The following is a 54,216-nucleotide window of genomic DNA, read 5'->3' on the forward strand; positions in this document are numbered from 1 at the left end:
TTCGACATTACCCGCGACAATGTCGCCATTCCCAACCCGGCCAATCCATCCGGCTTCTATTCCGTCGTCACCGGCCAGCAGCACAGCCATGGGATCGAGGTCAATCTCGGCGGCGAAATCTTGCCGAACCTGAAAATCAACGCCGTCGCCACCTTCCTGCACGCGCTCGTCTCGAAGGACGACAACATCCCCTCGCAGCAGGGCAGCGATCTTTTGGGCGCGCCGCGCCGAGTCTACAACCTCTCCGCCAATTACACATTCGACTCGGCCAACCTCAAGGGCCTCGAACTCGGCGCCAGCTACTACTACGCCAGTCGCCTCGAGGCGACGTTGCCCAACACCTATGGCTTCACCCTTGCGCCCCAGCAGATGCTCGGCGCCTCGCTCGCCTATAGCTTCAACGATAATCTCAAGCTCGAAATCAACGCGACCAACCTCACCAATCGCCCGAACTGGACCTCGAACGGCGCTCTCTTCCATGGCGAGCCGCGCGGTTTCAGCGTGAGCCTGAACGGCGGATTTTGAGGCCAAGCCGTTCATTCTCTCACGCCGTCCTTTGACCCTCGCAGCGGCAGGCGCCGCGCCCCTGTTGCGGCCGCTGGGTTGGCGGAATCTTGCGGAAGCGGCCTTTGAGAGGGAATTGGCGGCCGAATTCGCGAAGAACAATATCAAAATGAGCGCTACGCTCGGGGGAGCTCGCATGTCGATTGATAGCAACGACTGTTGAATTACTGCAACAGTCGAGAAATTTCTTCGCGACCCTGATCTGGGAGCTTGAATGTCGAATCGACTGTGAAAGAATTCAAAAATGGAATCAGGACAGACAGCACGGAGGCGTTCCGCCCGCGCGATCGTCGCGGGCGTCGTCGCAGAGCTATGACTGAAAATGGGTGATTGGGCCTGAAAAGGCGGCGTATCGTGGGGGGTGCTGAATCCTGCCAGCTCCTCCAAAGGAGCGATACGCCATGGAAGAAGATAGCACGATCATCCATCTCCGGCAGCGGGGTCTGATCTCCGATCCCCTGACGGAGATTGCCCGAGAAGGCGCACAACGCATGCTTGCGGCCGCGCTGAAGGCTGAAGCGGACAGTTTCGTCGAGATGTTTTCCCACGAGCGGCTGCCTGATGGCCGCCAACGTGTTGTGCGGCATGGCGTCGGGCCAGAACGGGTCATCCAGACCGGGATCGGGCCGATAACCGTTCAGCGGCAAAAGGTCCGGGATCGCGCCGCCGATGCGCCGGCGTCGGCGAAAGTTCGCTTCAGTTCGAACATTCTGCCCAGATGGGCGCGCCGGTCGCGCAGCCTCGACGCCTTGTTGCCGGTTCTTTATCTGCGGGGCGTCTCGATGGGCGACCTTCAGGAGGCGCTGACGGCCCTTCTCGGCCCAGAGGCCCCGAACCTATCGCCGGGCGTGATCGCTCGTCTGATCGAGGCTTGGCGGGAGGAGCATGGTCGCTGGCAACGTCGGGATCTCTCGGCTCGCCGCTATGTCACATCTGGGCGGACGGCGTCTATCTACAGGCGCGGATGGAGCCGGAAGCGGAATGCATTCTTGTCATCATCGGCGCCACGCCCGAAGGCAAAAAGGAGCTTCTCGGCTTTCATGTGGGCGCCCGGGAAAGCGCGCAAAGCTGGCGTGAGTTGCTTGTCGATCTCAAGGCGCGGGGCCTGACAATCTCCCCGAACTTGCGGTTGCCGATGGCGCTTTGGGGTTCTGGAAAGCAATGGACGAGATTTATCCAGCCGCGCGGCGTCAGCGATGCTGGTTCCACAAGATCTCCAATATTCTCGGCAAGTTCCCGAAGTCCATGGCGGCGGCGGTCAAGGCCGACCTGCAGGAGATCCGCCACGCAGAAACCAAGGCGGCGGCGCGCGCGGCGATAAACCTCTTCAACGAAAAATACGGGACCAAATACGCGCCGGCCGTCGCCTGCCTGACCAAGGATGAAGAGGCATTGCTGGCGTTCTACGACTTCCCCGCCGAACACTGGGATCACCTGCGAACGTCCAATCCAATCGAGAGCGTCTTCGCCACCGTCCGGCATCGGACGGTGCGCACCAAGGGCGCTCTGTCCCAGAAGACGGTGAAGATCATGGTCTTCACCCTCATTCGAGCGGCGTCAAAAACCTGGCGCAGATTGAAAGGCGCAAATCAGTTGCCTCGGCTCATCGAAGGCGTCAGATTCGTCGACGGCGTCGCAAGCAGCGACGCCAGAGAAAGCCACGCCGCTTGATCAGCGCCCGTCACCCACATTCGGCCATAGCTCGTCGTCGCATGTCTGCTTGCTCTTCAGGGCTACGCGCTGGCGGCCTCCGCAGCGGGGCCTTCCAAGGCCGATCACCATGTTGGCTGCAGCGCCGCGACCCTCGACGTAGACGCAGCCGGCGTCGGGATTGCAGGCGACGAAGCCCCCAGCCAAGGTCGCGGCGAATGCTCCGAGTGCGGCGCCTTTTGCGCGGCCGGCGGCCGCGACGCGCTGCTTTTGCCGCTTACGCTGGCGCTTGTCGCCATTGCCGTCTTGGCGCCCGTTGCAAAGGTCTTTGTCCTCCGCCCGCCCCGAGACAATTCGGCCGCCAAGCCCATTGGCTGGGTAAACTCCTGGTCGTCGCGGGCGCCGCCTTTCTTCTCCTGACCGATTGAGCGCGGACTTACAGGCCGCATCCACTCGTCTCAAACGCGCGGGCCCTGCCGCCGCCCAGGAGAATTCAGATGTTTCGCATCTCACTTTCACGCGGCGTTTCCGCCAGCGCAATTGCCGCCGCCGTTCTTGCGGTTGATGCGGTCGAACTCAACCCGGCAAATGCGCAGCAATCGCTGCCGACGATCGAAATCGGCGCCGCGCGACCTTCGACAGTCGCCAGCCCCGCGCTTCCGCGCGCCCTGCAACTCGGCGGGCGTCTGACCGGTTACAGCGTCCCCGGCCCGGTCAATTCGACGAAGACAAACATACCTATCCTTCAAACGCCTTACTCGGTGCAGAGCGTCACCCGCGAGACCATGGACGACCGCCAGGCGATCGACATCAAGGACGCGGTGATGACGAGCGTCAGCGGCGTCGCGCTCGGCTATCAATTTTACGACAATTTTCTCATTCGCGGCTTCGATACGGATAACGCTTTCTTCCGCAACGGTTTGCGGCAAACAAATTCAACCAATATTGAGACGGTCAATCTTCAGTCGATCGAGATTCTAAAAGGGCCCGCCGCGATGCTCTTCGGCCGCGTGGAGCCGGGCGGCATCGTCAATCTCGTGCCAAAACGTCCGTCGCCCGTTCCCTATTACTCCTTCCAGCAGCAGGGCGGCAGTTTCGGCACTGCGCGCTCGACGCTCGACGCCACCGGCCCGCTCACCGAAGACAAGACCCTGCTTTACCGCGCCAATTTCTCTTATTTCAGAACGAATACGTTCCGGGATTTCGGCAACAGGGAAACCTATATGATCGCGCCGACGATCACCTGGAAGCCGACCGACCGCTTCACCCTGAATGTCGACGGAGAATATAACGCCAGCTATTGGGTGGACGATCTCGGCGATCTCGCCATTCCGGCGATTGGACGGGCGCCGGCACCCATTCCGATCACCCGCTACCTGGGCGAACCCAATATCACCACCAAATTCCGCAACGCAAACGAGCGCGCGCTATTCGCCTATGACTGGACCTTCCAGTTCCTGGACGACTGGAGCATCACGAACCGCTTCAGCTATCAGAACACGGACTACCGCCAGCGAATTCCCTACGGCTTCGGCTTCGACGAGACGACCGGCGATCTCTTCCGCGCGCTGTGGATCATGCCCGGAATTCATGGAAACAATCCATTTTACCGCCGCACGCACTCCACCAATGTGGACGTGAAGGGCAAGGTCGTCACCGGTCCATTCACCCACAAGCTGCTCGCCGGATTCGATTACTTCAATCATAACTCGCCGGCCATCGGCTCCGATTTTTTCGAAATTTCGCCGATCAACATATTTGCGCCAATCTATAATCCGGCAAATCTCGCGACTTTTCTGACCGCCACGAACAACTTCACTGGTCTGAGAAAAGACCAGTGGAAGGGCCTTTATGCGCAGGACCAGATTTCGTTCTGGGACGACAGGGTTCATGTCCTGCTCAGCGGCCGGCATGACTGGGCCGAGGATGGCGCCCGGTTCGCCTATGACGAACCTTTCGCGCTGACCGAATTTCAGCGCGTGGTTACGCCGCTCAGCGTCAACAGCCCGATGGCCGGCGTTTTGATCCAGCCATTGCCGTGGCTATCGATTTACGGCAACTACACGCGCTCTTATGGCCAAAGCAATGTGCAGACCCAGGGCAACAGCCCGCTCCCGCCGCAGATCGGCGTGCAATATGAGGGCGGCGTCAAGGCGGAATTGTTCGACAAGCGGGTTGTCGCAACCTTCGCCTATTTCGATATTTTCAAGAAGAATATCGCCAGGGTCGTGCCGGGAACGCAATTTACGCAGCTTGTCGGAGAGGCCGAAAGCAGGGGCGTCGAGTTCGACCTCAACGGCCGCATCGACGACAATTGGAGCATCATCGCCAATTACAGTCATATCGACGTCCGGTTCACAAAGGACGATCCTGAAAAACTTCAGAATGTCTTCAATATCGGAAACGATTTCTACACGAATTATCTCGTCGGCAAGCGTCTTGCGGCGGTACCCCGTAATCAGGGCAATCTCTGGGTAAAATATGACGCCGACGGAGCCTTCCGGGGTTTGAGCGTCGCCGGCGGCGTCTCCTATGTCGATCGGCGGCCCTGCGACGACATCAATACCTGTTTCATGCCCGCCTATGCGCGTGTCGACGGCATGGCGTCCTATAATTTCAAGCCGACTTGGCTGATGGCCAACGCGCCGAACATGACGTTCCAGTTGAATATACGGAACCTGTTCGGCACGACCTATTACGAAAGCTCAACGAACCGGTTCAACATCGTCCCGGGCGCGCCGCGCTCGTTCCTCGCCTCGCTGCGCGCGGAGTTCTGATCTCCTGCGCGTGAGGTCCACTTGGCGGCGCGCTGGCAGGCGCGACTGAATGCACTGTCGTCGCGGCCCTCATTCCCGAACGGGCGCGGGCCGCGATGGCAAGCGCGGAGGCAAAAATGACCCGCACTTTCTGGGTCTGGCTCCACCGCTGGGCGGGCCTCGCCATGGCGGGCTTCCTGATCGTCGTCGGATTGACGGGAAGCCTGCTCGCGTTTTGGCTCGCACTCAATCACTGGCTGACGCCCGAAATGTATTCGGGCGAGCGGCCCGGCGTTGCGCTCGACGCGGCGACGCTCGCGCGCCGGGCCGAGGCGCTTGTTCCGGAGGCGCGCGCGACGACCGTCTATCTCGGCTATCCCGGCTCCGCGATGATCGGCATGGAGGCGAAGGACGGCGCGCCCGCGCTCGATTTCGAGTTCATCCACCTCGATCCAATCGATGGACATGAGCGCGGTCGCGCGACCTGGCATGGACTGCCGAGACGCAAGACCGACATCATGCCCTTCGTCTATGCGCTGCACATGTATCTCGCGATGAGCGGGATCGGCGACTGGATACTCGGCGTTGTCGCGCTCGTCTGGACGATCGACTGTTTTGTCGGCTTCTATCTGACGCTTCCCACCCCGACCGCGCGCTCGCGCAAGGGCTTTTTCGCGCGCTGGAAGTCTTCCTGGCTCGTCAAGCTGAAAAGCTCGTTTTATCGCGTCAATTTCGATCTGCATCGGGCTGGCGGCCTCTGGCTGTGGCTCATTCTGCTCCTCTACGCCTGGTCGAGCGTCTACTTCACCTTGCCTTCCTTTTACACGCGCGCGATGAATCTGGTCTCCGATGTCGAACAGCCGATCTGGGCGCGCGCTGCGGTCCAGCAGGACGAGACGCGACCGCCGATGGGGTGGGAGGAGGCGCTGGCGACTGGCGCCCGCCGCATGGGCGAGCAGGCGCATCAGCATGGCTTCGTCGTAGAGCGGCCGCTCGCGCTCTATCATCACCGTCAGCAGGGTCTCTATGAATACCGTGTGCGCTCGTCGCGTGATATCGGCGACAAGGCGGGGTCGACCGCCGTCTATTTCGACTCACGGTCCGGCGAGACGAAGGATGTGAGTCTGCCGACCGGCCATCGCAGCGGAACGACGATCACGACATGGCTCGTCGAGTTGCATACGGCGAACATTTTCGGCTTGCCCTACCGGATTTTTGTCTGCCTCCTCGGCCTGCTGATCGCAATGCTCTCCGTGACCGGCGTCTACATCTGGTGGAAAAAACGGACCGCGCGCCGCGCCCATCTCGAGCGTGCGTCAGCGAGACATGTTCTCGCGGAATAATGCCGAGACATTGGTCGTTGTGTCGCTTGCCAGAGGGAATGAGTTCCTGAACAATACTTTAAAGGGGCATCGGGCGCTTGGTGCGGGCCGAGCCCCTGTCTCGTCAATCATCGTTTCGCATCCCGCCTGTCTGCTCCAGATCGCATGTCGTAAGCCAGCCACTATCGCGCGAGAAGGCGTGGTTGGCCTCTTTAATACGATACTCGCCGTCGATCCCACCCCGCACCCCTGAAACCATACACCTAGCCTGCGCTACAGCTGCCGGCTCGCCATCAACCGTGATTTGCCCGCCGCCATTGCGGCGTTCGACTTCTTTCGCGTTGCTGTTTGCTCGATCCTTGGCGCGGTCCAGATCGGCGAATTTTCGCGTCTCCACCAGCGGGACACGCGCCGTCTGATCGCTAACCTGGACCGTTTCCTGCTTCCATTTCGCTTCCTTGTTGTCGTACCAGCGCACGACGGAGCGATTGTAGCGCGGGCGATTTTGCGTCGGACGGATCTGCCAGTCGATGATGTTTTGGCCATAGGTCGCTTGCACGGTTGGCAGTTGCCGCCCGCTCACCGAGTGATCGGCGTTGCGCGCGACAAAGATCGCTTCATTGCCGCGGATTTTGAACGTCGCGCCGAGTTCCGAGGCGATGCGCGTGCCCCAAGCCATGAAGGATTCGTTCTGCATCGCGCAGTAGTCGCGTGTCTTTTGGGCGAGGGCGCCAGACACCTTGACGCTCAGTCCCGCGAGCTTGCCGAACTCCTTCGCCGTCTCCTCGAAGGTCGCATCGTCCTTGTGCTTTGTCTTTTTCTCTTTCGGCTTGCCCTTCATGTCCGTGGCGCGGGCGGTGATATTCATGACCATGCCGCCGCCGCGCGAGCCCTGGCTCTCGGGTTCATCAGTCTTGCCCTTGAAGGTCACAGCGCTGCCGCCGTCGCTCCATTGCAGTCGAACCTCAATGTCGGCATCGTCGCGGGGCATTTTCAGCTGGCCGGCGCTGTCATCCAGAGTGATTTCACACGTGTCGCTTTCGCCTCCGTCGGTCAACCTGATCTGCAGGCGGATGAGGTATGGTTCAAAATTGCTGGTGAAGTCCTGGCCGTCGACAGAGATGAAATAGATGGCGCGGCGCATCTGGATCAGTCGTAAAGAGAGACGACCTGGACCGCCGTGCGGCCGCGGGGCTCGGGCGCCGGCGTCTGCACATCGATCGTCATGCCGACCGGCAGAAACAGGCCAATTTTCGCGAGTCCTGGATTACGCCGCAGGGTGTCCTCCACGAGGCCCGGGACTTCGCGCCGAAACCGCCGCCAGAGCAGCAGGTCGAGGGTCGTCTGTTCGGCCACGGCGGTGAGCGTCTCGATCATGGTCTTATCCAAACAGGCTGGCGATGGTCGCGATCATGCCGCCGGCCGACGCGCGCAGAGGCGTTTTGACAAGCTCCGTTTCAAGCTCGATCATCCGACCCACGCCGGCGACATCAAGAAAGGTATGCTTGTCGGTGACCTGTTCGATCAGATACCAGCCGAGCACCTCGCCATCGCCGCGGATCAGCAATTGTGGCTCGCCGGTTCGGGCCAGCGCCTGTAGCGCGCCGACGCTGGCGACGCCGCCGAGCCTCTGCGGAAACAGGCGCCCGGAGAGTTTCACGCGATCATCCGCCTCGCCCGTAAACTCCCGCGGTCGCATCGCGCCGACAATGTCCTTGGCGGCATAGTCGGCCCCATCTGCCGCTCGACTTCATGCACGTTGACCGGGAACACGTCGAAGGTGAATGCGCCAAGCTGATAAAGGATCGCCATCAGGTTCGGCCCGGAATGGAGGGAACGACATAGTTGCTGCGCGCGGCGCTGGCCGCCGAGCCGATGGCCGCTGCCGCTCTCGACGCCTGCGCCGCGGCGCTGGCCGCGGCGTTCCCCGCGGCCGCCGCCTGCGCCCCGATGCCGGAGAGTAGCGACCGCAGCTCAGTCGCCTTGGCGATGGCGGCGTCGATCGAAGCGGTGTTGACGGTGGGCGACGCCGTCATGTTGAGACTCTCGATCGCCATGTGCGCGCCCTCGGCGCTCCCTTTCACGGCCTCAACCGAGGACGCGTCGACACGCGGCGTGACCGTCGTGTTCAGGGACTGCAGCGCCGTGCCGGCGATGTCGATCGCCGCCTTCGCCGCATTGAGCGAGCTTAGGTCCAACGACGGCGCGCCCTGCATGCGCTGGAAGGCCGGCAAATAGTTGGCGCTGACGCCGCCCGTGACGCCCAGGGGGCCTGCCTGCTGACTTGCCGCCCATGACGGGCCGCCCTTCGCCTTGCTGGCGGTGGCGACGCGGAGCGCGCCCGACAGGCCGAGGAAAGACGCCGGCGCCGGCTCTTTCGGCTTTTCCTGCAAGCCAAGGCGGGCTTCGTAATTCGCTAAGGAGCCAGGCGCCGTCGACGGACCCTTGGGATGCATCCACTCCTCGACCGTCCGGATGGTCGAGTCGATCGCCTTGTTTATCCCCGGCATGGCCCAGCGCCCGAGGGCGTCGCCCACCTCGGAGGCCAGCGCCTTGATGCGTTCGAGGTGGTTCGCGGTCGTTTCCAGCTGAAGGTTCAGCGCCTGATCGGACGAGCCTTTCCATTTGGCCGTGTCCATGAGGTTGCGCAGGTTCTTGACGATCTCCGGTAACGCCTGACCGGAGCGCGCCGCCTCGTCCCACCATTCCCGCCCGAACAGGCTCTGACCGATGCGCGCCTTTTCCGCGCTTTTGTCGAGCGCCTCCAGCAGCTTGAGAATCGTCGGAGTCGCGGTCACGTCGGACTTCATGCCGTTCTGAACCTCTTTCAGGGAGAGTCCGAGCTCCTTGAGGTTCTTCGCCGCCTCCTTCCCATCGAAGGTGCGCAGCTTGGAGGAGAAGGCGTTCCAGAAGCGCGACGCCACTTCTGGCTGCATGCCGATGGTGTTCAGCGCCGTCGTCACCGCGAGCGTGGTGTCGAGCGGGACATTCGCCGCCTTCGCCGCCGCGGCGGAGCGGCCGAACATCTCGACGATGTCGCGCTCGGCCGAGGCGCCCGTGTCGCCGAGCATGTTGACCTTGTCGACGAAGTCCCCGAGCTCGACGTTCGTCCAGCCGGTCGCGGCCCTGATCTCGGCGAGCTTCTGCGCCATCTCGCGCGCCGGAACGTCGAAGGCGACAGCGCCCTTGGTCGTCAGATCCATGAAGCCGGCGAGGTCTCTGAATTCGACGCCGGCCTGTCCGGCCTGCGCCACGAGCCCAGCCACCTCTTCGCGCGCAATGCCGATCCGCCGCGCGCTGGCGTTGATCATGGTCTCGACGTCGGCGAAGCTCGCCCCCGCGTCGAGATTGACCTTCTTGCGGACCTCGGCCATCGCCTTGTCGAAGTCGATCGCCTTTTTCACGCTGTAGGCCGTAGCGCCTCCGACGGCCATGCCGCCGACTGCGCCGGCGCCCAGACCCATGGCCATGCCGGCAGCGCCCGGCAGCGCGAAGGAGGCGAAGTCAGACGCCGCGCCGCCCAGGGCTCCGAGACGGCCGCCGCGCGCCGCAGCCGCCATGCCGATGGATTTGCCGAAGGCCATCTGCTCGCGTTTGGCGGCGCGGATGGAGGCGATCGTCTGCCGCTCCCAGGCGCGCATCTGCGCCGCGCCCCTCAAAGCCCACTCCGCGCCCATGGCCTGTCTCGAGGCGCGGGCGTAGAGCAGCCACTCTCTACGGACGTCGCGAAGTTCGCTAGCCGTCAGCTTCAGGCTCGCGAGCTGGCGCCGGAACGGATCAGAGCCGGCGGTCCTGCCCATGCCCTTGGCGACGGCCTCGGCAGCCTTCTCTGCATCTTTCAGCGCCTGCGCCACCGAGCGCGCGGGCTTGCTGACCTCATCGATCAGCTTGATGGTGAGGGAGCTCGTCAGATTGGCCATGTCACCCGCTCAGCCTTCGCGCGACTTGAAGCTCTTCCAGCAGTTCGTCCCAGAACATGGCGTCGAGCTCCGCGCGCGTCCCGCCCAGAGATTTCAGGATGAAGCCGCGGTAGTCGCGCCAATGTCCGGGCCAGAATCTCGCTCCGCCAGCCCCCGGAACCGGCGGGGCAAAAAATTTGCGGCGGCTTCGTCCAGGGCGAGACGGTCATCGTCGTCGAGGGCGTCCATCACCTCGTCGGGGATGGGCGCGCCGCGCTCGTCGCGGAACAGCGGCAGGCGGACCTTCGCGTCCGGATCGCTCCTGAGCAGCTGCTCGATCTCGCTTTGAAACCGCGCCACCTCGGCGGCGGTCAGCCGCGAGACGGTGATTGCGCGATAGTCATTTCCGCCGAACGCGACGGGCCATTCGAGGTCGATCGTCTTGAAACGCGGGCGTTCGGAAACAATGCGCGCAAGGTTGCTGTCATCGGTCATGTCGACGCTCCGCCTCACGAGATTCGCAGCATGGCATTGATGTCCGCCAGCTGGTTCATGCCGTTGACCCGCCACACCGAGCCGAACCAGTCGTAGTAATAGACCTCGGCCTTATTCTCCCAGAGCTCATAGTGGGTGATCTCCGCGATCTTGTGGTCCTGCTCGATGAGCTCGCCGCGCTTGAATTCGCTCTCGCCGACTTCGACGAGACGACCGAACACCACGACCTTGCGCTCGATGAGCCGGCCGCCGTTCTTGTCGCGCAGCGCGCCATAGATGGTGTAGGGCCGCACGCCATTCGCGCCAAGGCCGAACAGAGCTTTGGTCTGGGCGTCGGCGCCGACGAGCTTGAAGGTCACCTCCGGCGGCTCGAAGCCGAGTCCGCCGATGGTGATGGCGCCGATGGCGCCGCCCGGATGATGCTCCTGCGTCTTTTCCTTCGGCTGCCAGAGCTGGATGTTCTGCAGCGTGAGGTGCTTCGAGTTCGTGGGAGAGTCGTCGCCGGCGAACAGGTTCGCGGCCTCCCAGATGATGACGGACGCGGCCATGTGGCGTTTCCTTTACTGGAGATATTGCGCGGGAAGCGTCGCGGCCTGCGCCACGAGCGCGCCGAGCTCGGCGACGAGGGCGTCGTAATTGGGCCGCGAGTCGATCGTGACCTGCGTGATCGGCGCGGGCTCTTCGGTCGCGAAGAAGACGCGGAACTTGCCCTGCCGTAGATCATTCGGGCTGTTCTTGCTCGCTTCGAACCCGACCTTGAAGCCGACCGAGCACTGGTTCTGGATCAGGTTCTGGCCGATAGCGACCATGTCGTTGAGGACGGCCTGCACGCCATGCGGCGTGATGTTTTCGACGCCGAGCCGCAGGCGGATGGATTTGAGCAAAGCGAGATGCGCCCAGTCGCGGCCACGGGTCTTGTTATACATCCACCAGAGCGGGTCGGTATCGGCGTTCCACACGCCGGCGAACACGAAGCCGTTGGCAGCGATCGCGGTCTCGACTCCGACCTCCCCGCGCTCGATGACGCCGATATGGGTGGCGAGCAATTCCTGACCCGTCGTTGCGCCGTCGACGAGCGAGAAGGGATAATAGTTCTTCAGGCCGATCGTCCCCTGCACCTGCTGGCCGGAAACCGACCAGAAGGGATAGCCGCCGTGCCGGAAATCGACGCGCACGAACAGGCCGAGCACGGCGGCGACGCCATCTTCGAGCCGGGTGGACTGGCCATCCGCCACGCGCCGCCAGGCGTCGATGGCGATCAGCCGCCCGGAGCCGAGCGTCTCGAACCAGTCCGTCGCGGCGGCGAGCCCGGCGCCCGGCCCGCCGACGACGGCGTGGGCGAGAAGCGACGCGCAGATCGACGGCAGCGCCGCGCAGATCGGGTTGGCCTGAATCTGGCCGTCCACGATGGTCGTCTGCCACGTATAGCCCGGCGCGCCGAGGACGCGCGGAATGACGCCGCATTGGTTCCCGGCGCGCAGCAGCGCATAAAGGCCCGTCCCGACATTGTTAGCGGCCGTCGTCGCCGTTCGCGAGCCAATGATGTTGGCGATGGTCTCGTCGTCATCGGCGCCTTTCTCGACGCGCACGGCGACGATGCGGGCGCTCGTTTGCAGGTCGGCGAGCTGATCGTCGATCGCGACAACCGCCCTGGCGAGGTCGCCGGTCCCGAGCTTCGGCAGCCCGGCTGGGTCGCCGGAATCGAAGACGACCGGCTCGTTCAATGGAAAGGCGGTTGCGTCGGCGTCCTCGCTCGGCAGCACGAGGCCGATGACGGAGAGGTCGGAGGCCTGCGCCGGGCGCGGATCCGTATTGTCGCGGTTGAAGACGAGCCCGTAAGCCGGGGTGGTCATTGAGGTCTCTCCAAAAACGAACGGCCGCGCGGAGGCGGCCAAGGGGGTAGCGAGGTCTGGGCGCGGCGCGTCAGTCGTCGGCGTGTTCGGAACGCAGCGTCCTCAAGATCAGGCAGACGCTCTGGATCAGCATCCACGTAATCGCGACGAAGGGCGTGACCTCTCCGGCGACGGCGCTCCATTCCTGCAGCCGCGCGCGCCACAGCGGAAAGGTGATCGCTCCGGTCGCCACCACGACGTCGGCGGTCTTCGCCACAGGAGAATCCTGCAGCGCATCGACAATTTTCGTCAGCATCTATTGGCCCCGACAGATTCGAACTTCCCGATGCATCCTGAGCAGTCGGCCGGCGATCCACGCCGCGCCCTTGCTCTGGTTCGCCTCCACGAATTCAGCCGCCCATCCCAGCTCGTCGTCAGAAAGCGGCGTCGGGCAGACCAAGGCGAGCTGCGCGCGGATCGCCGCCTTTCGTGCGGCCGGCGTCGATTCAGAAAGGACGGCGCCGACGCGCGGCAGGAACACGGCCCGGGCGGGCGTCTCGTCGTTCATCGCGCAACTCGCGAGCCAGAGCGTCGGGATCAACGGGAGAATCCGGCACGCCCGCGCGCGCCTCGGCAATGTCATGGATTGCCTCGTTCGTTTCGAGGGCCGCGTCGTCGATCGCCTGCCCGCGCAGGGCGGCGTCATATTCCCGGTCCAGCCGGCGAACGCGGAGCGCTGAAAACAGCGCCCCGAGAACCGACTGGACGATGGCCGCGATGGCGGCCCACATCACTTGACGCCGGTGACGTTGGCGTCCTTGGCGGCGACGAGGCCGAGCGACGCCATGATCGCCGGCATATCGCTCCAGTCGATGACGCCCGACTGGACCCATTTGGCGAGGATGGCGATGACGCCGGCAAGGCCCAGAAACGTCGTGCGCCAGGACGCAAGGGAATTGATTGCGAGGTTCATTCTAGGTTTCTCCTTGTTAGCGGCAGAGACCGTCCCTGCACGCATGGATGAGTGTGCGAGTCGCCGGGCAGCCCGTGAGGGGCGCCCAGATGACGGCGAGCAGGACGGCACCGCCGATGAGCCGAAGGATCGCCGAGACGCGCGCCTCGTTCGGCCAGGCGTTTGGATTGCCGCCAAGGATGACGAAAAGCGCGACGACGAAAGACGCGAGCAGCCGGGCGAGCATCACGCCGGAATCCTCGGCTCCTTGCCGGCGCGCGCCTGCGCCAGCGTCAGGCCGCCGCGGAACTGCAGATGCGCCATCTCGAAGTCGAGTCCCTCGAGACCGAGGCTTTCGCCGATCTGCCGGCAGCGCCTGAAGGTGCGGGCGTCGTTCCACATCGCCTTGCCACCCTTGATCGGCACGAAATCGAAGGCGAGCCGGAAGTTGTGCCAGGACTGACCGGGCTTGGCGTGGGTGACGATGCGCCCGGGCTTCGTCCGGCCTTGCGCGTAGATCTCCGCCTGGCTCTCCATGTCGCGGTAGGTCGAAGTGATCAGCACCTCGATCCCCTCCTTCTTGCAGGCGGCGATGAAGGCGCGACATTTCTTTGCGACGACCGGGTTGAGGTCGTCGATTGCACGACTGTTGATCATGCTTGTCCCTATGAGAAAAGCTTGCGTCAGAGCGTGCGCAGACGGCGCGGCGCTCGGTTGAGCGTCACGACTGTCGGAGACGAAGGCTCTGGCTGTGTTGTGCCTGGCGCTGGTTCAGGCGGTCAGTTCAGAGGCCGCGACAAAAAGCGCGTCCACTTCGGGATCGCCGAGCTTCAATCCCGCGGCGAGTCTCATGAGCGCCGGCGACGCGCGCCGGATGTTGTTGCCATATTCCCAAATGGCGCTCAGGGTCGGGTCGTTTGCGGCTTCGACGGCGGCGTTCGCCTGATCGAGAAGACCGCGTTGCGCAAGGATAGCGCGCGCCTGCCAGAGCGCAATCTCGAATGGAATTGCCTGGGTTGACGTCAATTCATCTGCCGGCTCTGGCTCGTTTCCTGCAGCAAGCCACGCCTGATAAGTCTGCCAATCCTCTTCGCGTTCGGGTCCGAAAATGGCGTTGTCCGACAGCCTGAGGACGGCGTCGGTTTCGCTCCTTCTTCTATACATTTACGCCCTTCCGTAGATTCGGATCGTTCCCGTGATCGTTCCGGATGAGGGATAGATCTGAAATCCCGTCACGGCTCCGAGCGCTGTTCGCATCGCCGAGATGTGGGTCCAGGCGGCGTAAGGGCCGTATGTGGCGTCAGCAAATGAAGTGCGGCCGACCGTGTTTGGCGCATAGGTCGTCGATGTTGGATTCACGAACCAGAGGACGCCACTGACGCCGCCCCATGTCGCGTTATTCACCAGCCGTCCCCCGCCCAGCAGGTCGATATAGGCTGTGTAATGATAACCGGCGGCGCCGCCGGGATTCCATATCGCCGTGTAAGCCGAATATCCCGACGCTTGATAGCCTCCGACATACAACTGCATGTAAAGGGCGGCGGCGTTAACGGAGCCATAGACGTTTTCGAGGACGACTTCGTAGAATTTGTAGGCGGAAGAAAAGCAGCTTGAATGTGCGAGAGACCCGACGGCGCTCCCTGAGAGCGTTGCGATGAGGACGGGAACGTCGCTTTTCAACGCGTAGGATGACGCTGCGACGCCGCCGAGATTGGCGGCGTTGTTGACGCTGAAATTCGCGGGGTTCCAGACATAGTGATTGACGCCGTCATTGCCGCCCCAAAGCCATGACGGCTGCCCGTTTTGACCCGACCAATTGAAGGTCATTGCGGATCCATTGCCGCCGCCCTGAGCGAGCGTCGAGGCCTTCGTCGCGAGCGTCGCCGAGGCGGCTGAGGTTGCGGAAACCGCGGCGACGTTCGTCAGCAGCGAACCATTGAGGGCGGGCAGCCGCGCGCTGGCGTCGAGCTGCACCGCGTTATTGGCGGCGGTTCCCACTGTCAGCGTCGCGGCCGAGCCGAGGCCGAGATTGGCGCGGGCGGTCGCAACGCTCGTCAGATCGGAGAGATTGTTGGACGCCGTCAGTTTCCCAGAGAGCGCGGCGTCGAGGTTCGACAGCGTGGCGCTCTTGATGGTGACGCCGTCCGCGCTCAGCCAGAAGATCTTGCCGTCGGCCTCGTTGATCGCGATCTGGCCGCTGACCAAAGACGACGGCGTCTGTCCCGGGGTGATTGAACGGAGCAGCTTAACGACATTGGCCATCGAAATGCCCCGCGAGACAATGTTGAGGTAAGAGGTGACCGATGGCGATGATCGCTGCGCAGGTCGCTCAGAAAGTACCGGAGTCGATCACAGCGAGCTTGCTGTCCATCTCCGCCGTGGAATAGGCGCCGACGTCCGCGGCGGTCAGCGACACGGCGCCGGTCTTCATATTGACGGACAGCACCGGCCCGCTGGAGATCGACGCCGCCGAGGCCGCCGCCTGCGCGGCGCTGGCCGCGGCGTTGTTCGCCGCCGTCGAGGCGGTCTGCGCCGCCGACACGGCGGTGGACGTGGAGCCAGAAATTGTGGCGGCCGCCGACACGGCCGCGGCGCTCGCCGCCTGCGCCGTGACCTTCGCGTCGACGGCTTTCGTGGCGCTTTCCAGCGCCGACAGCGCGCCGCCGGCGACGCCCCAAACCGTCACATCGGCCAGCAGGGAATTTGCGCCCCATTGGTTGGTGACGTTGATGTGGAGTTCGCCCGTCTCATGGTCGTAGGAGAGTTTTCGGCCGAGGACATACGCGTCAGGCACGCTGTCGCTGACGAGCATGATCCAAGGCGACGGCGTGAAGACGTTGCGCCTATCTTCCGAGATCGTCACGCTCATGGGCCCGAGCGCAAAATAGGCGGTCGTTCCGGGCTGGATCGGCGCGTTGAGGAACCCCAGCGCCTGAACGCGACCCAATTCCTGCAGGAGCGGCGCGACCGCCTCATTGACGCGCTGCAGGCCGAAGATTTGAAGCTCGGCGAACAGCTGATCGAAGCTCGGCTTGTAGGCCTCCAGCGCCCGCAGCCGCGCGTCGATATGCGCCGTTGCGCGATTCATCCGGTCGGGCGAAGCGGCCTTGTCGACCTTGAAGTCGATCTCGGGCGGGAGGATGCTCATGCGTTGAGCGGCCTCTTCGTCGCCACGGCGTCACCGAGCGCAGCCAACGTCGCCGCGTCGACGACATGCTTCACGCCCGGTCGATAGGCGTGGCCCTGCAATTCCACCATCCTGGACAGGGTCACTTCCGTATAGGCCGGCTCCGGGAGGGCCGTTTCAGTCTTGGTCGGAGTTTTCGCCATCATTTCTCTCCGTTACAGGACCCAGTCCTTGAACCAGGCGATGTGGAATACGTTGAGCGGCGTCGACGACGAGCCGGTCGCCAGAAACTTGAAGGCGGAAACCGCCGCGCCGAGGTTCCACACATAGGTACGTTCGATCACGCCGGGTTCAGGCGCGACGTCGCTATATGACGAGGCGGCTGTCTCCGTCGCGAAGCTCGCTCCGGTGAGCAGCTTCACGCTCGCGGCATGGATCAGCGGGTCGAAATTCTCATAGCGAACCGTCAGCCGGATTTGCGCAGTCGACGCCGGCGGCGTGCGTCCGCCCGCGGGCCAGTAATGCGCAAAGGCCGTCTTGGGCCGCTCCACGCGCACGCGCGAGTTCAGCAGGCCGACGCAGGGCATCATGTCCGGCGTCCCCTGAAACACGGCCCGGAATGGCAGCAATGGCGGCAGCGCGCCGCCGGCGTTGAGCACGCCCGCGTTGACGCGGTCCAACGGGACCCAGGCGCCGTTGACCTGGACTGCGTAAGTCAGGCTCACCGACGAGGGGACGACCGATTCCGCCAGAATGTCGATGCCGACAATGCCGCCGGAGAGTTGCAGGCCCTGCAGGTCGACGGTGACGACGCTCTGCTGGAATCGGCAGGCGTAAAGGTCGAAGACGATGTGCTTTTGCGGATCGGCGATGGCGTAGCCTCCGATCATCGTGAAGAACATGCCGTTCGGAAAGGCCGGGCCGTTGGCCGTGGCGATGTAATGGTTCGCGCCGCTGACGATCCGAAAGCCATAGCGGCTGCCGGCCTTGAGGAAGATCGGCGTCGGAAACACGAAGGCAGTCTTGCCGGTCGTGGTCAGCGATCCATGGGCGACGACGGCCTTGCCGATCACGCGGGTCGGATCGATCTCGCCGGTCGAGGTGCATTCGCAGACCACCAGGGTGACCGCGCCGGAGGAGTCGAGCTGGGTGAACTTCAGCGCGATCGAATGCAGCCACATGTCCTGGCCGACCGGGAATGTCTCCTCGACCGAGGACCCGGAAACGGTGAAGGCTTCCTTGTTGATGTCCCAATAGGCTTCCGAATAGGCATCGGTCCAGAACTGGGTCAGCCGGATGAACACGTGCGGAATGAGCGCCGCCTGAGCATAGGCGGGGTCGATCTGGAAGGTCTCTCCGTTGCGCGCGAAGACATGCGTCACCGGGTCGTATCGGCCGGAGGACCAGAACGCCGAGTTGGTGCAGACGAAGAAGGGGTTGCCCCAGCGGATGCGCGTGCGCGACATCTGCTTCTTGAGGAATTCGACGGTCTGATAGGTGTAGCTCGCGAGACTGACCGAGCCGGTCTGGAGCCCGACGCTGATGCGCAGCGCCGTCTCATAGGCCGGGAACAGCACGCCATTGGCGACGCTCACCTGCGGATTGAGCGGGTTGAAGAGCTGCAGCGCCGTCTCGTTGACGCCATCGTCGGCGAAGCGCACGCCTTCGTCGACCTTGCAGTTCGAGGCGACGTGGCCGAGGTCCGACGTCGCCGGATCGAGGAAAAAATCGGCGAGGCTGTCGGCGGCGTTGGAGGGAATGCCGTCGCGCGACTCGAGCACCGCGAGGCGGCCGAGGATGCGCCCGGTCAGATCGGCGCTCTGGTCGTTCTTGCGGTCGTTGGAGATGCGGGCGATGTCGGAAGCAAGCGACAGGATCATGGGCGCCGCCACCGCCTCCCACGTCTCGATGTCGGTCACCCGGTCGCTCAGATCTTCGAGATTGCCGACCTCGTTCTCGTTCGCGACCGTGACGCTCTCGACGCCTGTGGGCGAGAGCACCACGGTGGCGAGCAAGAGCAGCGCGGCGTCGATCACCGGGGCGGCCGGATCCGGCGCCTCCGCGCCGACCGAGGTTCCGAGATTGACGATCCGGGAATGAGTGATCTCCAGGATCTGGGGCTGGTAGACGGGGTTCTGCGGGGTGGACTGCGCGGCGATCAGCACGTTGCGCGGCGTCGCGCCGGTGTCGACCTCGGTCCCCCATGCGGTGATGAGGACCTTCTTCTTCGCCGCCACGGGGAGCTGCGTCGTGAAGTCGAAGGTCGTCGGCGTGGCGCGCGCATAGACGACGCCGTTCCTGTAAAGCCGGCCGGCCGTCACGACGACCTGCGCCGGGCCGCTCTTGGCGGTCAGGAATCCCGAGAATTTCGAGCCCTGCACGAGCGTATCGACGACGATATGGTCGAGCGAGTCCGAGACGTAAGATTGCAGATTATTGACGTCCTCGGGCACGTTTTCGGCATAGGCAATGAAATTGACCCGGTTTTCCATTCAAGCCGCCTTTTGATAGTCGCCGAAAGCGAACTCGCCGAAGCGAAGCCCGCCCGAGAAGGTGATTTCCCGAAAGAGTTGCAGGGACACTGAGATGTCGTCGCGCGCCGCCTGAGACACCCGGATGGCCTCTAACGCGTCCCAGAGCAGCGAGAGGTCCGTCGCGGCCCAGAAGCCCTGGCCCCAGAACGAGCCGAACTGCCACAGGGGCTTCGGCGTCGGCGCCCGCAGGGTCAGTTCCGCTGAAAAAGCCGGGATCCCTGAGCGCGACCAGCTCCAGAAGGACATGGGCCGCCCATGGGCGCCGATTTTTTTCGGATCCATGAACCTCAGGCTGTCGTAGAGATGGTCGCGGGCGTCGGAGGGAATCCGGAACGACGCGTTGAAGAAGCTCGGCCAGTGGAAGGCCTTGTAGACGGGCGCCGCCACGATCTCCGCCTTCGGCTCCGGGCGCACGGCGGTGGGAATGAGTCCGGGCGGCACCGAGAAGGTCAGCGCTCCCTCAGTAGGCGAGATGGCGATGACATGGCGGTCAGCGTCGGACGGGATGCGGAACCCGGCAAATTGCGCCCGTCCATAGAACGCCTTGGCGGTCGCGCTCGCCCGCAGCTGGATGACATAGCTGTCGTCGACCGCATTGCCATTCAGGCCGGTGATGGTGACAGGACGCTCGCCGTCCTCATCGACATAGACCGCCCGATCGAGCCAGCGCCGCCTCGCGTCGTCGGGATAGCGTGCGCCGTCTCCCCAGAAGGAGACGTTGAAGAAAATCTGATCGGCCCCGGCCTCCTTTGCCGGCGGAGTCGGGAAGATGCGGATCTCCGGCAGGCGCGCGTCGATGGCGGCGCGCTCTTCGGGCGACATCGCCGGGACCCACCACATCCGATCCTTCGGGCGGACCGCCTTGACGATCTCACCGCCGGCAAGCTCGACATAGTCCCTGATCCCCTGCAGCGTTGTCTTGCGGCGCTTCAGGAGCCAGATGCGCTTGATGACGGCCCGCTTCTTTTCCTCGGGCCACTCGTCCTTCCAGATCTCGAGCCCGAGGCCCCACGCGAGATAGGGCAGAAACGCCTCGGCGCAGAGATCCGGGTCCCAGACCAGCCGCGGGAAGTCGGTCGGCAGCGGCCGGCGCGCGGCCGAGGTCAGCGATTGCGCAAGCTCCCATGGGGTCGAGTTGGGCGGGAGCAGCGTCTCCGCGCTCACGCCGCCACCGTGAGAGTGACGGACACGGAGCTCAGGTAAGGCGCCTCGTCAGCGCCGGGCAGAATGTCCTCCGCCGGCGCGATGAGCCGGAATTTGTTCATGGGCGGCACGCGGCCGGCGGCGATGATGGCGTCGGTCGGAACGCGACCGCCGATGACCTTCAAACCTTTCATGGCTGATGTGATGGCGGAAATGGACGCGTTCTGGATCACCGAGGGCGTTGGCCCGGGCGGAATGATGGCCTCGGCGACGATGTCGTAGGGCAGCGGGCGCGCCGAGCGCACGGTGACAATATCCGTCAGCTGCCCGCCGTCGTCGGCGGCGAGCCGGTCGCGGACAGCTTTCACCGACGCCTCGTCCACCGCGCCATCCTCGCCGCGGCCCAACAGAATGACGTCGATCTGTCCGCCGCCATGCTTGATGAATGAGACGGCCTTCACCGCCGGCGCCGCCTGCAGCGCGATGGTGCGGTAGCCGTTCCCGGTCAGCCCGACCGCCGTCGCGTCGAGAGCGATCCGGATACGACCGCGGAAATCCGTGTCGCTTTCCATGACTGCCGGGGCGCTGTCGTTCGCCTCCGTGACCGTCAGCCGCCGTACCCCCAGCAGCGCCCCAAGATTGTCGAGATCGCTCCCGACCGCGAATGCGAGCAGCACCGCCTGCACAGCGTCATTGATCGCCTGCAGGTCGAGCATCTCGCGATAGGCGTCTTCCTCCTGATGGATGACGCTCGGGTCGCTTTCGAGCGCGGCGACATTGAAGGGGATGCCTTTGGCGACGAAGCGCGCGGTCAGGTCGGAAAGGCGCGCGGCGCGGATCAGCTCATAGTCGACGGGATGGATCGCCTGCGGCGCCGGGATCAGCGACAGGTCGAGGTTGGCGAAGGGAAAGCGGGACATTTAAAGCGCCACCGTTCTGACCGCCTCGACGGTGTAGTCCTTGTCGAGCGCGCGGGGCATGTAGTCCCCGATCATGCGGACGCCGATCTTTCCCTGTCTCATATTGTCGGGGCCGTTCTCGGCGCCCGGATAATCGAAACGCCGCACCCGGAACCGTGGCTCCCACAGCTCGATGGCGATCGCGACCGCCATGTAGAATTTGAGCATCGTCTCCGGGACGAGGTTCTTGCCGAGCACGCGCGGGACGGCTGAGCCGAACACCCGCCGCATCACCCGCTCTCCGAAATGCGTCGACAGGATCACCAGGATGGATTGGACCGTGTGCTCCCAATCGTTAAGCGGCTTTCCTGTCTCGCGGTCGATTCCCGTCGAAGCAGCCATGGCTCACCAGTTGGTTGCGTCGCCGCCGTCGCCGGGCAGACCGCCGAGCAATGGCGCCTTCACGCCGATCAGGCTCTGGATCTGTTTGAGGGCGAGCAAAGTTCCAGTGATCTTGAGATCGCCGGCATGTTCGATCTGAGGGCTTTCGATCTGCACTTTCGTCGAGGACTTATGCCGGATGCCTTCCGAGGAATAGGTCGTCTCATGCTGTCCGTCGAACGACAGCTTCATCTCGTCTCGCGTCAGCGAAATTTTGTGCTTCCCCTTGAAGGCGGACACTTCGACGGCGTTGTCCGGATGGACCATAATCTTGTGCTCCTTCTCGTCGTCGCCCTCATTGATGACGACCATGTAGCCGCCGTCCTTGTCGAAGGTCCGGGAGTGCTTCGCCTTGGCGCGGTTCCCTTTCCAGGGCTTCTTGTCGGAGACTTCCTCGTCCTTGCCTTCCTGCTCGGTTTCCGGATCCTTGTGGATCGTCATCTTGCTGGATTGCTTGGTGTGAAGGACAGTCACGCCGTCGACTTCCTGCCTGACGGCGGCGTCTTTTTGCGTTCGCTTCGTCTTACCGCGCAGGTCGATATCCTCGTCCCCATCTTCGCTCGGCGAAGGATTGTCATTCCACCAGGTGAGCGGAACCGCCAGCGCCTGACAGGGATCGCCATTGGGGCAGACGATGCGCATCTGCTGGCCGATACTCGGCACGCTATGAACTTTCCGCGCCCCGGCGATCTGCGAATACGGGATCCACGGCGACTTGACGCTCTTGCCCTCGTCGTCGAGACCAATCTCGATGCGGATGCGATGCTTCTTTGGATCCCGATCCGTCACCCGCCCGTCGATGACGGAGTTGTCTTTGGCGCTCCGGAGCCACTCGATCTCCTTCTGCGCCTCGACGAGGCCGAGCTGCAATTCGCGGATCGCGCCGGCGAGGCTGCGCTGCAAATCCATGATCGCGTCGGCAAGGTTCATTGTGGAAACTCGACGGCGGGCTCGCGCGGGCCGCAAGGGTCAGTGTCCTTGACGCCATCCTCGATGATGAGCGAGCCAGCGACATAGGCTGACAGGCCGAGGTAAGCCGCGTCACGCCCCGCCGGCGACAGGGTCGCGCTGCGGATCGACGCCTCGACCCAATCCGCCAACGTCGCGAGGCCGTCGCCGCGCGTGTCGGCGCGCATCAGGGCAATGAGCGCCGCCCACGCGTCCGCAGGCTCCGCGCCTGGAACCGGCTCATGGACCGGCTCGCATTCGAGCGTCGCCTCGCGCGCCGTCACCTTCACGCTGTTCCTTTCGAGGAGATAATGTCGATTGGCGATGCTGGCGACGGCCGGCGCAAACTCGCGCCACAGCGCCGCCCATGGTTCGGGCGAAGCGTTCAGCGCCAGCAGGGCGTCGCGCCAGAGAATGTCCAGCGCCGTTTCGGCGCCCTGCCGCCTCGTGTCGACGGTGATGATGCGGCCGGGCGACGTCTCGAAAGCGAAGGTCTCCGGCAGGAAAATTTGCAGCGTCAGAAGCACGACGGGCGCGCCGCCAAGCAGGTTGCGCCCCTCCAGTTTGGTCATCGCCGACCCGGTATAGACAGCGACAATCGGTTGAGGCGCCGCCTTGTCCAGAAGATCGAGCGGCTCCTGCGGACTGTCCACCACGACGACGTTGACCGGCAGCGCCGCCTGCAGCGCGCGCGTGGCGCAGACCCGAAGGGCGAAAGGCACGAGGCTCATCGCGCGGTTCCCACCAGAAAGAGCAGCGTCCGATTTGTTCCCAACGGCGCCGTGCGACTGACCCGGAGCGTCGGCGCGCCGTCAGTTTCGAGCAGTTGCACGAGATCACCCTCCTCGACGGCGTAAGGGAGCGCCGAGGTTTCGATCTTTGCCGTGTCCGCTGAGAACCGCAGACGCGCATTGACGTCGCCCGGCGTCGCGCCGGAGGCGTTCACCACGCTAGAGCCTCGCGCGACATAGGCGAGGATTTCCATCTCGGGCCGCTCGGGGTCGGCTCCTCGGACGACATAGCCGCCGCTGCTCTGCGGCTTGATCAGCACCCGCTGGCCGAGTTGACCGTCCGTCGCCGCATGCAGGCGCATGAGGCGGGACTGTCTCATCAATCCGAGCCCTACGAATTCGTGCAGCGGCAACTTTTCGCCGAAGAGCAACCGTAGCAGTTTGAGGCGTAAAACGGGTCTTTTCTTTGAGGCTAAAAAGCAACTCGAAGTGCGCCCAACGAATCTCTGAGAAGAATTTCACGATTAACAAGGTCGGCTATAGCCCTGCTGCAGTCGCTCGGAGAGATTTGATTGAGTTCTTTTACAACTTCGTCGTCGGTCGGATATTTGATCGTATAGGCTTCCTCGAAGCGTTTATCCTCAAGCGCGTCATAATTATGAACGTCAAGTCTCTGCGAGAGAAACCACACTTTTTCAAAAACGGCCTTTTCTACTGGATCTGAAAGCTTTACGTAATGAGCACTTACCTTTCGGATGATATCCACGACGGAAATACCCATCCCGAAAATGCCCCACCAGGATTTATCAGCTGTCGCCACAGAAGCGACGAGCGCGGCAATGCCCAGAGCCGCTTCGGTTGAAGCCTTATTTATGCAGAAGATAGTATGGGGCCTGATCCGTATTTCCTGATTCATGATCTGATGATCACGATATTTTATGTTTTTCCTTTCAAATTCACTCTCCAACGCGGCCAAAAAACCAGCCCGGCACTCGCTCCAATATCCAAGAAAGCCTTCAGTATCAGTCGGCGTACGTCGCTGAGATGCAAGCAATTCTTCTACCGTCTCGGAAAGCAGCTTATCAAGATCAACGTCATAGAGTGCTTCTCCGGCGCGCACGAGCTCAAAAGCGTCGTCTTCATCGATTGTTCCTCGGAGAAAGTCAGATGACATCCTAACCTCGAGCAACTCTAGCCAAGATCCTATTAGGGAATATAGACTTGTTTTTCAAAGAACGTCACCATCATCAGCTGATCTTCCCGGCGTCGAGCGCCTGCGGCATGAGGCAGACGTGAAGCGGGTAGGAATATTGCTCGACGTCCGCCCATGAGTCGCGGTCGCGATCAGGCACGATCCAGGAATAGGTCTCCTGGCCGGGGGTGTTCACGAATTCGAAACGCTCCGCCGGCGCATGGGCAATCTGGAAGATCGGCGCGCCAACGGGGAAGAATTTCACCTTCTTTGCCGGGATCGCCACCGTCGAATTGTCGTCAGTGCCGCGGTAGTTGTGCCAGGTCACGCCGGCGAATTTGAAGCTTTCCCACGCATTGCCGATGTCGTTCTGAAGAGCGAGCGCCATCTGCGCCTGATAGGTGTGGCGAATCTCTGGGCAGGTGATGAAGGCGTCCCAGAAATCGTCGCCGCAAAGCGCGTGGATGGCGACGCCGGCGCCGCCGAGGCCTTTCAGATTGCGCACCATGCGGCGCTTGATGGCGTTGGTGGCCTTGCGAATGTCGCCCTCGGTCGCGCTCGTCGAGAAGTCGAACACGCGCTCGGTCGGCTTCGTCTGGCCGAATTCCTCGAACCAGTCGTAGATCACCGTGCCGTCGGCGTCGACGACGACGCCCTGGATGCAGCCGAGGCGCATGTTCTCTTTGGTCAGCGCGAAGTCCGCCTTCATCTTCATCTGACGGCGGGCGACCTCTATTTGAATGTCCTTGACGGCGGCCTCGTCCCCGAAGGCGCGGACGTTCTGGATCTCATAGGCCCAGATGCGCGAGGCGTCGGCGATACGCGTCGTCATGAAAGCCCGGGCCTTGCGCTGCTCGCCGCCGCGCTGAGAGGGAGCCGCGCCGCGGGGCGAGGTCTGGATGAGCACGGGCGCAAAGTCGCGCTCCTCGATCCAGACTTCCGCCGTGCGGACCGGCTTCGGCGTAAAGAGGCCCGGCAGCGTTTCGAGGAAGTTTGGAACATAGCTGTAGCGGTCGACGGCCGCGGTGAGCGAGCGCGCCGAGAAGGCGTCGCCCAGAAAGACGTCCATGATGGCCATGAAGGGGAATCCTGATGGTTAGGGAGCGGCTCAGCGGACCTTGATCAACGCCGCGTCCATCTGCGCGACGATCTCGGCCTTGTCCGGGTCGGAGATGCCGGCGGGCCAGGTGAGATCAGCGCCGCGCACGGTGGCGTGCCGGTTGATCCCGACGAACTCCAGTGTCTGGCCCGCGGGAACTTTGGCGCGATAGCCGGCGATGGCGGCGAATTTCTCGGAGCCGTCGGTCGCCGATGGGTTCAGCTTGACGGCCTTGCCGTCGACGACGGCGAAAATCTCGCCGACGAGGAAGTCGACGCCGGAGACCCCGCCGTCGGCGACGAAAGTGTCACGGGAGAGATAGCCGGCGCCATCGGAATCCTCCGAGACGACGAAGGTGAAGGCGTGCTTCGCTTCATAGAGCGTGATGCCCTTGGCGGTCATGGGTGAGAACTCCGTGGATTAGCGAGCTGCGCCGGCGCGGCGGCCGATTTCGGCGTTGAGCTCATCGGCGATCGATGCCCATGAGGCGGCGCCGGGCTGCATGTTCTCGTTCGGAGCATCGCCGACATGAGAGGCGCCCGTCACCGTCTCGACGGCGCGGGCTGCGATGCCGGTCGATTTCGCCACACCCGCCAGCACGCCCGCGGCGTCCTCGACGCTCATCGAGGTATTGAGCGCGAGGTGCCGCGCCGAGGCCTCGCGGCCCGCGGCTTCCGGATGGGAAAGGATCGCCTTGATGCGCGCGCGCTCGTCTTCGGCCCCCATCCGGCGGCCCTCGGCGGCGCCGGCCTCATAGCCTTCCTTCGCGCCCTCGGTCTTGCCGGCGGCCAACCCCGCTGCTTGGCCGGCATCACGGCCCTCAGAGAAGCCTTCGGCTTTCCCCTCGGCGCGGGCGCGCGCGAGGTCTTCATCAGAATGCATGTTCATTCGTGTTCCTTTCATGCCGCGGGATCCAGCTTTCGAGAGCTGGCCGAGAAGTTCGGCAAAGGAGCCGATATCGTCGACGAGGCCCGCGCCTTTTGCGGCGGCGCCGATGAAGGTCCGGGCCTCCGTCGCCCGCGCAGCCCTGGCCGATAAACGGCGACCGCGGCCGGCAGCCACCGCGTCGATGAAGAGCGCGTAGTAGCGATCGACCTCGGCCTGCAGATCGGCCTTCACGTCGCCCGACAGCGGCGTGTAGGGATTTCCGTCGACCTTGTGGGCGCCGGCGTGGATCAGGGTCGGCGTGATTCCGGCCCGATCCACGGCGCGCGAGTAGTCGGCATGCATGAGCACCACGCCGATCGAGCCGGAGACGCCGGACTCCGTCGAAATGACCGCCTTGGCGCCCGACGCCAACGCATAGGCCGCCGAGGCCGCCATGCCGTTGACCATGGCGTAGACGGGTTTGGCCTCATTGGCCTTGCGCACGAGGGCCGCCGTTTCCATCGCGCCCACCGCCTCGCCGCCCGGCGAGTCGATGTCGAGGATGACGTTCCGGACTTTCGGATCCCTGACCGCGCTCTCGATTTGATGCGCGATACCTTCGTAACTCGTCATGCCCGACTGGGCGCCAATCCAGGCCCCGCGGTTCACCAGCGAACCGGTGATGGTGACGATCCCGGTTCCCTCGGCCGTGCGGCGATATGGCAACTTGCCGACCGGCCGGCCGCTCGGGTCCGTCTCGGTGGCGTCACCAACGAAGCGGGACGCGTCAGGCGCGAGAGCAGCGTCGACCCCGATCCGGCCGGCGAGGACCTCCGTGACGACGGCGAGCTTCTCCGGGAGGATCAGCAGCGGGCGGTTGAGAATCCGGTCTGCGATCCGCAGGAGAAGCGTATTCGACACATCAACCTCGCGGGTCGCTCGGATCGTAGCTCGACGGCGCCCGCGCCGGTCGATAGGTCAGCGGCATTGCAAAGCGTCGGTTCGGATTCGGCGCGCCAGTAAGAGCACAGCAGGTCGTCTCGGCTGCGCGCATCTCGTTTCGGAGCGTGTTCAGATCGGCCCGGCTGAACCGCACCATTTCCTCGGCGTCGAGGTTGCGCGTGCGGATCTCGGTTTCCAGCGCGCCGGTGATGAGGGCGTAATAGGCCTTGCTCAATGCTGCGAAGCGCTCGCAAGGGTTGGTCCAGTCGACGGCGTCACTCATCGGCCGACTCCTTGTCGATGATTGGCTCGGGCGTGATGATCGTGGGCTCAGGAAGCCCGCGCTCCTGGCGCATCGCCATCTCACGCGCCAGCTGGTCGTAGTTGTCCTCGATGTCCTGGCCGAGCTCCGCGGCGATATATTCCGCGGTGATCACGCCCATGCCGTAAAGCTTCTCATGCGCCGCCGCGAATTTGACCTCGTCCGGCACCGGCTTTGCGGGCCCGCGCCAGTCGGCGCGACAGGCCGCCATGCGATTGGCGAGGAAGGCCTCGACGCCACCCGGGAACGCAATGTCGCCGCGCTCGATGCCTTCTTCGAGCCAGCACTCGAAGGCCGACTGGTAGAAGGGCGCTGCGATGTGCGAACGCCGCCACATCTGGATCGGCCAATTCGTCGTGGTCGACATCTTGATCGAGGAATAGGTCGCGCCTGTGTAGTCGCCGGTCACGTCCTCGAATGTGAAGCCGCCGCAGGCCGCGGTCTCCCGCAGCAGGAAGCGGACGAAGGGCTCATAGTTCGAATTGGGCGTCTCGCTGCGCTGGAAATTCAGCTTCTCGCCGGAGAACAGGTGGACGATCCTCGCCAGGCCGCCGAGATCGAAACTCGTCTTGTCGTACCAGCCGGCGCGGGCGTCGAGATAGCTGTCGAGACTGCCGCCAACACCTTGCTCCTCCAAGCTCTCGAAAGCTTGCAGTACTTCCTGCGTCGGCGACGGGCTCTCGATCGTCGCCGCAACGATCGCCTGCGCCAGCGCCGTGAAGAGAGTGGCGTTGGAGAGCTGATCATATTGGCGCAGAACCTGAAGCACCGGCGCAAACACCGAAATGCCCCGCATCTGCCCGACGTCGCCGTCGAAGCAATGCTTGATCACAGGCCGATTGCCGGCGTCGCGCGCGGCAACTTCGAGGATCTGCCCCGTCTCCATGATCGGGCTGGTCAGGCGCAGCAGATAGGCCTTGGGCAGACCCGTCTTATTGACCCTCACGCCCTGGAACAGATCCTGGCCATTGGAGTTTTGAACGAGCCGATGCGCCGGGATCAGATGGATCTTGGTCGCCGTCCGTGATTCCGGCCTCGGCAACCAACGATACCAGGCGATCCATTCGCCATGGGCGAAGTAACTCCTGAGCGCCGCCTTGCAAAGCTGATGGACATCGTGTTTTCCGGCGGCGTCGCATTCGAGCGGCGTATTCGCCCAGAGCTCCCATCGCCGTTCGACTTCTCGCGCCCAGCTGTCTGACGCTTTCTGCTCCCACCCCAGGGCGCCATAATCGGGTTTCGACGCGAGCCGCAGGCCTGTCCCCATGATCGAGGCGCAGCCTTTGTTCACTACCCCTGCGATCCACCCCGAATTGTGCAGCAGATCGATCGTGCGCGCGGCCGCGCGCCAATAGGCTGCGCGCACATCCTCGCGCGGGTCGCGCAGGATCGGATACCAGTTCTCGAACAGCGCATGGCGCTCGTTGCGCATATAGGCCGCGCCCGGTCGACCGCGCGCCGGCGCCCGGGCGCTGCCAAACAGCGCGCCGAGACGATTGATTAACCCCATGCGTGGATTCCTGCCGGCCGGCTTGTCAGAGGTCAGAAATAGGCCGAGATTGATCTTGTTCAGTCCGGTCGTTCTGGTCGCGCTGCCCTAAACTTTTTCGAAAGTCAGACAGCCGCAGGCGGAATTCGAGAGGCGACGCATGATGATCTGGAAATTTTTCAAGGCCGCCGCCCTGATCGCGGCTCTTTCCCTGCCATTCGCGTCAGCGGCCGAGGCCCGGGGTCACCATGGCGGTCGACATGGCGGCGGTCACCATCGCGGCTGGCATGGGGGTCATCACGGGTGGCACGGCCACCGCGGCTGGCATGGCGGACATCGATGGCACGGCGGCCATGGCTGGCATGGTGGTCACAGATGGCATGGCGGCCACGGCTGGCACGGCGGCGGCTGGGGATGGCACGGCGGCGGTTGCTGGCGCTGGTGGAACGGTCGCCGCGTTTGGGTGTGCTGAGGATTGTTTCGGCTTCCCACAGAATTGATCTGACCTTGCGGAGCCGATCTCTCATCGGCTCCGCAATGCCTTTACCTTTCGATTTACACTGATCGCTATCGGTTCAGACGGTGCGCAAAGCTGGCGAAGCGCGCGCGAATGGCTTTCTGCGCCACTGCCGTCGCGACGATGGGTTCCGGGGCTTTGGTCTGAGGGGCCGCCTCGAGGTCGGGCTGATCAATGCCTACCGGCGTCGAAGACCTGGTTTCCGCCTTGATGGCCTTCTGTCGATCAGATCCGACGCGCCACGCCGCAGCGGCCGCCATCGCCTCGCAATCGAGGAAATGGTTTTCCCGATAGCGCGACACCCAGATCCAGCGACCGGAGGGCCCCTTCACCCTGGCCTCCGCGACGAGTTGTTGGCAGTAATCGTCGTCTGCGGCGTCGTTCAGGCGCAGCGCGCCGGGCGCGTCGCGGTCGAAAGACAGCCGCTCGTGGACGACGGCTTTCCAGTGATCCGTGTCGAGGCGCAGGAGATGCAGCCCGTATTTCTTCGCCTTGCCGTCGATACCCGTGACTTCGATCGCCGACTCGATCAGCGGCCGCGCCATCGGCGTCGACGAGCCCTTGGTCGCGAAGACGAACCGCTTGTGCTTGCGGCAGAACTCATAGACCCGGTGGATCGGCAGCGATTCCTTCTTGCCGGGGCGAAACCCGGAGTCGACGAAGGCGATCTTGATCGGCCGGCCTTCGATCGGCGTCGTCAGCTTTTCTGACAGCCGCCGCCACACCTCCTGATCCTTGGTCGGACCCCAGATGTAGCCATGCTCGACCAGCCAGGACGTGCCGCCTGCGCCGAATCCCCGGATGACATAGGGGAGCCTGTTGCCCTGCACATCGATCGCCGCGACGAGGAACAGCACGCCGTCCGGCACGCGTTGCGCGAAACTCTCGCGCATTTTCACGACCTGGGTCCACTCCGGGACTTCGCCACCGCCTGCAAGGTAGAGCTCGCCGAAGCCGGCGTTGACCGCCGTCTGGATCTTGTCCTGCTCGCCCGAGGCCAGCGCGCGCAGATAACGCTCGGCCCGCTCGCCAATGGTCTTGAAGGGCGAGCAAAAGCCGGAGATCCAGAACGACAGCGTGGTCGTCTCCGCCGGCGCCCCCGAAACTGCCCCCTCAGCGTCAATCCTCTCGCCCGGCGCGACGAAGGCGCCATTGGCGTTGCAGAAAGCCTTGTGCTCTTCGCGAATTTCGAAGCCGCAGTGCGGGCATTCGAGCCAGGAATTGACGAGCGCCTGCGACGGCGTTGCGTTCTTCGGATAGTGCAGCAGTTTCGAGCGCGGCACGAAATATTTGCCGCAGTCGGGGCACGGCCAGCAGAAATGATGGCGCGTGCCTTCCTGCCACAAGCGCCAGATCGGCGAGGAAATGTCGTCTTCTTCGCCCGGTTTCCAGAAGTCGAGGCCGCTCGCATCATCATGCACGATCTCGACCATCCCCAGCGTCGGCGTCGAGGTTACGCCTACCTGAAAGTCGGCGTAGGTGTCGCCGCGCGCTTCGACGAGCCCGAGCGGATCGCCCTGGCCGCGGATGTTGCGCATCATCTCGTCGTATTCATCGACGAGGGCGAGCGCTGCGGCGTCTGATTTGAGCGCCGCCGAGGAGCCGGCATGCGCGAGCCTCAAGCGGACGCCCGCGACTCGCTTCAGGGTCTTCTTCTGCTCCTTGCTCTCGATGCCGCCGATGACCTTCGCGCCGAGCGACTCAGCCTGCCGGAACATCTCCTCGATGCGCGGCTCCAGCTGATCGGTCAGAAACTCCTTGTTCGGCCCCACATAGAGGATCGGCGCGGGCCGGTTATCGAGCCGCTCGCCGATGACGTCGAGCACCGTCGCCGTCTTGCCGCTCTGCGCCGCGGTCACTCCGACGATGCGCTTCCAGCGGTGATCGCCGAAGGCGCGGGAGAAGGCCCGCATATAGGGCGTGAGCCCCGGGTTGCGTGGTCCGGGCCAGCCCGTCTCCGGACCGTAGACGATATTCTCGAAGGCCCATTCGTCAGGAGGCTGGCGTTTCGCCGGCCATGTTGAGATCGCGACCTGCTCGTAGAGTCGCGCTCGATTTTTCAAATCTGCCGCGGGCGCGATCAAGCGCGTCATTCAGCCTCGTCTCGATATCGGCGCGCAGGCTCAGGTCGCGGGTCGCCGCCGCCGGCACGCCGGCGAGCTCGGAGCGGAACGCGCCCCAGACATCGGCGAAGATCGTCTCGACCGTGCGCATCTCGATCAGATTGCCGGCCTCGCGCTCACGACGCATGCGGATCTCGAGGGCGCGCTCCTGCTGAACCTGAGAGGCGGCGGCCGTCTTCGACGTGCGCCGCTCCTCGTCCTTCAGCCAGCGGATGTAGCCCTGCACGGCGGCGACGAGCGGCACCATGCCGCCGACAGGCTTGGGGATGTAGCCCTTCTTGCCAAGATCGCGCACCCACTGGTCGGAGACCATCAACAGCGCGGCCGCCTTGGCGACGGTGATCAATCCGGCCGAGTTCTGCGCCTGCGCATCGCTCATTGGATCATCATCGCCTGCTTGTTGAATTGTCGCAGATCATTGCCCCAAATGATGGAGAAATCGCCTTCACTTCCCGCCCGATCTACGCCTGTATGTCGCCATCGAAACGGAGGCGAACATGACGAACAGCAAGCAGAACGAGGCCGCGCTGAGCGCCTTCATCGCCAGGAAGGCCGAGATCGACGCCATGCTGGCGCGATTGGCGGCGCTCAGCGACGATCATTTCCACTCCGCGCCCGAGGAGATCAACTGGGGGCATGTCGGCACGCTGGCGAACTATGCGAGCCTGCTGAAGCAGATCACGGACTCCGCCTTCAACGAAGGCGAATTCGCAGAATAGCACGCCCTTCCAACACTCCGGCTCCCGCCCGCAAAGATTGCGGGCTTCAGCCCGTAGAAGGTGGCGATCCTCGCCATCTCCGGCTGAAGGAGCCCATCATGACCCAACTTTCCGACACCCAGCTGGTCATCCTCTCGAAAGCAGCCGAACATCCCGAGCGCATCGCGCTGCCGCTGCCGGCTCGCCTCAAGGGCGGCGCGGTCAAGATCGTCGTCGGCAGCCTCATCAAGAGGGGCCTGCTCGAAGAGGTCGACGCCAAGGTTCGCGGCGGCGAAGCGGTGTGGCGCGAGACCGGGGACGGTCACGGCGTGACGCTCGCCATCACCGACGCCGGGCTCGCCGCCATCGGCGTGGAACCCGAGTCGGCGAAGAGGCCGAAAGGCGCGCCAAAGGCGGCGGCCAGCAAGACGCCCGCAAAAGCCCCACAGGCGGCCCCGGGCGCCAAGAAGGCGAAGGCCGCAACGACCGCCGCGCCGTCCCCCAAAGCCGCGCCCAAAGCGCCGGCTGGCGCCACAGAGCGGACGCCGCGCGAAGGCACGAAACAGGCGACCATGATCGCCATGCTCCAGCGCAAGGACGGCGCGACAATCGCCGAGATCGTCGAGGCGACCGGTTGGCAGCAGCACACCGTCCGCGGGGCCTTCGCCGGGGCTCTGAAGAAAAAGCTCGGGCTCACCATCGTCTCCGAGAAAGTCGACGGACGCGGGCGCGTGTATCGCCTCGCTTGAGGCCCCGTAAATCAGGCGCCGAACAGCCCGTCGTGAGGCGGGCTGTCACCTGTCCTCGTCCGAATGTTGAAAATTGCAGAACAGTCGTCGGAGTGCGTAACTACGAACGAGCGAAACGACCGTGAAGATCAGCCCCATCGTCAGATTCTGGTCGAGAGTGGCATGCAGGCCGAACCACGGAAAAATCGTCATCTGCGTGGCCACAGCGACGCCGTAGCCCACGATCACATTCGCAACCGCCTCGACGAGCGACATGGCGCGCGACTGCATCAGGCGGCTTCCTTCGCCTCGTCAAGGCGTTGACCACGAATCTCAGTGTAAGTCGCGCCCTCGCCATCGAGGACCGCCGTCTTGCCAGAGAACGCCTGCCAGCGGTTTATGATCACGTCGCAGAACGCCTCTGACAGCTCCATCCCATAGACGCGGCGTCCGGTCTTCTCACCTGCGATGTGTTGCGAGCCAGAGCCCGAGAAAGGTTCGTAGCAGATGTCGCCCGGCAGCGTATGAAGCTCCATCGGGAGCGAAAACACCCGCACCGGCTTGCTGGTCGGGTGCTCCCGCGTCTCGATCTCGCTCGAGGGGATGTTCCACACCGTCGTCGGCCAGCTGTCGAAGCCCTCACGATTGACGCGCGGCTTCTTGCCAGACCGCCAGCCGAAGAGGCAGGGCTCATGCGCCCACAGCATGATCGAGCGGGTCAGGACGGGGCGGGACTTGGCCCAGATGATCTGTTGATGGTGCAGGACGTCGAACTTTTTCCAGCACGCCTCCAGCATCGCCTGTCGGCGCGAGGCGTGCCAGCAATACCAGGCGGCGTCCTCGGCGATGGCGCAGTCGATCGCGACCCGCATGAAGGCTTCGTAGAACTGCGGCCCCTGAGACGAGTCGTCCCAATGTGGCTGCTCGATGTAATCCTCGGACCAGTCCTTGTTGGCGATCTTCTTCGCCCAAGCCGTCGCTCCCTTCCTCGTCGGATGGTTCGTGCCGTCGTAATCCACGAGGTATGGGGGATCGGTTGCGAACAATGCCGCTCGCTTGCCGTCCATCAGCCGGGTCACGTCGTCCGGGTTGGTCGAGTCGCCGCAGAGCAGCCGGTGATTGCCGAGGAGCCACAGATCGCCGCGTCGCGTCGCGGGCTTTTTCGGCGGGTCGGGGATTTCGTCCTCGTCGGTCAGACCGCCCGTGGGCTCCGCCGCGAGCAGGCCCGCGACCAGCTCGGCGTCGAAGCCGACCAAGCCAACATCGAAACTTTCCGCGGAAAGATCGGCGAGCTCCTGTTTCAGGAGATCGTCATCCCACCCGGCGTTGAGCGCCAGTTGATTATCGGCCAGCACATAGGCGCGCAACTGCGCCGGCGTCCAATCGGCGCCGACGGCGATGGTGGGCACCAGCGAAATCTCCGCCGCCTTCGCCGCTTCGACCCGGCCATGACCGGCGACAATCATTCCATCAGCCGTCACCAGAACCGGGTTGGTGAAGCCGAACTCACGGATCGACGCCGCCAGCTGATTGATCTGTTCCGGCGAGTGCGTGCGCGCATTGTGCGCGTAGGGTTTCAGTTGCGAAACCGGGCGCATCACGACTTCTGGCGTCGTCATCTACGGGCTGTTCCTGTGAGGGCTGTGGCAACCAAACCGCAAAAACGAAATTCGGAAATATCCGGATCAATCGGGCCGTCGCGCCGCAGCGTGCTGCTGTCGCCCAAAAGGAACCATTGGCGGTTTGCGTGTGCAGCTGGCGGCTGGTGACGTCACGGCAGCATCGCGCCGAGTCTCGACACCACCGTCGTCGCCAGCACGCTGGCCGCGCCCTTGTCGAACGCCGCCGCGGTCTGGCCCTTCGTCATTTCGGTCGGAATGAACAGGCCCGAGCGCGCCAGCGAGATCGGCCCGCCCCAGCGCCTGCTGGCGCCGCGATAGACTTGCCCGCCCAGTTTCGGCGACGGCGCACGTCGTCCGCGTGGGCCCGAGGTGATGAAGGCGCGGTCGTAGTAGGTGGACCTGTTCCACGGATGCGCCGTCACCCCGCCGCCGCCCTCCTTCGCGCCGAAATATTTCAGCCTGACGTTTCCGCCTTCCGACCAGATCGTGTAGCTGAGCGAACCCGCGCTCGCCTCGATCGTTTGCTGCGCACGCTCCAGCGTGTCGCCTGGCAGGCCCGTCTGCGCGGTTTCAGCAGCGACGGTGGCCGAGCGCACGGCCTGGCCGCCCGCGTTCAGCGCCTGAGCAAGAACACCGCGCCCAGCGCCGCCTGCGAGCGCCTCGAGCCGCGCAGCGTAGCGCGAGAGCATCTGGTCGCGGAAGGTGACGACGATGTGCAAGTTGCGCCTCGAAGTCCATGCCTGGCGAATTACACTACCGAACGCGCGCCGCTAACGAAAACGCCCGGAGCGGTTGGCTCCGGGCGCAGTGATTAGCACTCTCATTTGCAAATCTACGCGCGTCGCAGAATCCTGTCAACAACGGAAAACACGCGCGAGATGATTGAGCGCAACGCGCAGGTTTCCCAGATCGTTTTCGGGCCACAGCGTCGTGTCTTCGTCCGTGCATACGACGCGATAGAGCAGAAGCGACGGCTTTCGGCCCGCCCACATGCGCTGATCGCGGTCGCATTGATCGAGGATGTCGGTCGCGGCGTCGAACTGCCTGCGCAATTTCCGCACGTAGTCGTCGTCGGCCTCGATGGACCCGTAGCCCTCCAGCAGGCCCACGTAGATCATCAGGCCGGAGACCGACTGCGGCGTCGGCGTCGGCAGCCCGGAGATCACGTGATGTGCGTAGTAGAGGCGCGCGAACCTGACGCCCGCATCGTATTGCTGGTCGCTGATCAGCTCCTGGATGTTCAGGCGACCCAGCGACGATCCCAAGCGCGCGTCGCGGGCCTGCGCCGCGGTGACCCCATAGTGGCGCTGCCGCGCGGCGAGCGCCGTGGCCATGGCGTCGCGCTCGGTTTCCTGCTTCTTGAGACGGCCGCACGGATAGCGAAGCCCGGGTTTGCGTTTGCGTCCGGTTTTCATTGGATCACCTCGGGAAGCAGGGCGGCGTAGCCGATGACGTCCACCGTGCTGTCGCGGTGGGTTGGGTCGTGGGCGAGGCGGGCCAGCTTGACGTCGATCATGCAGAGCACGACCTGTGCGGCCGAGACGGGCTGGCCGAGCGTGATCGACCAGCGCGCGGCAATGACGGCCATCGATGCGGCCGCGTCGCCGTAGGCGGCCTCGCGCTGCGCCAGGATGGCTTCGGCTTCGTCGAGAATGGCGGCGGCGCTCATTGCAGCTCCCCCTTCGACTCCATCGTCCACAGCAGGATGGCCAGCGCGTCGGCCTCGTTGTCATCGGCCGGGTTGAACCCCCGCGCGCGAACGGCGGCGATCACCGCCTCCTTGTCGGCGTTGCCCTTGCCCGCGATGAACTTCTTGATCGTGCCGACGGGTACGCCCTGGTAGGGAATGACCCGGTGCTCGCACCAGCCGGTGAGCGTGGCGAGAAAGCCGCCGTAGATGTGCGCGGCGTCGACGCCCGCGTGACGTCGCACTTCCTCGAAATGGACCGAGTCGATCAGCCCGGCGTAGCGCCGCAGCTGTTCGAGCCAGTCCCGGAAGCGCAGGTAACGCATCCCGCCGCCGTCGTAGCGGCTGGGCCGGAACGTCGCCGTGCCGCTGGTGATGGCGCCGTCGCTGAGCATGGCCCAGCCGGTGGTGGTTCCGAGATCGAGCGCGATGATGGCGCGCGCCGTGTCTCCGGGCGCGGCTGCCGGCTGCGGCGTGGGTTCGTGCGCGACTGTCGTAGACATGCAGACTCCTGTTCAGGAGGGCGGTCGGGGCGAAGGCGCTGGCCGGCGAAGGAGCGATCTCGCCCGGACCCGAAGAGGGGTCTGGTCAGGTCAGTGTTCGCCGCCACGATCTGCGGCGGCGATTTGTTCAAAGGCTCACACGAGCCTCTTGAAGGATTGGCGGCGCTAAGCCGTTGGGGCGTGTGGGCTTTTATATATAATTATATTATTCAAATAATGATGAGAGAGAGTGCTCTGTACTCCTCTCCCCACTCCCCCTACACACGCGAGAGGGGTCTCTGCTGAAAGATTGAGGAATTGACGCTTACGGTTTTTATCGCGTGAAAACATTGAGTTGACTCCATTTGTGGTGTTTGGAGGAATTGCGGCGCGATGAAGGATCAGCTTCGCTCGCCGGTGTCCGTGCACTTGAACACCATCGCCGAGCGCGTCGCCGACGGCCGCATCTCCGTTTTGATCAGGCCGCCTTCGACCAGCGTGGCGATCACTTCGTTGCGCTTGCGCAGATCGAGCCACTGCGTGCGGCGGATGAGGTCGGTCTTGGTCAGCCCCTGCGCGCCGGCCGAACGAATGATGTCGCGCACCCGCTTGTGACTGCGGTCGGTGTCGTTGTCCGCGACATGCCGTTCCACCTGGTCCATCGTGCGGCCCGCGAAGTGGCGCACGAAGGCGATCGCCCACTCGGCGTCCTCCCCGGTGATCTCGGGCCGGACGGGATCGCGCCCGACGGCGACGATGAGCGCCAGCTTCTGGGCGTTCTCGCCGATACGCGCCAGGATCGACGTGAACGCCGTACCACGCGCCTTTCGCAGCTCGTGGGTGTTTTCCGCGCTGAGCGCGCGAAACGCGTCACGGGCCTCCGTAAGCATCGGAACCACCATCGGAACGACGGCGGTCTCGAGGCCCGGCAGGAGGCCAACGAGGTTGCCCGCTGAATAGCCGCCTTCAGCGATCAGATTCAGGCTGTCGATCAACTGCTGTGGCGCCCGGCGCGTGCCGGCGGCGAGGTTCTCCTCCGGGTAGTCGTCCGCCGTCGGAAGGATGATGAAGCGCGCCAGCGATCCATCGACGACATTCGACCCCTGCAGCGCATTCCAGAAGTGCAGAGGGGTCGTCGTGCCATAGACACAGAGGCAGGGTTGGTTGACGTCGCGCCGTTCGTTGAGGCCATCCCGGTTGGCGTATTCCGCGCCCAGGAAGATGCCACCGGCCGAGGTGTAGAGCTCGGTCATGTTGTCCAGAATGTCGGTGATGTGGCGCGGACTGCGGCGGCGGTCCGCCGCGGCCGACAGGAACATGCCGAACTCGTCGATCTGGAACAGGATCGCCGGCTGGCGGTGGACGGCGGTCAGCAGGCCTGCGCCGGACGCGATCTTGTTGCCGCCGAGATAATTGGCGAGCCCGGCCTGAACGAAGAGCTCGTTGATGATCTCCCGGCTGTGGTTCTTGCCCGAGCCGGAGTCGGCCACGCCCACCACATAGAGGTTGGAGCGCAGATTGCTCTCGGTGCGGTATTTGCGCCCCATCAGCGCGCCGATGGCGCACAGGCTCGCGCCCAGCGACAAGAGCGGCTGCGGACGCCGCGCCGTGCGCACCATGTAGTCGGTGAGCTCGCCGACGACGCCGGCTGGAATCACGAGGTCGAATGCCGGCGCCGCTTTCGACGGCGCAACATTCTCGTCGGGGCCTGTCAGCTTCGCCAGCAGGCCTTCCGCCGGATGCCGCTCCTCGACCGGCGCGCTGCCGTCGAGGACGAGCCCCGCGTCGGGCTTCCAGCCACGCTCCATGGCGAGATGATAGATCGTGCCGGCGCCGATGCGGTTTGGCTTGAACCCGGCCCATGTCTTTGCCGTGAAGGCTGCGTCGTTCTTTGCCGCCTGCGCCGACCATGAGGCGAACAGCTCCTCGCCCGCATCGCCCAGCGCGCCCTTCAGCGCGAGGCCGATGCGCACCCAGCTGTCGTAATCGACCTCGGCGTTGGGCAGGAACGCCAGCGCGGCGCGGATAGCGGGCAATGTGCCGGCTTGCGCATGCGACGGGTGGCTCTCACCCGCGTTGGCGGCAAGGCGCGCCGGGCGCAGCGACTCCGGGAGCAGCGTGACAGCTTCGTCGAGAAAGGCGCGCGCGGCCGCCTCGTCGATCGCCGGCAGCTTGTCGATGTCGAGATCGGCGAGCGACGCCTCCGGCCACTCGTACGGGCGGCCGGTTTCGGGATGCTGCGCATAGGCGACGAACTGCTGGCCGAGGCACAGGATCTCGAGCGGATGCCGCTTCAGCCCCTTGAAGGGGGCCGTGGTGCGATAGATCAGCATGCGCTTCGGCGCCTTGCCGATGCGGACAGCCGGCGTGTCGCCGAGGCGCTCGCGCGCAAGATCCTCGATGCGCTGCGCCAGTTCCGCGTCCTCCCTGATGTCGATGTCGACGGCGGCGACGGCGCCGCCGAGGACGCCGACGCCGGCATCGGGCCACTTCTCCCAGAGCGAGACCTCGAACTCGGTCGTGCCCCGGTCGGCGTGACGCGTCCAGTCGGCGTAGTCGACCCACTTGCCGCGGATGAAACGGCCAGGCTTCTTTGCGCCCGGCTGCAAAGGCAGAATGGAATAACCGTTGGCGACGAGCTTGTCGCCATAGCGAGACATGAAGCTAAAGTCTTTCATCAGAAAGGAATCCCGTCGTCGATTTCCGCGGAAAGGGGCTGCGCCGACTGGCGCAGCGCGTCGCAGTAGCCGCCGACGACTTTGGCGAGGAAGGTTTCCCATTCCTGGACCGTCAGCAGCGCGAGATCGGTCTTGCCGAGCCCGTCGAGATAGGCGCCACCGGCGTCGCCGCCGGCGAGCATCGCTTGCTTTTCATTCGCCGTTTGATCGATCACGCCTTTTCTCCCGTGGAGGATGTCCTGACAGGCCCGGCCGCAGAGCCATCGCAGGCTCTCGAACCGGCGCGGGTTGGAAATCGAATAATTGATGCTGAACCAGCCGAAGCCGCGGGCCTCGCGATGGCAGACGGGACAGAGCCCGCCATGGGCGATGCGCATGGAGCGAACCTGTAATCGAGGATTTCCGGATAGCGCCCGCCAAGCCGCACCAGGATCTGCGTGGGCTTCTCGAGGCGCGAGACGAGACTCAGCGCGTCGTCGATGCGCGACGGCATCGGCAACGTCGGACCACGGCGACGCCACCACGCCTCAGCCTTGCGCCGCGCGAGCCCGTCGTGCTCCAGGCAGATCCATTCGTCGTAGCCGATCAGCCCGGTACGATAATGGACCTTCAGCGAGGAGCGGCCGCCAACCTTGTCGTGTCGTGAATAGGTGACGTCTGAGACGTTGACCCATTGCGGCGTCACGGAGCGGGTCGAGATGACGGCGAGGGTCGACGCCGTCGGCTGGATTTTCACTTCGCGGCCGGGGAACTCGAAGCCGCACTCGGGGCATTCCGCGAGCGCGATCGGCAAGATCGTGTCGCACTCCGGGCAGACCTTGGTCGGCGCCTCGCCAGCGCCCGGCTCGGCCGGCTTTTTGGGCTTCACCAGATCGATGGGGCCGTGCCGCGAAACATTGCCCGCGAAGTCCAGCACCAGACAATTTTCCTTGCCCGGCGCGAGACGCGTGCCGCGCCCGGCCATCTGCACGTAAAGCCCCGCCGACTTTGTCGGCCGCAGCATGGCGATGAGATCGACGCCGGGGGCATTGAAGCCGGTGGTCAGCACGCCCATCGACGCCAGGGCGCGAACCTCGCGCCTTTTGAAGGCGGCAATGATCTCGTCGCGCTCATCCTTGGGCGTCGACCCGAAGATCGTCGCGCAGGTCACCCCGCGCCGGCGGACCTCCTCGGCGACGTGGGTCGCGTGATCCACGCCCGAGCAGAACAACAGCCAGGACTTGCGATCCGCGCCGTAGGAGACGACCTCGTCGATGGCGGCGCGCGTGATCGCCTCCTTGTCGACGGCGGCCTGCAGCTCGCTGGCGATGTATTCGCCGCCGCGCGTGCCGACGCCGGTGACGTCGAGCCGGGTCTTCGGGCGCTTGCTGATCAGCGGGCAGAGATACCCCTGGTCGATCAGGTCGCGAACCGACACGTCGAAGGCGATGTCGGTGAACAGCGCGTTGTCGCCCTCGTGCAACATGCCGCAGTCTAGGCGGAACGGGGTCGCCGTGAATCCAATGACCTTGAGCAGCGGATTGATCGCGGTGAGCTCGCCGATCAGCTTGCGATACATCGTGCTGGAATCGCCCGGGATCAGATGCGCCTCGTCGACCAGGACGAGATCGCAAAAGCCGATCTCGGCGGCGCGCCGGTGGATCGACTGGATGCCGGCGAAGAGGATCCGCGCGTCGGCCTCGCGACGGCCGAGGCCGGCCGAATAGACGCCGGCCGGCGCCTCTGGCCACAGGCCAATCATCTCGGCGTGATTCTGCGCGATCAGCTCACGCACATGCGTGACGATCAAGATGCGTTGATCTGGCCACGCCTTCAGCACGCCCTCGATGAAGGAGGCCATGACCAGGCTCTTGCCGCCAGCCGTCGGAATCACGACGATCGGGTGACCTTTGTGCGCCCCGAAGTATTTGTAGATCGCGGTGATCGCTTCTTGCTGATAGGGGCGCAGTTCAAGCATGCGAAGCCTCCTTGTCGCGGGCGTCGTTGATCCACAGCGGGCCTTCGAAGAGTCGGTAGGCGACGAAGTCGTCGCCGGCGACGACGACCTCGCCGGGAACGAAGTCGGGAATGAAGAGATGTTTCGGGCAGCCGGCGCGCTGCGCCTGCGGACCGATGGGTTGATCGAAGCGCGCGCAGCGCCAGCCCCCATCGACGGGCGTCGAGTGGAGACAAGTGCGGCAGTTCAGCGCCGGGGACTCGCCTTCGTGGCAGACACGGAAGTGCTCGCAGAAACGGCACTCGAACCACGTCCGGTCTTCGCTGATGCGCGCGGGCGGACGCGGCGCGTCGATGATGCGGCCGGCCTTTGCGATCAGCCGCTCGCCCTCGGCCGTGTCGGCCTCGACACGCTCGATGTGGAGGTGGTCGGTGTCCTTGCAGACCGCGACATACATCGCGCGCGTCATGCCGGTCAGATGCATGTAAACCTGCATCTGCGCGAAGTGCCGCGGCTTCGACGCCTGCACGCCTTTGCCGGTCAGATCGGCGAAGCTCTTGACCGAATGGGTCTTGAACTCGACGACGTGCCAGGTTTTCGGCGCTTCAAGGAGGCCGATGGCGGCGGCGTCCAGCGACCCGCCGAAATGGCCGCCATGGGCAGACACGCGAAACTGCTTGCCGGTCGCGGGATCCACTTCGAGCACCGTCGCGCCGGTTGCGCGCAGATTGCGAACGAGCCGCGCTTCCTCGAGTTGGCCGGTTTCGAAGAGGCGCAACATGCGGCCCTCGAAGCGCGCCGGCGTCGCCCAGCGGAAATCGAACCAGAGCTCCCGCGCGCAGGGCTTGCCGATCAGCGACGCGCCGAGATGGTCGCGAAAGCCGTCGCCCTGCTGGGCTTCGTAGGCGCTGTAGATGGCCGACAGGGTCAGCGTCGGAGAGGAAGGGAGCGGCGCCATCAGCGCGTCTCCCCAGCGTGGCGCAGGCGCGCGGCGTCCAGCACGCGGGCCCAGCTTTCCGCGTCATGCCGCTCGCGCAGCACGGCGATGATCGCGTCCTTGAACGTGATCTTCCTCGACGCCGCGGCCAGATTGGCGGCGACCTCGGCGCGCTCTTTCTGGAGGTGGCGCAGCGCCGTCTTGGCGCGGTGGAACCAGCTGGGGTCGATCTGTTGGCCGCCCGCCTGCCGCTTGAGATCAGCCGTGGCGATCTGGGTGCGTATGCGGGCGATGGCGTCGTCGATTTGCAGGAGGCGCTGCTTGTCGTCAGGCAAGCCGGCGCCATTCGCGGGCCTCGCGGCCGCGTCGGTCATCATGGACATCTGGATACTCCGAAGGGAGAAGAAAGAGTACGCCGTCTGGCTCAGTCCAGGCGGCGCTGATCAACGCCTGTCGCTACACGTTGCGTCGCCAGGGCGTTCCGCCCTGCGGCTGCGTCACGGGAGCGGACGCCGGAGCGGCGACAGGGGCGGCCTGACGCGGCGCGCGCGGCGACGCGGCGTCTTTCTTGGGCGAAAGGTAGCGAATGCGATTGCGTTCGCCGTAGCCGTTCTTCGGCGGCTCGACCGTGACGGAGATTGTCATCGGAATGAGATGCAGCTCTTCCGAGTCGGAGATTTCCATCCGATCGGTCGCGTGGCAGATTGCCGAGAGCGTGCGTTTGGCGATCTCGACCGTCTTCGGATTGGCGTTGACGAGATTGAGCTGATCGAAGACTTTGCGGCCCTGATACGGTCCCTCCAGAATATCGAGCATCAGCCAGAGGAACTGGCCCATGCCGTCGCGCGTGACGCGCATCTCGCTCTCGACGATCTGCGCGCGATAGGTTCCGGCCGGCAAGACCTCGAAGGGCTTCAGCGGCTCGACCTCATGGGCGTCGAAGGCGCCATCCAAACGTGCCATTCTATTTTCTCCTGAAGAGTCGAAATCGTTACTTCGGCATTGCGTCGACGAACGCCTGCCAGCTGAGGGGAAGAGTGTCGGGGAGGCCGTAACGGTTCTTGGCGAGGAAGGCCGGGCGCTCGGCAGTGTGCATGACGCGCTCGCCGCTCCCGAGCGCGCGAGCGACTTTCTTGTTGAAGCCGACTTCCGATTTGACGACGCTGACGCGATAATTCGCGAACAGCACGACGTCGGAATGTTCCTGCAGCAGCGCGGCGGCGCGCGCCTGCAGCTTGATCACATAGCGATCGAAAGGTTCGTGCTCGGGGCTGTCGAACCGCTTGATGTCAGTGTGCGCAATCTGAACGATGGCGATGCCGCGCTCGTCGCGCAGCGCGTTGAGGCGATCGACATAATCGCGCCAGATGTCGAGCGCCGCCGCGTAGCCCTTGCCGTAGCCGGGCTGCTCGATATTGTCCCACTTGTTGAGGCGGCAGGTCTCGGCCCAGATCAGCGGCTCAAGCCAATCGACGCTGTCGACAACGGCCGTATTGATGTCGTGCTCCTCGTAGCGCAACGCGTCGAGCGCCTCGACGACATCGGTGTAGGTCCTGGCGAGCGGGAAGTGCGTGACCTGCAGCGTGCCGAGGCCGTCCTCGGTGAGAATGAAGGCGGGCCTGTCTGCGCCCGCCGCGAAAGTCGATTTGCCGACGCCGGCGACGCCGTGGATCAGGATGCGCGGCGGCGACAGCGATGTGGACTTCTTGAGAGAAGCGATCGAGATAGCCATTGATTGGCCTTTCACTGCGTCTGAGAGTGGTTCGGGAGGGAGAGGGAGGCGGCGAGAGGCGTCACGCATGGGCCCCGGCTTTGGAGCCGCGACGGACGCCGGGGGTCGCCTGACGGATCTGCTCCATCTCATACGCCTCGATGTCTTCGAGGCGGTACGCGACGCGCCCGCCGATCTTGATGAATTTCGGGCCTTCGCCCGTAAACCGCCACCGCTCCAAAGTGCGGGGCGATATCGTCCAGCGAGCAGCGAGCTCGGTCTGGTTCAAATGCCGCGTGGTCATTCGGTTCTCCGTCGGTTCGTTCGAAACCGTGGGGAGGACCTTGCCTGAGGGCGCGGAAGGAGATGGGAAGGAGGAAGGAAGGAGAAATGGAAGGAGGGCGACAAAAACGAAAAAGCCGCCCGGGGCGGGGGCGGCTTCGTTTTCAGGCCGGGTCAAAGATCAGAATTCTATCCAGCACTGCCCCGCTTCTTCCTTGATGAACTTGCTCCAGTGCTTGTTCTTGCTGAAAGCTCTCGCGAGATTTGTTGTCTTTGGGCCGGCCCCCACCTCTTCGAGCACTTTGGCGGTGAGACAAACCGGATCGTTGCGATTATAGGCGTCCACCAAAATCTTAAGAATCGCGCGGTGCTGGACGCCGGGGAAGCTATATGCTTCTTCGCCGATGTAGATTTGGCCGTAGTCGACCGAGTGCCTGATCGGCTTGTGCGCTGATGCTGGCGCGACAAGCAGCCTTTTTGAAACGATGGCCGGATCGATCGCGATATCGTCCGGTTTCGCCAGGACATCCTTGATGCCAACAACGACCTGTCCCGCCAATTGCGCATCAAGTCCTGCCGCGTTCGATGTAAGGACGACTCGCGCGTCGGCGGGAGGACGCTTGCTCATCATCTCCTCAAGGGCCGCACGGTGGCCAGGGTCGAAGAGTCTTCGGCAGAACCAGACTGAAAGTAACCGCTGTTATCAGGCCACGTCTTCGAGAGCGACCGGCTGCGCGTAGGCCCAGGGCATGAGCTCGTCGAGTTTGCTCGCGAGATGGCCATTGATGATCTTCACGAGAACGTCGGCCAAATAGGCCTGCGGATCGACGCCATTGAGCTTGCAGGTCTCGATGAGCGAGGCGACGATCGCCCAATTCTCTGCGCCGCCGTCTGAGCCCGCGAAAAGCGCGTTCTTGCGATTGAGGGCAATGGGGCGGATGGCGCGCTCGACGATGTTGGAGTCGATCTCGATGCGCCCGTCGTCGATGAAGCGCGCCAGGCCGTCCCAACGCGAGAGCGCGTAGCGGATCGCCTCGGCGAGCCTGGTCTTCTGGCTGATCAGCGCGAGCTTTTCACGCAGCCATGGCTCGAGGGCGTCGAGGATCGGGCGGGATTTCTCCTGTCGCGCCGCGCGCCGGTCATCCGGGTTCTGCGCGCGGACGTCGCTCTCGATGGCGTAGAGCGCGCCGATGCGTTCGAGCGCCTCGCTGGCGATCGGCGCAGGACCTGCCGCGGCGAGTTCGTAAAAGCGCCGGCGGACATGGGACCAGCAGAAGGCCAGCGCCACGCTGTTCTTGTGCGCCAGCGCGCGATAGCCAGCGTAACCGTCGACCTGCACGACGCCCGTGAAGCCAGCGAGATGCGCGAGCGGCTGCTCGGACTTTCGGTTTTGCGCATAGACATAGACGGCGATCGGCGGATCGGCGCCGCCCCATGGCCGGTCGTCGCGGGCATAGGCCCAAAGTTGGCCGGTTTTCGTGCGGCCCCGCCCGGGGTCGAGCACCGGCGCCGTCGTCTCGTCGGCGAAGATTTTCGTCGACGACCGGATGTGTTCCAGAAGCCGCTCATGAACGGGCCGCAAATGCCAGGCGGCGCGGCCAACCCAGTCGGCGAGCGTCGAACGGTCGAGGGCGATCCCCTGTCGGGCGTAGATCTGCGCCTGGCGATAAAGCGGCAAGTGATCGGCATATTTGGAGACGAGCACATGGGCGATTGCCGCCTCGGTCGGCAGTCCACCCTCGATCAGCCGCGGCGGGGCCGGCGCCTGCACGATTGCGCCCTCGCAGGCGCGGCAGGCGTATTTGGGACGCCGCGTCACCAGCACCCGGAACTGCGCCGGGACGATGTCGAGCCGCTCGGAGACGTCTTCGCCGATCTTGTGCAGCAGTCCCTTGCAGCAGGGGCAGGCGTAGTCCTCGACATCGACGACGGTCTCGATGCGCGGCAGATGCGCCGGCAGCGCGCCTCGGTTCGTGCGGCGCTTTCTGGACGCCTTCTCGCGTTCGGCGGCGGACTTGGCTTCCCCCTCCGCCGCTGCGCCGGCTTCCGTCTGCTCGACCTCTTCGAGCGCCAGCAGCATCTGGTCATCGGGAAGCGTCTCTGCGCGCCGTCCGAAGCGATGACGCTGCATCTCCTTGATGATCTGAACGAGGCGCTCGTTGCGCGCCCGCTCGGCGAGGAGCATCGCCTTCAGTTCATTCGGATCGTCGGGAAGCGTCTCGACCGCCTGCGCCATAGACACAGAAGACCATATTTTCTGCGGTCTTTCGACGCTCTTCGACGCCCTGATTCATTGTGTCGCAGATCATCCCGCCAAGGCCGGCGCCGGCGTCTCCTTCACGCTGTGGACGCGCCGCCAGTCCAGCCCCTCCAGCAGCGCCGAAAATTGCGCCGCCGACAACCGCATCACCCCGTCTTCGATCTTCGGCCAGCGGAACTCGCCATCCTCCAGCCGCTTGGCGAAGAGGCACACGCCCGTGCCGTCCCAGAAGACCAGCTTGATGCGGTCCGTCCGTTTCGCGCGAAAGACGTAGATCGCGCCGTCGAAGGGATCGCACTGCATCGTCTCGCGCACCAGCGCCGCGAGACCCTCTGCGCCCTTGCGGAAGTCGACAGGCTTCGTCGCCACCATCACGCGCACCGCGCCCGTCGGGCCGATCATTTGGCGACTTTCAACGCCCGGATCACCGCAGCGATGGTCTTCGCTTGCGCGCCGCGTCCGACCCGAACCGTAACGCCGTCAATTTCAAGTTCGATCGTCGGCGTCGAACCAATTTCCTGGTCGACGGCGCGGCGTTTGCGCTTCGCCGGCGGCGCGGGCGCAGGCCCTTGCATGATTGCCGGAACAAACAATGGCGGCGCGCCTGCGTCCGCGCGAGCCTCGGTCTCTTTGCGCGCCTGACGACGCCACGTAAAAAGCTGCTGCGCCGTCAGACCGTGCCGCCGCGCCACTTCACAAACGCTCGCGTCCTCCGCAAAGCTCTCAGCGACGATCGCCGCCTTCTGATCGGAGCCCCACGTTCTCCGGCGTCCCGCGCCCGTGAAAACCTCGATCCGCCGCATCGGAGCTGCTTCAGGCTCCGACATATGCTTACGCTCTGAAATCGACATGTGTCGGAGCCCCTTTCGCTCCGATTATCGTCGCCCCAACTCATTCAAAACAGGTGCGAGCAGAACAGCGCTTACGACTGAAACGGGCTTTCGATGCCCTTGCATTTTAACGAAACCCATATCCCAGAGCATATCCCTGACCAACGGCGCATTCATCAGCGAGGAAACGCGCTCACAATTCACCAACGTCTTCGCAAAGAACGTTTCCATCTTAACGCCATAGAGGGTTATCTCTTCGGCAGCGACAGGCGTCCATCGTCCCTTGCTGGTGAAGTAGCCATGCGACCCATGCTCTGGCGACCAGACGACGGTGGTTGGCTCGTCTTCATAGTCGTCCATAGACGGGACAACGTCTGTAGAACCAACCTGTGTGAGTAATCCCGCCTTGAGCAGGGCGTCGCTCGCCGTCGTATAGTTGGAGCAGAGCAGAGATCCGGATAACCTTCCGGATCTGGTTTCGAGGATCTTTAGCAACAGATCGACGGCTCCGCTATTTTTAAGGGCCATCGGGCAAGGACCCGTCTTTGCGAATGCCCCATGCGCGAAGGAGTTTCTCGCCGATGAGTCGCTCGCGTTCGGTCATGCCTTTCAGATTGCATCCATGAGGCGTTGTAATGGTCAGGTTGAGATTCTTGGGACGGCGGGATTTGCCTTCCGGTCGAAAACGAATTGTCAGACGCGCGCGAGTGATTGTCCAGTCTGCATGTCGTTCGGCGCTGGGCCCGATATGATGATCGGCCATATCCCAGATCGTGTGCGTGGACGAACCACGATATTCGAGCGTGACGCGCTGATCCGATTCATCGAGCGGTTGAAAACGCAATTCCCTGACGAATACATGTTCGATCGATTGGCCGGGGGACGCATTCGGATCGGACGGGAAGTCGAAAGGATCCATTAGCACGCTGAGGTCGTATTGGCGTGTAGGCAGCTTTTCGCTCTTGAAATCGATGCCAAGCAGATGGCGGCCCATGTAGCCTGCCAACGCCTCGCGAATGTCCTTGTCGCTGGCCACGACCTCGATCACGCCTTCGGCCGGTTCGTAAGTCAAGGAGGCTTCGTAGACCGGCTTGATCAACTTTCGTTTCAGTGCGCCGGCGCCGTCGAACCCAAGGGTGTCGTCGGCGGGCCCTTCGCGGTATACGGCGACTTGCGCCAATTGATGAGTTGTTCCGTCGAAGGCTACGCGATGCCGATCAAAGATATCGACATGCACACGGGAGGTGTTGAATTTATTTCTGATTGCGTCAGTGAAGGCGTCTCTCGACGCTTGATCCTTCACTACGTGCTTTTTCTTTTCCGCGACAAAACCGCTCCACATGCGTCCGTGACGTTTTTCGTCATTAAACCGAACCTCTTCGGCCAAACGAAAATTGTCGTTTTCGTTCATAAAAGCCCAGAGCGCCTTATTGTGAGCTCCGGCGACGGCGTCGAATTTTACTCTGTCGGAGATGACGTCGTATAATGCACTTTGTCCCGGCTCATCGGCTAATGCGATGATGCGATCCACCTCAAGCACGAGATCGTCGCGTTCTTCTTCGGTAAGAGCGGCGAGAGCGTCGACAAGCGCAGATGCGATGTCGCTTTCTTTAGCCGTCCAATCGACGGAAGGAGGCAGGGAGAAAGGCTTCGTCTGAAAATAAGCCTTGAGGCTCGCTGCCGGGGTCTTTCTCAAAAAGGTGGTGATTGACGCCATCTGAGTCCTTCTTCGGGGCGGCGAACGCGAGGGGAAGGGCGGGAACGTAACAAGAACAGCGGCGCGGGGGAAGGCTGATGATCAGTTCGTCCACAACTACGAGCGGCTGGCGCATCGCGTGATTCGGTTCGGATCGTTGGAAACCGCCTCGGGCGTCACTACTTCCGGCGCTCCGCACGATTTCCTGCGGCTGCGAATGAACTCGCGCTGTTTCACAAGATACGGAAAATGCTTGCTTATCTCTAATTCGTCCCGCATCCCTCGCTCATCGCCATCAATTTCGAACGGTCTCGATGAGCACGGTTCCTACTCCGCCGAATTGGACGCCGCCCGAGCAGATGACGGCTTCTGAGCGCCTCGACGAATTGGCCCGACTCCTTGTCGCCGGGCTCAGGCGTATTCAGCCAGAACAGTCCAGTTCTTTATCGCCAGCCGACGGAGAAAGTTTGGTCGACTTCTCGCCCCTGAAGAGCGGTGTTCGACGTCGCAAACTTCGCGAGAGGAGGATGTGATTATGAGCAGGAACGCCGCAAAATCCAGGCCGCAAGCCGCGCCGCGGCCGGGGGAGGACAGTGCGACGGACGGGGCCGTGTTGGCGCAGCTCGCGGCGCTGCATTGCAGGTCGGTGAATGAGCTGAAGGCAAAGTGGGAGTCGCTCTTCGGCGCGGCGGCGCCGAACAACAGTCGCGAGTTTTTGGAGAGCCGCCTCGCCGCAAGGATTCAGGAACTGACCTACGGCGGACTGTCGCGCGAGACCCGGCGCGCGCTTGATGTTCTTGCTGACGAGATCGAGGGCAAGATCGATCGGAAGCGAATGGCCGACGACGGCCGCAATCCGAGCCCGGGCACGAAGCTCATACGGGAATGGGATGGCGCCGAGCATGTCGTCACCGTCCATGCCGACGGTTACGAATGGAATGGCCGCAAGTTCCGCTCGCTCTCGGCCATCGCCAAAGACATCACCGGCACCAGCTGGAACGGCTTCAGGTTCTTTGGCCTCCTCGGCAAGAGCAGGAGCGGCAAATGAGCAGAGCCTCAGTCCCCGCAGCCAAACGCCTACGCTGTGCGATCTACACGCGAAAATCGAGCGAGGAAGGACTCGAACAGGAATTCAGCAGCCTCGACGCGCAGCGCGACGCGTGCGAAGCCTATGTCGCAAGCCAAAGGGCCGAGGGATGGGTCGCCGTCCGAGATCGCTACGATGATGGCGGCTTTTCCGGCGGCACTCTGGATCGCCCGGGATTGCAGCAGCTGCTGAGCGACGTCGAGGCCGGCCTAATCGACGTGATCGTCGTCTACAAGATCGACCGCCTGTCACGCTCCCTCATGGATTTCGCAAAGCTCGTCGAGGCGTTCGATCGCAACAATGTGACCTTCGTGTCCGTCACCCAGTCCTTCAACACGACGACGTCAATGGGGCGATTGACGCTGAACATTTTGCTGAGTTTCGCGCAGTTCGAACGCGAGGTCATTGGCGAACGCATCCGCGACAAGTTCGCGGCGTCCCGCAAGCGCGGAATGTGGATGGGTGGGTTCGTTCCCATGGGCTATGACGTCAGGGATCGCAAGCTCGTCATCAACGAAGCTGAGGCGGCGACAGTGCGCATGATCTTCGAGCGCTTCGTTGCGCTCGGATCGGCGTCCACATTGGCGCGCGCGCTGCAAGCGGAAGGCGTCGCCAACAAACGCGGCAGGCTCATCGACAAGGGCTTCATCTACAAGCTGATCAGCAACCGTGTCTATCTCGGCGAAGCGGTTCACAAGGGAACGTCATATCCCGGGGAGCACGAGGCGATCATCGGCAAGGAGCTGTGGGAGAGCGTTCACGCGATCCTGAGAGAGAGCCCGCGCGAACGGCGCGCCAAGAAATCGCAGTCGGTCTGAGGCGCTGCTCAAGGGGCTGATATTCACAGCGAGCGGCACGGCCATGACGCCGACGTTCACGCGAAAGGGAGAGCGGCTCTATCATTATTACACGTCGATGGATTTGATCCGGAACCGCGCCGTCGCGGACGAGGCGGCGCCCTTGCGTCTGTCATCAGCGGTTGTGGACGGCGCCGTCATTGCCGAGCTGCGGCGTCTGATCGGCGCGCCTGAGATTGCGGCGCGCGTGGTGGCGATCTATCGGCAGGATGGCCTCCGCGCGGATGAGAACGCGATCGTCGAGGCGCTGCGGCGCTTCAATGATCTGTGGGAGGCGCTGTTCCCGGCGGAGCAGGCCCGGATCGTTCGGCTGCTCGTCGGCAGGGTCACGGTCGGCCCTGCCGGCATCGCCGTCGATCTGCGCAACAACGGCCTCGCCGCCCTCGTCAGAGACCTTTCCGCCAACGCCCATCAGGAAGCCGCCGAATGACCGACGCAGACGACGCCATCCGCGTTTTTATCCCGCTGACCTTCCGGCGGCGCAACGGGCGGCCGAAAATCCTGCCGCCCGAACGGGAGCCGGATTTTCAGGCGCGCTCGCAGGATCCGCATATCCTGCGCGCCCTCGGCCGGGCGTGGGCGTGGCGGCGGCGGCTCGAGAGCGGCGAAGCAACTACGCTCCAGGATATCGCCCAAGCCGAGAAGGTGACGGACCGGTATGTCAGCCGGATCATGCGGCTGGCGTATCTCTCGCCCGACGTGCTCGAACGCCTGCTGCTCTGGCGCGTGCCGCCGTCCGTGTCGGTCAACGACCTGATCAAGGCCAGCTATCTGCCGTGGGCGGAGCAGACGGGGAGGGTGTTTGATGGAGAGCTCCAAAGCGGCGGAAGAGTCCGCTTGCCCGCGCTGATCATCAACGGGTAAGACCCTGGGCGCACATGTGCTTGAGGCCCCCATGGTGAAAGCGCCAAAGATCTCGCCAGTGGACGAAGAAAAGGCGCTCAACCTGTTGCAAAGATACGGCTGTCCCGTGCCGTATCATGAGGTGCGCACCCGCTTCCTCGGCAACATCGCGACGCCAGAAATGTCCGCCTCGCCGATGTCGGTCGTCAAAGGCCTCTGGGGCGGCGAATTCCCCGCGTTTGAGAGCATGGAAGCGGTGAACGAACTCCTCGGCATTCTGGTAAATGGGCTTTGTAACTCCCTGACACGGCACCAGAAACGCAGCGAGCCCTTTCGCCCAGTCAGAACACCGGTCGGGACGACCCGAGGGGAACTTGCCGCCTACGCCTTGATGCGTCGCCAGGAGATCGATGGATTTGTCGAAGGCCTTTTCAACGGGCGGGAGGACCTTGATCTTCCCGAGAAGGCCACCGTCTCGATGGGTGTCCTTGGCGAACTGCGCGCCATGCTCGCAGGCGTTCATGCCCTTGCCACAAACGATACCAAGATCGCGTCTGACGGTGAGTTCGCGGCCACTCTGAAGCACGTCCAACAACTGACGCCGATCATCGAGCGAGAAATCAACGCCGTCGTGCTGGCCTGCACGCGGGCGCGACGGCAGGCGCTGAAAGCGCCCGACTTCTCGGGGCCAACGTTCCACTAAAATCCTGCGCGGTTCTGCGCCCCGCAGAAATGCGCCCCAGCATGCCCACCGCAGGTTTTAACCGAACCGAGGGCGGAGGGGGCAACTCAAACGAGACGTCTACGCAGCTTTTTCAAGACATTGAAAATAGGCGCAGTTTTCCGACCGAACCAAATCGAGCGAGGTTCGCTCGGAATGAGACGGACGGGCTTCCGAGACCGGATTCGGCTCTTCGCCGCAGTCTCAGAGGTTCGGTCGGAAACCGCAAACCCTTCGGAAATAGCGAAGTTTTCCGGCGCTGGTCAGCCAGCCTTCGGGGTTTGCTATGGTTTAGCTGGCGGAGGGGGCGGGATTCGAACCCGCGATACGGTTGCCCGTATACACACTTTCCAGGCGTGCGCCTTCAACCACTCGGCCACCCCTCCGTTGGGCGGCAATATATTCAGACCGACCGAGAACGCAAATCCTGTCGTGAGGAAATCGCAAAATCGCCGGTCGTCGACTTATTATACCAAAGGTTTGAACTGAACCGCCCCTGGTTTGGCGGAGGCCAATCCGTTTGAGTCACGCCGGCCGGGCGTGCTCCCCGAGTTGCGCATAATAGCGCGCTTTGGCTTCGGCCGGCGGGAGGTCGTTTCCCCGGTGATGGTGTAGCTGGATGGGAGCAAGCGGCCCGCGACGCGCGCTTTTCATAGCGCCGTAGCGAGCGGGCGGCTTGCGGTGGTCATTGACGATTCGCCGATAGGATCGGGTTGCGACACTCAAACGCAACCGAGGAACCGCCGATGACCGATGAGATGATGAACCTGCGCGCGCTCGTGGAGAAGGCCCCCGACGCGGATATTTTGCGCGAGATGATTGGTTTTGCCGCCGAGCGGCTGATGGAGATCGAGATCGGCGCCCTGACCGGGGCCGGCTATGGCGAGAAGAACCCCGAGCGGCTCGCTCAGCGCAACGGCTATCGCGAGCGGACCTGGGAGACGCGCGCCGGCGCCGTGGGGCTGCGCATCCCCAAGCTACGCAAGGGCAGCTATTTTCCCGGCTTTCTGGAGCCGCGGCGGATGGCCGAAAAGGCGCTGACCGCTGTCATCCAGGAGGCCTATATCCAGGGCGTTTCAACGCGCTCGGTCGATGATCTCGTCAAGGCCATGGGCATGAGCGGCGTCTCCAAGAGCCAGGTCTCGCGCCTGTGCGAGGAGATCGACGAGCGCGTCAAAGCCTTCCTCGAGCGGCCGATCGAAGGCGACTGGCCCTATCTTTGGATCGACGCGACCTATGTGAAGGCGCGGCAGAATGGCCGCATCGTCTCTCTGGCGGCGATCATCGCCGTGGGCGTCGACGCCGACGGCCGGCGCG

General features: G+C 63.8%; 63 protein-coding genes, 1 tRNA gene and 2 pseudogenes (2 of these 66 only partly in view). 14 read left to right on the plus strand and 52 right to left on the minus strand.

The genetic code is table 11. The annotated features are described in order from the left end of the window. The 5 genes and pseudogenes from ACV959_RS17575 to ACV959_RS17595 all read left to right on the plus strand — a co-directional run. Positions 1-525, plus strand: the 3' portion of a protein-coding gene (locus ACV959_RS17575) for a TonB-dependent receptor (protein WP_475737829.1). The gene continues 1,389 nt to the left of window position 1, outside the view; the window shows 525 of its 1,914 coding nt (coding positions 1,390-1,914); its start codon lies off the left edge, out of view; its stop codon occupies positions 523-525. 530 nt (positions 526-1,055) lie between these two features. Continuing rightward, positions 1,056-1,612, plus strand: a pseudogene (locus ACV959_RS17580) (transposase); the annotation flags it as partial. A gap of 113 nt (positions 1,613-1,725) precedes the next feature. Continuing rightward, positions 1,726-2,235 carry a transposase gene (locus tag ACV959_RS17585; RefSeq protein WP_475737830.1) on the plus strand — a complete coding sequence of 170 codons (510 nt, stop codon included), beginning with the start codon at positions 1,726-1,728 and terminating at the stop codon, positions 2,233-2,235. Positions 2,236-2,711: 476 nt separating this feature from the next. Then, positions 2,712-4,991, plus strand: coding sequence for a TonB-dependent siderophore receptor (locus tag ACV959_RS17590; RefSeq protein WP_475737831.1), 2,280 nt, complete (start codon positions 2,712-2,714; stop codon positions 4,989-4,991). Positions 4,992-5,107: 116 nt separating this feature from the next. Further along, positions 5,108-6,313 (plus strand): PepSY-associated TM helix domain-containing protein, encoded by a 1,206-nt coding sequence (locus ACV959_RS17595; RefSeq protein ID WP_475737832.1) that lies wholly within the window; start codon positions 5,108-5,110, stop codon positions 6,311-6,313. A gap of 103 nt (positions 6,314-6,416) precedes the next feature. Here the strand turns inward: ACV959_RS17595 and ACV959_RS17600 are convergent, their stop codons facing one another. The 29 genes and pseudogenes from ACV959_RS17600 to ACV959_RS17740 all read right to left on the minus strand — a co-directional run bounded on the left by ACV959_RS17600 (position 6,417) and on the right by ACV959_RS17740 (position 29,225). After that, positions 6,417-7,436 (minus strand): phage late control D family protein, encoded by a 1,020-nt coding sequence (locus ACV959_RS17600; protein ID WP_475737833.1) that lies wholly within the window; start codon positions 7,434-7,436, stop codon positions 6,417-6,419. 5 nt (positions 7,437-7,441) lie between these two features. After that, positions 7,442-7,669 carry a tail protein X gene (locus ACV959_RS17605; RefSeq protein ID WP_475737834.1) on the minus strand — a complete coding sequence of 76 codons (228 nt, stop codon included), beginning with the start codon at positions 7,667-7,669 and terminating at the stop codon, positions 7,442-7,444. 4 nt (positions 7,670-7,673) lie between these two features. Beyond that, positions 7,674-8,018, minus strand: a pseudogene (locus ACV959_RS17610) (phage tail protein); the annotation flags it as partial. 85 nt (positions 8,019-8,103) lie between these two features. After that, positions 8,104-10,212 carry a phage tail tape measure protein gene (locus tag ACV959_RS17615; protein ID WP_475737835.1) on the minus strand — a complete coding sequence of 703 codons (2,109 nt, stop codon included), beginning with the start codon at positions 10,210-10,212 and terminating at the stop codon, positions 8,104-8,106. Between the two features lie 93 nt (positions 10,213-10,305). Beyond that, complete coding sequence (locus tag ACV959_RS17620) at positions 10,306-10,686, minus strand: hypothetical protein (RefSeq protein ID WP_475737836.1); 381 nt, start codon at positions 10,684-10,686, stop codon at positions 10,306-10,308. Positions 10,687-10,700: 14 nt separating this feature from the next. After that, the gene (locus ACV959_RS17625) at positions 10,701-11,234 is read right to left on the minus strand and encodes a phage major tail tube protein (protein WP_475737837.1); all 534 of its coding nucleotides are present in this window, start codon (positions 11,232-11,234) and stop codon (positions 10,701-10,703) included. Between the two features lie 12 nt (positions 11,235-11,246). Next, on the minus strand, positions 11,247-12,539 hold the full coding sequence (locus tag ACV959_RS17630) for a phage tail sheath protein (protein WP_475737838.1): 1,293 nt from the start codon (positions 12,537-12,539) through the stop codon (positions 11,247-11,249). Between the two features lie 70 nt (positions 12,540-12,609). Next, positions 12,610-12,834, minus strand: coding sequence for a hypothetical protein (locus tag ACV959_RS17635; protein ID WP_475737839.1), 225 nt, complete (start codon positions 12,832-12,834; stop codon positions 12,610-12,612). Continuing rightward, positions 12,835-13,086 (minus strand): hypothetical protein, encoded by a 252-nt coding sequence (locus ACV959_RS17640; protein ID WP_475737840.1) that lies wholly within the window; start codon positions 13,084-13,086, stop codon positions 12,835-12,837. It abuts the gene before it with no gap. 222 nt (positions 13,087-13,308) lie between these two features. Continuing rightward, positions 13,309-13,491: a hypothetical protein gene (locus tag ACV959_RS17645; protein ID WP_475737841.1), complete on the minus strand. Its 183-nt coding sequence runs from the start codon at positions 13,489-13,491 to the stop codon at positions 13,309-13,311. Positions 13,492-13,507: 16 nt separating this feature from the next. Then, positions 13,508-13,720 (minus strand): hypothetical protein, encoded by a 213-nt coding sequence (locus ACV959_RS17650; protein ID WP_475737842.1) that lies wholly within the window; start codon positions 13,718-13,720, stop codon positions 13,508-13,510. Then, positions 13,717-14,127, minus strand: a complete 411-nt coding sequence (locus ACV959_RS17655; RefSeq protein ID WP_475737843.1) for a M15 family metallopeptidase — start codon at positions 14,125-14,127, stop codon at positions 13,717-13,719. Before ACV959_RS17655 ends, ACV959_RS17650 begins: the two co-directional genes overlap by 4 nt. A gap of 114 nt (positions 14,128-14,241) precedes the next feature. Then, the gene (locus ACV959_RS17660; protein ID WP_475737844.1) at positions 14,242-14,634 is read right to left on the minus strand and encodes a hypothetical protein; all 393 of its coding nucleotides are present in this window, start codon (positions 14,632-14,634) and stop codon (positions 14,242-14,244) included. Next, positions 14,635-15,732, minus strand: coding sequence for a hypothetical protein (locus ACV959_RS17665; protein ID WP_475737845.1), 1,098 nt, complete (start codon positions 15,730-15,732; stop codon positions 14,635-14,637). A gap of 67 nt (positions 15,733-15,799) precedes the next feature. After that, positions 15,800-16,618, minus strand: coding sequence for a hypothetical protein (locus ACV959_RS17670; protein WP_475737846.1), 819 nt, complete (start codon positions 16,616-16,618; stop codon positions 15,800-15,802). After that, entirely contained in the window at positions 16,615-16,800 is a 186-nt protein-coding gene (locus tag ACV959_RS17675; protein WP_475737847.1) for a hypothetical protein, read from the minus strand. The genes ACV959_RS17670 and ACV959_RS17675 overlap by 4 nt, the downstream gene beginning before the upstream one ends. A gap of 12 nt (positions 16,801-16,812) precedes the next feature. Continuing rightward, on the minus strand, positions 16,813-19,089 hold the full coding sequence (locus ACV959_RS17680) for a hypothetical protein (protein WP_475737848.1): 2,277 nt from the start codon (positions 19,087-19,089) through the stop codon (positions 16,813-16,815). Continuing rightward, entirely contained in the window at positions 19,090-20,295 is a 1,206-nt protein-coding gene (locus ACV959_RS17685) for a phage tail protein I (RefSeq protein WP_475737849.1), read from the minus strand. After that, the gene (locus tag ACV959_RS17690) at positions 20,292-21,194 is read right to left on the minus strand and encodes a baseplate assembly protein (protein WP_475737850.1); all 903 of its coding nucleotides are present in this window, start codon (positions 21,192-21,194) and stop codon (positions 20,292-20,294) included. Before ACV959_RS17690 ends, ACV959_RS17685 begins: the two co-directional genes overlap by 4 nt. Next, on the minus strand, positions 21,195-21,575 hold the full coding sequence (locus ACV959_RS17695; protein ID WP_475737851.1) for a GPW/gp25 family protein: 381 nt from the start codon (positions 21,573-21,575) through the stop codon (positions 21,195-21,197). A 3-nt stretch (positions 21,576-21,578) separates the two neighbouring features. Then, a complete protein-coding gene (locus tag ACV959_RS17700; RefSeq protein WP_475737852.1) occupies positions 21,579-22,544 on the minus strand; it encodes a phage baseplate assembly protein V in 966 nt (321 codons plus the stop codon). Beyond that, a complete protein-coding gene (locus tag ACV959_RS17705) occupies positions 22,541-23,293 on the minus strand; it encodes a hypothetical protein (RefSeq protein ID WP_475737853.1) in 753 nt (250 codons plus the stop codon). Before ACV959_RS17705 ends, ACV959_RS17700 begins: the two co-directional genes overlap by 4 nt. Further along, complete coding sequence (locus ACV959_RS17710; RefSeq protein WP_475737854.1) at positions 23,290-23,673, minus strand: hypothetical protein; 384 nt, start codon at positions 23,671-23,673, stop codon at positions 23,290-23,292. Before ACV959_RS17710 ends, ACV959_RS17705 begins: the two co-directional genes overlap by 4 nt. 92 nt (positions 23,674-23,765) lie before the next feature. Further along, the gene (locus ACV959_RS17715) at positions 23,766-24,467 is read right to left on the minus strand and encodes a hypothetical protein (RefSeq protein ID WP_475737855.1); all 702 of its coding nucleotides are present in this window, start codon (positions 24,465-24,467) and stop codon (positions 23,766-23,768) included. A 73-nt stretch (positions 24,468-24,540) separates the two neighbouring features. Then, positions 24,541-25,563: a major capsid protein gene (locus tag ACV959_RS17720; RefSeq protein WP_475737856.1), complete on the minus strand. Its 1,023-nt coding sequence runs from the start codon at positions 25,561-25,563 to the stop codon at positions 24,541-24,543. A gap of 30 nt (positions 25,564-25,593) precedes the next feature. Beyond that, on the minus strand, positions 25,594-25,986 hold the full coding sequence (locus ACV959_RS17725) for a head decoration protein (RefSeq protein ID WP_475737857.1): 393 nt from the start codon (positions 25,984-25,986) through the stop codon (positions 25,594-25,596). An 18-nt stretch (positions 25,987-26,004) separates the two neighbouring features. Then, the gene (locus ACV959_RS17730) at positions 26,005-27,372 is read right to left on the minus strand and encodes a S49 family peptidase (protein ID WP_475737858.1); all 1,368 of its coding nucleotides are present in this window, start codon (positions 27,370-27,372) and stop codon (positions 26,005-26,007) included. Position 27,373: 1 nt separating this feature from the next. Continuing rightward, positions 27,374-27,676, minus strand: coding sequence for a hypothetical protein (locus tag ACV959_RS17735; RefSeq protein ID WP_475737859.1), 303 nt, complete (start codon positions 27,674-27,676; stop codon positions 27,374-27,376). Further along, on the minus strand, positions 27,669-29,225 hold the full coding sequence (locus tag ACV959_RS17740) for a phage portal protein (protein WP_475737860.1): 1,557 nt from the start codon (positions 29,223-29,225) through the stop codon (positions 27,669-27,671). The genes ACV959_RS17735 and ACV959_RS17740 overlap by 8 nt, the downstream gene beginning before the upstream one ends. 227 nt (positions 29,226-29,452) lie before the next feature. Between ACV959_RS17740 and ACV959_RS17745 the strand changes: the two genes are divergently transcribed. Further along, positions 29,453-29,704 carry a hypothetical protein gene (locus tag ACV959_RS17745; protein WP_475737861.1) on the plus strand — a complete coding sequence of 84 codons (252 nt, stop codon included), beginning with the start codon at positions 29,453-29,455 and terminating at the stop codon, positions 29,702-29,704. Between the two features lie 67 nt (positions 29,705-29,771). On the opposite strand, the gene ACV959_RS17750 is transcribed toward ACV959_RS17745, so the two are convergent. Beyond that, complete coding sequence (locus tag ACV959_RS17750) at positions 29,772-31,814, minus strand: terminase gpA endonuclease subunit (protein WP_475737862.1); 2,043 nt, start codon at positions 31,812-31,814, stop codon at positions 29,772-29,774. Continuing rightward, positions 31,714-32,223 (minus strand): hypothetical protein, encoded by a 510-nt coding sequence (locus ACV959_RS17755; protein WP_475737863.1) that lies wholly within the window; start codon positions 32,221-32,223, stop codon positions 31,714-31,716. Before ACV959_RS17755 ends, ACV959_RS17750 begins: the two co-directional genes overlap by 101 nt. A gap of 118 nt (positions 32,224-32,341) precedes the next feature. Between ACV959_RS17755 and ACV959_RS17760 the strand changes: the two genes are divergently transcribed. Together ACV959_RS17760 and ACV959_RS17765 are read left to right on the plus strand one after the other, a co-directional pair. Then, complete coding sequence (locus ACV959_RS17760; protein WP_475737864.1) at positions 32,342-32,563, plus strand: hypothetical protein; 222 nt, start codon at positions 32,342-32,344, stop codon at positions 32,561-32,563. A 98-nt stretch (positions 32,564-32,661) separates the two neighbouring features. Then, the gene (locus ACV959_RS17765) at positions 32,662-33,291 is read left to right on the plus strand and encodes a DUF3489 domain-containing protein (RefSeq protein WP_475737865.1); all 630 of its coding nucleotides are present in this window, start codon (positions 32,662-32,664) and stop codon (positions 33,289-33,291) included. A gap of 45 nt (positions 33,292-33,336) precedes the next feature. Here ACV959_RS17765 and ACV959_RS17770 read toward each other — a convergent pair whose 3' ends face one another. From ACV959_RS17770 to ACV959_RS17865, 20 genes are all read right to left on the minus strand, one after another. Further along, positions 33,337-33,561 carry a DUF7220 family protein gene (locus ACV959_RS17770; protein WP_475737866.1) on the minus strand — a complete coding sequence of 75 codons (225 nt, stop codon included), beginning with the start codon at positions 33,559-33,561 and terminating at the stop codon, positions 33,337-33,339. Then, positions 33,561-34,889, minus strand: coding sequence for a site-specific DNA-methyltransferase (locus ACV959_RS17775; protein ID WP_475737867.1), 1,329 nt, complete (start codon positions 34,887-34,889; stop codon positions 33,561-33,563). Before ACV959_RS17775 ends, ACV959_RS17770 begins: the two co-directional genes overlap by 1 nt. 152 nt (positions 34,890-35,041) lie before the next feature. Beyond that, positions 35,042-35,611, minus strand: coding sequence for a hypothetical protein (locus ACV959_RS17780; protein WP_475737868.1), 570 nt, complete (start codon positions 35,609-35,611; stop codon positions 35,042-35,044). A 135-nt stretch (positions 35,612-35,746) separates the two neighbouring features. Next, entirely contained in the window at positions 35,747-36,307 is a 561-nt protein-coding gene (locus ACV959_RS17785; protein ID WP_475737869.1) for a hypothetical protein, read from the minus strand. After that, on the minus strand, positions 36,304-36,561 hold the full coding sequence (locus ACV959_RS17790; protein ID WP_475737870.1) for a DUF6378 domain-containing protein: 258 nt from the start codon (positions 36,559-36,561) through the stop codon (positions 36,304-36,306). Before ACV959_RS17790 ends, ACV959_RS17785 begins: the two co-directional genes overlap by 4 nt. Next, positions 36,558-36,974, minus strand: coding sequence for a crossover junction endodeoxyribonuclease RuvC (locus ACV959_RS17795; RefSeq protein WP_475739711.1), 417 nt, complete (start codon positions 36,972-36,974; stop codon positions 36,558-36,560). Before ACV959_RS17795 ends, ACV959_RS17790 begins: the two co-directional genes overlap by 4 nt. A gap of 488 nt (positions 36,975-37,462) precedes the next feature. Beyond that, the gene (locus ACV959_RS17800; RefSeq protein WP_475737871.1) at positions 37,463-39,739 is read right to left on the minus strand and encodes a PriCT-2 domain-containing protein; all 2,277 of its coding nucleotides are present in this window, start codon (positions 39,737-39,739) and stop codon (positions 37,463-37,465) included. After that, a complete protein-coding gene (locus ACV959_RS17805; RefSeq protein ID WP_475737872.1) occupies positions 39,739-39,954 on the minus strand; it encodes a DUF6511 domain-containing protein in 216 nt (71 codons plus the stop codon). The genes ACV959_RS17800 and ACV959_RS17805 overlap by 1 nt, the downstream gene beginning before the upstream one ends. Further along, positions 39,951-41,696, minus strand: coding sequence for a DEAD/DEAH box helicase (locus ACV959_RS17810; protein WP_475737873.1), 1,746 nt, complete (start codon positions 41,694-41,696; stop codon positions 39,951-39,953). The genes ACV959_RS17805 and ACV959_RS17810 overlap by 4 nt, the downstream gene beginning before the upstream one ends. Next, the gene (locus ACV959_RS17815; protein WP_475737874.1) at positions 41,689-42,633 is read right to left on the minus strand and encodes a PDDEXK family nuclease; all 945 of its coding nucleotides are present in this window, start codon (positions 42,631-42,633) and stop codon (positions 41,689-41,691) included. The genes ACV959_RS17810 and ACV959_RS17815 overlap by 8 nt, the downstream gene beginning before the upstream one ends. Continuing rightward, the gene (locus ACV959_RS17820) at positions 42,633-42,995 is read right to left on the minus strand and encodes a hypothetical protein (RefSeq protein WP_475737875.1); all 363 of its coding nucleotides are present in this window, start codon (positions 42,993-42,995) and stop codon (positions 42,633-42,635) included. Before ACV959_RS17820 ends, ACV959_RS17815 begins: the two co-directional genes overlap by 1 nt. Before the next feature lie 73 nt (positions 42,996-43,068). Next, positions 43,069-43,575, minus strand: a complete 507-nt coding sequence (locus ACV959_RS17825) for a DUF669 domain-containing protein (RefSeq protein WP_475737876.1) — start codon at positions 43,573-43,575, stop codon at positions 43,069-43,071. Between the two features lie 28 nt (positions 43,576-43,603). Continuing rightward, positions 43,604-44,344, minus strand: a complete 741-nt coding sequence (locus ACV959_RS17830) for an ATP-binding protein (RefSeq protein ID WP_475737877.1) — start codon at positions 44,342-44,344, stop codon at positions 43,604-43,606. A gap of 61 nt (positions 44,345-44,405) precedes the next feature. Beyond that, the gene (locus ACV959_RS17835; protein WP_475737878.1) at positions 44,406-44,627 is read right to left on the minus strand and encodes a helix-turn-helix transcriptional regulator; all 222 of its coding nucleotides are present in this window, start codon (positions 44,625-44,627) and stop codon (positions 44,406-44,408) included. 159 nt (positions 44,628-44,786) lie between these two features. Further along, on the minus strand, positions 44,787-45,233 hold the full coding sequence (locus tag ACV959_RS17840) for a hypothetical protein (protein WP_475737879.1): 447 nt from the start codon (positions 45,231-45,233) through the stop codon (positions 44,787-44,789). A gap of 75 nt (positions 45,234-45,308) precedes the next feature. After that, the gene (tnpC, locus tag ACV959_RS17845; protein WP_475736307.1) at positions 45,309-46,841 is read right to left on the minus strand and encodes an IS66 family transposase; all 1,533 of its coding nucleotides are present in this window, start codon (positions 46,839-46,841) and stop codon (positions 45,309-45,311) included. A gap of 69 nt (positions 46,842-46,910) precedes the next feature. After that, a complete protein-coding gene (gene tnpB / locus ACV959_RS17850) occupies positions 46,911-47,267 on the minus strand; it encodes an IS66 family insertion sequence element accessory protein TnpB (protein WP_475736306.1) in 357 nt (118 codons plus the stop codon). Continuing rightward, positions 47,264-47,716: an IS66-like element accessory protein TnpA gene (gene tnpA / locus ACV959_RS17855; protein ID WP_475736305.1), complete on the minus strand. Its 453-nt coding sequence runs from the start codon at positions 47,714-47,716 to the stop codon at positions 47,264-47,266. The genes tnpB and tnpA overlap by 4 nt, the downstream gene beginning before the upstream one ends. Positions 47,717-47,740: 24 nt before the next feature. Next, positions 47,741-48,223 carry a hypothetical protein gene (locus tag ACV959_RS17860; protein ID WP_475737880.1) on the minus strand — a complete coding sequence of 161 codons (483 nt, stop codon included), beginning with the start codon at positions 48,221-48,223 and terminating at the stop codon, positions 47,741-47,743. Next, entirely contained in the window at positions 48,213-49,412 is a 1,200-nt protein-coding gene (locus ACV959_RS17865; protein ID WP_475737881.1) for a hypothetical protein, read from the minus strand. The genes ACV959_RS17860 and ACV959_RS17865 overlap by 11 nt, the downstream gene beginning before the upstream one ends. Positions 49,413-50,001: 589 nt before the next feature. Here ACV959_RS17865 and ACV959_RS17870 point away from each other — a divergent pair. Genes ACV959_RS17870 through ACV959_RS17890 form a run of 5 tightly spaced genes read left to right on the plus strand, consistent with a single transcriptional unit; the run spans position 50,002 to position 52,881 of the window. After that, a complete protein-coding gene (locus tag ACV959_RS17870; protein WP_475739712.1) occupies positions 50,002-50,439 on the plus strand; it encodes a DUF2924 domain-containing protein in 438 nt (145 codons plus the stop codon). Further along, positions 50,436-51,296 carry a recombinase family protein gene (locus ACV959_RS17875; protein WP_475737882.1) on the plus strand — a complete coding sequence of 287 codons (861 nt, stop codon included), beginning with the start codon at positions 50,436-50,438 and terminating at the stop codon, positions 51,294-51,296. Before ACV959_RS17870 ends, ACV959_RS17875 begins: the two co-directional genes overlap by 4 nt. A 43-nt stretch (positions 51,297-51,339) precedes the next feature. Further along, positions 51,340-51,765 (plus strand): hypothetical protein, encoded by a 426-nt coding sequence (locus tag ACV959_RS17880; protein WP_475737883.1) that lies wholly within the window; start codon positions 51,340-51,342, stop codon positions 51,763-51,765. Beyond that, on the plus strand, positions 51,762-52,199 hold the full coding sequence (locus ACV959_RS17885) for a hypothetical protein (protein WP_475737884.1): 438 nt from the start codon (positions 51,762-51,764) through the stop codon (positions 52,197-52,199). The genes ACV959_RS17880 and ACV959_RS17885 overlap by 4 nt, the downstream gene beginning before the upstream one ends. Before the next feature lie 58 nt (positions 52,200-52,257). After that, complete coding sequence (locus ACV959_RS17890) at positions 52,258-52,881, plus strand: hypothetical protein (RefSeq protein WP_475737885.1); 624 nt, start codon at positions 52,258-52,260, stop codon at positions 52,879-52,881. Between the two features lie 314 nt (positions 52,882-53,195). Here the strand turns inward: ACV959_RS17890 and ACV959_RS17895 are convergent. Next, positions 53,196-53,285: transfer RNA gene (locus ACV959_RS17895), tRNA-Ser, on the minus strand. A 360-nt stretch (positions 53,286-53,645) separates the two neighbouring features. Here ACV959_RS17895 and ACV959_RS17900 point away from each other — a divergent pair. After that, positions 53,646-54,216, plus strand: partial view of an IS256 family transposase gene (locus ACV959_RS17900; RefSeq protein ID WP_475737886.1) — the beginning only. The gene runs 629 nt beyond the window's last position; 571 of the gene's 1,200 nt are visible here — the first part of the coding sequence; it begins with the start codon at positions 53,646-53,648; its stop codon lies off the right edge, out of view.

The sequence above is a fragment of the Methylocystis sp. Se48 genome, from assembly GCF_056269425.1.

Bases quoted from the DNA above. Each gene is read 5' to 3' on its own strand.
- ACV959_RS17830 (WP_475737877.1), bottom strand. From the start codon at position 44,344: ATGGCTATCTCGATCGCTTCTCTCAAGAAGTCCACATCGCTGTCGCCG.
- ACV959_RS17715 (WP_475737855.1), bottom strand. From the start codon at position 24,467: ATGTCATCTGACTTTCTCCGAGGAACAATCGATGAAGACGACGCTTTT.
- ACV959_RS17670 (WP_475737846.1), bottom strand. From the start codon at position 16,618: ATGAGCATCCTCCCGCCCGAGATCGACTTCAAGGTCGACAAGGCCGCT.
- ACV959_RS17645 (WP_475737841.1), bottom strand. From the start codon at position 13,491: ATGAACCTCGCAATCAATTCCCTTGCGTCCTGGCGCACGACGTTTCTG.
- ACV959_RS17695 (WP_475737851.1), bottom strand. From the start codon at position 21,575: ATGGCTGCTTCGACGGGAATCGACCGCGAGACAGGAAAGCCGCTTAAC.
- ACV959_RS17815 (WP_475737874.1), bottom strand. From the start codon at position 42,633: ATGGCGCCGCTCCCTTCCTCTCCGACGCTGACCCTGTCGGCCATCTAC.
- ACV959_RS17660 (WP_475737844.1), bottom strand. From the start codon at position 14,634: ATGTATAGAAGAAGGAGCGAAACCGACGCCGTCCTCAGGCTGTCGGAC.
- ACV959_RS17775 (WP_475737867.1), bottom strand. From the start codon at position 34,889: ATGACGACGCCAGAAGTCGTGATGCGCCCGGTTTCGCAACTGAAACCC.
- ACV959_RS17655 (WP_475737843.1), bottom strand. From the start codon at position 14,127: ATGATCAACAGTCGTGCAATCGACGACCTCAACCCGGTCGTCGCAAAG.
- ACV959_RS17590 (WP_475737831.1), top strand. From the start codon at position 2,712: ATGTTTCGCATCTCACTTTCACGCGGCGTTTCCGCCAGCGCAATTGCC.
- ACV959_RS17680 (WP_475737848.1), bottom strand. From the start codon at position 19,089: ATGGAAAACCGGGTCAATTTCATTGCCTATGCCGAAAACGTGCCCGAG.
- ACV959_RS17690 (WP_475737850.1), bottom strand. From the start codon at position 21,194: ATGTCCCGCTTTCCCTTCGCCAACCTCGACCTGTCGCTGATCCCGGCG.
- ACV959_RS17675 (WP_475737847.1), bottom strand. From the start codon at position 16,800: ATGGCGAAAACTCCGACCAAGACTGAAACGGCCCTCCCGGAGCCGGCC.
- ACV959_RS17840 (WP_475737879.1), bottom strand. From the start codon at position 45,233: ATGAGCAAGCGTCCTCCCGCCGACGCGCGAGTCGTCCTTACATCGAAC.
- ACV959_RS17620 (WP_475737836.1), bottom strand. From the start codon at position 10,686: ATGACCGATGACAGCAACCTTGCGCGCATTGTTTCCGAACGCCCGCGT.
- ACV959_RS17760 (WP_475737864.1), top strand. From the start codon at position 32,342: ATGACGAACAGCAAGCAGAACGAGGCCGCGCTGAGCGCCTTCATCGCC.
- ACV959_RS17585 (WP_475737830.1), top strand. From the start codon at position 1,726: ATGGACGAGATTTATCCAGCCGCGCGGCGTCAGCGATGCTGGTTCCAC.
- ACV959_RS17875 (WP_475737882.1), top strand. From the start codon at position 50,436: ATGAGCAGAGCCTCAGTCCCCGCAGCCAAACGCCTACGCTGTGCGATC.
- ACV959_RS17720 (WP_475737856.1), bottom strand. From the start codon at position 25,563: ATGGCCATCATGGACGTCTTTCTGGGCGACGCCTTCTCGGCGCGCTCG.
- ACV959_RS17740 (WP_475737860.1), bottom strand. From the start codon at position 29,225: ATGGGGTTAATCAATCGTCTCGGCGCGCTGTTTGGCAGCGCCCGGGCG.
- ACV959_RS17600 (WP_475737833.1), bottom strand. From the start codon at position 7,436: ATGCGCCGCGCCATCTATTTCATCTCTGTCGACGGCCAGGACTTCACC.
- ACV959_RS17860 (WP_475737880.1), bottom strand. From the start codon at position 48,223: ATGGCCCTTAAAAATAGCGGAGCCGTCGATCTGTTGCTAAAGATCCTC.
- ACV959_RS17825 (WP_475737876.1), bottom strand. From the start codon at position 43,575: ATGGCACGTTTGGATGGCGCCTTCGACGCCCATGAGGTCGAGCCGCTG.
- ACV959_RS17595 (WP_475737832.1), top strand. From the start codon at position 5,108: ATGACCCGCACTTTCTGGGTCTGGCTCCACCGCTGGGCGGGCCTCGCC.
- ACV959_RS17710 (WP_475737854.1), bottom strand. From the start codon at position 23,673: ATGAGACAGTCCCGCCTCATGCGCCTGCATGCGGCGACGGACGGTCAA.
- ACV959_RS17665 (WP_475737845.1), bottom strand. From the start codon at position 15,732: ATGGCCAATGTCGTTAAGCTGCTCCGTTCAATCACCCCGGGACAGACG.
- ACV959_RS17770 (WP_475737866.1), bottom strand. From the start codon at position 33,561: ATGCAGTCGCGCGCCATGTCGCTCGTCGAGGCGGTTGCGAATGTGATC.
- ACV959_RS17885 (WP_475737884.1), top strand. From the start codon at position 51,762: ATGACCGACGCAGACGACGCCATCCGCGTTTTTATCCCGCTGACCTTC.
- ACV959_RS17835 (WP_475737878.1), bottom strand. From the start codon at position 44,627: ATGACCACGCGGCATTTGAACCAGACCGAGCTCGCTGCTCGCTGGACG.
- ACV959_RS17880 (WP_475737883.1), top strand. From the start codon at position 51,340: ATGACGCCGACGTTCACGCGAAAGGGAGAGCGGCTCTATCATTATTAC.
- ACV959_RS17615 (WP_475737835.1), bottom strand. From the start codon at position 10,212: ATGGCCAATCTGACGAGCTCCCTCACCATCAAGCTGATCGATGAGGTC.
- ACV959_RS17810 (WP_475737873.1), bottom strand. From the start codon at position 41,696: ATGCTTGAACTGCGCCCCTATCAGCAAGAAGCGATCACCGCGATCTAC.
- ACV959_RS17625 (WP_475737837.1), bottom strand. From the start codon at position 11,234: ATGGCCGCGTCCGTCATCATCTGGGAGGCCGCGAACCTGTTCGCCGGC.
- ACV959_RS17795 (WP_475739711.1), bottom strand. From the start codon at position 36,974: ATGCTCAGCGACGGCGCCATCACCAGCGGCACGGCGACGTTCCGGCCC.
- ACV959_RS17630 (WP_475737838.1), bottom strand. From the start codon at position 12,539: ATGACCACCCCGGCTTACGGGCTCGTCTTCAACCGCGACAATACGGAT.
- ACV959_RS17705 (WP_475737853.1), bottom strand. From the start codon at position 23,293: ATGAGCCTCGTGCCTTTCGCCCTTCGGGTCTGCGCCACGCGCGCGCTG.
- tnpA (WP_475736305.1), bottom strand. From the start codon at position 47,716: ATGTCGATTTCAGAGCGTAAGCATATGTCGGAGCCTGAAGCAGCTCCG.
- ACV959_RS17745 (WP_475737861.1), top strand. From the start codon at position 29,453: ATGGCGGTCGACATGGCGGCGGTCACCATCGCGGCTGGCATGGGGGTC.
- ACV959_RS17785 (WP_475737869.1), bottom strand. From the start codon at position 36,307: ATGAAAACCGGACGCAAACGCAAACCCGGGCTTCGCTATCCGTGCGGC.
- ACV959_RS17725 (WP_475737857.1), bottom strand. From the start codon at position 25,986: ATGACCGCCAAGGGCATCACGCTCTATGAAGCGAAGCACGCCTTCACC.
- ACV959_RS17755 (WP_475737863.1), bottom strand. From the start codon at position 32,223: ATGAGCGATGCGCAGGCGCAGAACTCGGCCGGATTGATCACCGTCGCC.
- ACV959_RS17750 (WP_475737862.1), bottom strand. From the start codon at position 31,814: ATGACGCGCTTGATCGCGCCCGCGGCAGATTTGAAAAATCGAGCGCGA.
- ACV959_RS17605 (WP_475737834.1), bottom strand. From the start codon at position 7,669: ATGATCGAGACGCTCACCGCCGTGGCCGAACAGACGACCCTCGACCTG.
- ACV959_RS17765 (WP_475737865.1), top strand. From the start codon at position 32,662: ATGACCCAACTTTCCGACACCCAGCTGGTCATCCTCTCGAAAGCAGCC.
- ACV959_RS17635 (WP_475737839.1), bottom strand. From the start codon at position 12,834: ATGCTGACGAAAATTGTCGATGCGCTGCAGGATTCTCCTGTGGCGAAG.
- ACV959_RS17865 (WP_475737881.1), bottom strand. From the start codon at position 49,412: ATGGCGTCAATCACCACCTTTTTGAGAAAGACCCCGGCAGCGAGCCTC.
- ACV959_RS17790 (WP_475737870.1), bottom strand. From the start codon at position 36,561: ATGAGCGCCGCCGCCATTCTCGACGAAGCCGAAGCCATCCTGGCGCAG.
- ACV959_RS17820 (WP_475737875.1), bottom strand. From the start codon at position 42,995: ATGTCCATGATGACCGACGCGGCCGCGAGGCCCGCGAATGGCGCCGGC.
- ACV959_RS17800 (WP_475737871.1), bottom strand. From the start codon at position 39,739: ATGAAAGACTTTAGCTTCATGTCTCGCTATGGCGACAAGCTCGTCGCC.
- tnpB (WP_475736306.1), bottom strand. From the start codon at position 47,267: ATGATCGGCCCGACGGGCGCGGTGCGCGTGATGGTGGCGACGAAGCCT.
- ACV959_RS17640 (WP_475737840.1), bottom strand. From the start codon at position 13,086: ATGAACGACGAGACGCCCGCCCGGGCCGTGTTCCTGCCGCGCGTCGGC.
- ACV959_RS17700 (WP_475737852.1), bottom strand. From the start codon at position 22,544: ATGAACCTTGCCGACGCGATCATGGATTTGCAGCGCAGCCTCGCCGGC.
- ACV959_RS17735 (WP_475737859.1), bottom strand. From the start codon at position 27,676: ATGAGTGACGCCGTCGACTGGACCAACCCTTGCGAGCGCTTCGCAGCA.
- tnpC (WP_475736307.1), bottom strand. From the start codon at position 46,841: ATGGCGCAGGCGGTCGAGACGCTTCCCGACGATCCGAATGAACTGAAG.